We start from the raw sequence: 57,671 nt of genomic DNA, 5'->3' as shown, positions 1-57,671 counted from the left end.
TGCCTATTGTTTTGTTTGTCTTGCGAAGATATTGCTAACAATCGAAGGCTGATTTTTACAGGAAATTTGATAGACGAAAATAATCAACCTATTCAAAATGCAAGATTAGTCTCAACACTTAATGCTGACCTTAGCTTTGCAAGTGCTCAAAACAAAATTGGTCAAGGACAAACCAATGCTAATGGTTTTTTTGAATTTACATCTTTAGTGCCGTTATCTTCAAACGCAGGCTTACAAATTCTTCCAGAAGAATCTGACGCTGTAACTGATGAATTTGCAGATGTTGCTTTGGCATTTAATAATGGTGTTTTTGATAATGTCAATCAAATTGAATTGAATGACTTTGAAATTCCAAGAAAAGCTATTTTAGAGCTCAACATTCTAAAGACTTCTACTGAACCTGTTTTTTTAGAATGGACAATTGAGCGAAAAACGGCTCAATGTTTTATTTCTATTTCTGATTTAAATCAATTAGAAAACATTGAATTTTGCGATACGTTTTTCAGTATTTCAGGTCAAAATAGTCCAGAGAATCCAGAAGAATCGCGAACAATTGAAAGCCTACGCAACTCCACAGTTTTTTTTATTTACAGTATTAACAATGCGCCCAATCAAGTTATAGAAATACCTTTAAACAACCCTAGCAATGTCTTTGAGTTTACTTACTAAAACACTTATTTTTACAATTTCTTTTTGTGCTTGTTCATTACTAGCGCAAACTTCAGATACTATAGATAATAAAATAAAACAATCCAAAACTCACCTCAATATTGAATTTTCTGGTGTAGTGCCAATAGCTATTGGTAATAATTTTGCAGCAGATGGCATGGACTTTAAGTACGGTTTAGATTTTAGTTTTAAAGGCTATTTTAACAATCACTTTTTTTTTGGATTAAAATTTCAACATTTAAGAGCTGATGTTGCTGATGTAACACTTGTTGGGGTTTTTGAACACAGTAATGTCAATTCATATCTAGCTGTTGGTGGCTATCGATTTATTTTAGATGAACAATTTAATTTAGAAACTTCATTAGGAATAGGAGCCACGGTTTATAACAATAAAAAAACATCAACCACTTTTGACGAAAAAATAGATTTTGAAGATGACGCCACAACACTGCTCTTTTCTACTGCTGCGAGTTATGAAATTTCCAAAAACTTAAAAGTTTTTATCAAGCCAGAATACCGTATAGATTTTATGCAGATTGATACTGCACCAATCCGTCAAGATTTTTTTGATGAAGCGCATTTTTTAAACATTTTGGTAGGCATACGGTTTGGCTACTAAGTCTTTCAACTTTATTAAAGTAATACTAAATCTCTATTTTTCATAGGCAAGTTGAAGGAGTTTTATTTTATTTACAGTCAATATATATTTTATGGATAAAGCTGAAGACAAATATGTGATTCTGGTCGATGAAAACGACAATCCCATTGGTAAAATGGAAAAAATAGAAGCTCACGAAAAAGGTCTTCTTCACCGTGCATTTTCGGTATTTGTCTTTAATGATAAAGATGAATTGCTATTGCAGCAACGGGCTTTGACAAAATATCATACGCCAGGCCTGTGGACCAACACCTGCTGTAGTCATCAAAAAGAAGGTGAGTCTCATGTCGAGGCTGGTAAGCGTCGATTACAAGAAGAAATGGGGTTTTCAGTGCCTTTAAGAGAAGTGATGTCTTTTATTTACAAGGCGCCTTTTGCCAATGGTTTAACTGAACACGAGTTTGATCATATTTTAATTGGATATTATAACCATGACCCTAAACCTAATCCTGACGAAGTTGCAGATTTTAAATGGCGAACATTAAACCAAATTAAAGCAAATATGGCCAAATATCCTGAACAATATACAGCCTGGTTTAAAATTATATTTGAGAAATATCTTTCTGCCATAAATACAAAAAAAGTTATATGAAAGTCACTGTCCACAGAAAAGCACACTTCAACGCCGCCCATCGTTTATATCGAAAAGATTGGACAGATGAAAAAAACGAAGCTGTATTTGGAAAATGCAGCAACCCGTATTATCACGGTCATAATTATGAATTGGTGGTTGCAGTAACCGGAGAAATCGATCCAGAAACTGGTTACGTTATAGATATAAAGGTGCTCAAAGATTTAATCAAAACTGAAGTGGAAGACGAATTTGACCACAAAAATCTCAATGAACAAGTTGAAGTTTTTAAAACTTTAAATCCTACAGCTGAAAATATTGTAGTGGTAATATGGGATAAGTTGAGAAAACATTTAGACAATAATCTTGAATTGAGTGTAACTTTATACGAAACACCAAGAAATTTTGTAACCTACAACGGTCAATAATATGAAAGTTAACGACAAACTAAAACCTTTTACAGCTAAAGATCAAAACGAAGAAGAATTTGATATTTCAAAACACCTTGGTAAAACACCTTTAGTCATATATTTTTACCCAAAAAACTTTACGCCGGGTTGCACCAAAGAAGCCTGTAGTTTTAGAGATAGTTATCAGGATTTTCAAGATCTCGGTGCTGAAGTTATTGGCGTAAGCGGAGACAGTGAAAGTTCGCACCAGCGCTTTGCAAAAAAACACAATTTACCTTTTACTTTATTATCAGATAAGGACGGTAAACTCAGAAAACAGTTTGGCGTAAAAAAAAGCTTGTTGGGCTTGCTACCAGGTCGAGAAACCTTTATTTTTGACGACGATGGGGTTTTAATTCACCGTTTTAACAGTATGGATGCCAAACCGCATATCAGAAAAGCTTTAAAAGTTGTCAAAAAAATTAATACATAAACCTGAGCTTTACCCTCTAAAATTTAAACCCATTCTCAAAAAAAAAATCTGGGGTGGTCAGCATTTAAATTATAAAGATAAGTCAGTCTCAGAAGATACTAAAATTGGAGAATCCTGGGAAATTAGTGGTGTTGAAGGCAGTGTTTCTGTGGTAGATGGTGGAGCTTTAGAAGGTCAAAGTTTAAACACTGTTTTAGCAAATTACAAAGAAGAATTGGTCGGTCAATCCGTATACAAGCGATTTGGAAATGAATTTCCTTTGTTGATTAAATTTATTGATGCCAAAGAGAATCTATCGGTTCAACTTCACCCTGATGATAAGATTGCCAAAACCAAGCACAATTGCATGGGTAAAACCGAAATGTGGTATGTTATGAATGCTGAAAAAGACGGTTTTATCATCGCTGATTTTGATAGACCTATGAACAAAAATGATTATCTCAAAGCGGTTAAAAATAAGTCGATAAAAGATGTTTTAAATCACATTAATGTTACATCCGGTGATGTGTTTTTTATTGCTCCCGGTTTAATTCACGCCATTGGTTCAGGCGTTTTATTGGCAGAAATTCAGCAAACTTCAGATATTACTTATAGAATTTATGATTGGAATAGGGTAGACGAACAGGGGAAATTTCGAACACTACACCAGCAAGAAGCCTTAGACGCCATAGACTTTACTTCAAAAGACCCAAGTGTAAATTACAATAAAACAACGAATAGTTTAAATAAAGTCGTTTACAACCCACACTTCAAAACAGATTATCTTCATGTGAATGGTGAATTTGATTTAGACTTATATTCTCCAGAGAGTTTTTGTATTCTTATTAATGTTGGAGTCGATGCAGAAATCGTTTTTGAAAATAGAGTCTTTTCCATAGCTCAACAAGAAACTTATCTTATTCCGGCAACAATCTCAAGGTTAAAACTCAAGGCCAATTCATCTGATTTTTTGGTTGTCCATATATAATGCTGATTAAATGATCAGATAGAAATAATTTTGACTCAACTCAAATATACTTTTGAATAGACTTTATAAATAAAATATTTTAGCTTTAAAGGTAGGATAATTCAATAGCTATTGTATTTTTGATCCGGTTTAAGCCATAACTATGACCCAACCCAAACCTAAAATTACTGGCCTAATCATTACACTCAATGAAGAGAAAAATATTAGTGAAGTCATTGAAAATATAGATTTTGTCGATGAGATTATTGTTTTAGATTCTTTCTCAACCGATAAAACGGTCGATATTGCCCAATCTTACAAACATGTCAAAGTCTATCAAAATAAGTTTGAAAACTTTACCGATCAACGCAATTTGGCTTTAGATTATGCTAACCACAATTGGATTTTGTTTCTAGATGCCGATGAACGTTTAACTTCGGAATTAAGAAAAGAAATTCTCGAAACCGTCAAAAACGAAGACACCGCAGAGGCTTATTACTTCTTCAGAAAATTTATGTTTAAAGATAAGCCGTTGCACTTTAGCGGTTGGCAGACCGACAAAAATATCCGTTTATTTAAAAAAGATGCAGCTCGATACTCCAAAGAGCGATTAGTTCACGAAATCTTAAGGGTCAAAGGTCGAACGCGAACCATGAAGCACAAGTTGATTCATTATTCTTATATTGATTACGACAGTTATAAACAGAAAATGATTAACTATGCTAATCTCAAAGCTAAGGAGCTTTATATGAAAGATGTAAAGCCCAACTTCTTTCACTATTACATCAAACCGGCTTATAAGTTTTTATATACATTTTTAATTCGCCTTGGTATTTTAGATGGCAAACGCGGTTTTATTATATGTTATTTAAATGCTTTAAGCGTTTATTATCGCTATCCTTTTTTAAAAAAACTTTACCAATCTAAGAAGGAACCGATTTAAACTTGTTTTTAAATCGTTTTTTACGGTGAAATTTTCTTTGAAACCCTGATGTGGCTTCCCATAGCATTTTAAACAACTTATCTGAATTTTCTCCATTCAATTTTGCATATTCATCAGCTATGATGCTCACCATATCGAGTTTTGGTGTCAATCTTCTTAGGTTGAACATACGTTGTTCAAGACTCATATTATCGTGAAATGTCATCCGGTTTAAATCAACAAGATAAAATTTATAATGCTTATCACTTTCTTTTTTTATTAATGTATTTCCAGGTGAGTGATCTTTAAACTCGATACCGTTTTCGTGCAACTTGTAACAAAATTGGGTGAACTGTCTTAATATTTCTTCATGTTTAGGCCAGTTAGAATCGGTTACTAATTCTCTAAACATCAAGTCATATTCAAGATGTTCACAAACGTAATAACTATTTGTGAGACCTAAGATGTCTTTATATTCTACGTAGGCTATGGGTTTTGGTGTGCCAATATTGTTATCAATTAAATATTGAGCAAAATTATAAGAACGTTTGGCTTTAGACGCTCTAAAGTAGGTGTAAATGATTTTTTTAATAAAGTTTGGCCTCTGAAAAGCTTTGATATTTAAAACCAAATCTCCGATATCAAAGATTTTTATACTATTACGACTACCGCCATATATTAATTGCCCTTGTTTATCAAAATTTGAAATGCAATTTATAATCTCAGTCTGATAAGACTTAAAATCCGGATGAATTTTTATAATCATGTATAAAATAAGTCTGAATGCAAAATTAAGAATATATTTTATAAAGATTAGTAAATGTTATTTAATTGTAGATTTAAAGTTTAAAAGTTTTATAAACACAACTGGTTTCATTTAGTGAAACTTATTATGTTTGAATTTTGGTATGAAAGTCCATTTAATAAAAAAACAAACAATAGTAGGCTATATATCTGATAATGCTAGAAGTAAATCATCTTTTTAAGTTTGGTTATCTCTTATAAAATATGCTGATTGGGATGTTCCTTCAGATATTGTATCAACGTTCAATTCAGCGGATATATTAGGCAAATCTTCAGAAAGAGTTGTATTTAATATTGGCGGTAACAATTTCAGGCTTATATGTAAATACCACTTTGGTAAGTCAACGGTTCATTTGTTTATCAAATGGATAGGAACGCATGCTGAATATTCTAAATTATGCAAAGAAGGAAAGCAATTTCAAGTTAATGATTTTTAAAAAATAAAATATGAATACTGAAGTCTTAAAATATACAGTTATACACAATCAAGAACAGTATAATGAATACTGTGACATTCTAGAAGAATTAGTTGTTAGCGAGTCTAATCAAGAAGATGAGATAGAATTGCTAAATCTTCTCATTGAGAAATGGGATCAAACACAATTTTCTCGTGAAGATTTAGACCCTATACAATCTTTGAAGGCACTGATGTCTGAAAACAATCTCCGTGCTAAGGATTTAATTTCAATATTAAATTTATCTAAGGGAACTATTTCTAAAATTTTAAATTACCAAAAAGGCTTATCCAAAGAAAGCATCAGAAAATTAGCAGATTATTTTAAAATATCTCAGGTAGTTTTCAATAGACCTTATAAACTGAAAAATAACTAAATCTTGTATAATTATCCTAGATTAAAAAAAGAAGACATACAGACAATATTTTTTGCCAATTATCAAAACCCTATTAAATACTAATTTATAGATTTATTAAAAAAATCATACTTTTGTAATCTTATGAAATCTTTTTTCAATCAAATATTAAGTGTTTTGATGGCTATTGTAGTTTTAGCTTCTACAATGTCAATGACAGTTAGCACTCACTACTGCGGTAATATTTTGGTTGATAAAACGATTATGAAACCGGCTCAAAAATGTGCAATGCACGATGTGTCCTCACAACACGAGAACGAAAGTAATCACAAGAGTTGTTGTGATGACGAAGTTGAAATTATTAAAGGGCAAGACCAATTGAAGCTTCAATCTACAGATTTTGAGCTGCCACAACCCATTTTTATTCAAGCTTTAGTGTATACGTTTTTTATAAAACCTACACTTCAAACCCATAAAACACCTTTTCGCTACGAATACCCGCCACCGTTATATCAAGCTGATTTTCAAGCTTTATATCAGGTTTACTTAATTTGATTTTAAAACATGATTCTTTTTGCTCTTTTTGATTCTCATCAAACAGAGCCAAACACTAGTATTTATGTTTTAAACTCAAGTTTTCATGTTAAATCAAATTATAAAGTTTTTTCTCAATCAGCGATTGGTGTCGTTGATACTTTTAGCGGCAATCGTCATCGGTGGATTAATAGTGTCTCCATTTCAATGGGCAGATTCCTTTTTGCCTCAAAATCCCGTTTTGGTAGATGCGATTCCGAACACTGGTCCGAATCAACAGATCGTTTTCACTAAATGGCCAGGCCGCTCACCACAAGATATCGATGACCAGATCACGTATCCGTTAACCACTTATTTATTAGGATTACCAGGCGTAGAATCGGTGCGCAGCAATTCTATGTTCGGGTTTTCCAGTATCTATATCATTTTTGAAGAAGATATTGAATTCTACTGGTCGCGGTCACGAATTTTGGAAAAACTCAGTGCCATTCCACAAGGGCTTTTACCTGATGATGTTAAACCCACTTTAGGACCGGATGCTACGGCATTGGGTCAGGTTTTTTGGTATACTTTGGAACCTAGAGATGAAAATAATAATCCAACCGGTGGCTGGAATCTTGCTGATATTCGAAGCGTTCAGGACTTTTATGTCAAATATGGTTTAAGTAGTGCTAAAGGGATTGCTGAAGTCGCTTCCATTGGCGGTTTTGTCAAAGAATACCAAATCGACGTCAATCCCAATGCCTTAAAATCTTATGATATTTCCTTGATGCAAGTCGCTAAAGCAGTTAAAGCAAGCAATCGCGATGTCGGTGCCAAAACTTTGGAGATTAATCAGGTAGAATATATCGTTCGTGGATTAGGCTATCTGGAAAATCTCGAAGACTTTAAAAACATCGCCGTTGATGAAGCTGATAATGTACCAATTTATCTAAAAGATGTAGCACAAATTAAAATTGGACCAAGTCAGCGTCGTGGTATTCTTGACAAAGCTGGCGCTGAAGTCGTTGGTGGTGTTGTCCTAGCTCGCGATGGTTATAATCCTATGCAAGCTATTAATAATATCAAAGCTAAGATCGAGGAAATATCGCCGGGTTTACCTACAAAGACCTTATCTGATGGCACGAAAAGCCAACTTAAAATTGTGCCGTTTTACGACCGTTCAGAATTGATCAATGAAACCATTGGCACATTAGAAGAAGCCATCAGCTTACAATTGATCATTGCGCTACTGGTTATCATTATTGTGGTTTTTAATTTGCGAGCCTCGCTGGTCGTTTCAGCCGTGTTGCCCATATCGGTATTACTGGTGTTTATCGCCATGAAATTATTTCATGTTCAGGCCAATATCGTGGCTTTATCGGGAATTGCTATCGCCATAGGAACGATGATAGACTTAGCGATAATTCTTTCAGAAAATGTATTGAAAAAACTGAAAAACTCGCCTGAAAACTCATTGGTCAGGAATATCTACGAAGGTGCTGCCGAAGTGAGTTCAGCTATTTTGACAGCGGTTTTAACGACTGTAGTCAGTTTTGTTCCGGTTTTTGCACTGGAAGCAGCAGAAGGTAAATTGTTTATTCCCTTAGCTTATACTAAAACTTTTGCGCTGATCGCCGCCTTCTTAGTGGCGGTTTTGATCTTGCCAACATTGATGTATTTCGTTTTTAAGTTAAAAATCAACAAAATCAAAACGGCATATTATCTCAATGCAATGCTTGTCTTTATTGGAATTTGGACAATTTTTAATGCGTTTTGGTTGGGAGTCTTTATCCTGATCTATGCTATCGGTTATTTCTTGTCTTTTCAAACTTTCAACAAAACATTTCAACCTAAAAACCTCCATTTTTATGTATTGATCGCTGGCGTTTTAGTTCTGCTTTCTCATTTTTGGTTACCACTAGGACCACAGCGATCAATATCATCTAACACTTTATTTGTAGGGATTTTAGTTGGTGTTTTACTGCTATTTTATCTGTTGCTGCAGAAGTATTACGCTCAAATTTTGAATTTCTTTTTAAACCATATTAAAGGATTTTTACTCCTACCTCTAATGGCTATTTTGATAGGAATTATGGTTTGGCTTGGGTTTGCTAAAGTCTTTTATTATCCAAAACAAGCCTCAAATGCAATCGGGTTTTCTATAGAAAATACAACATTTTGGAAGTCTTTGGATAGGACTTTTCCTGGTATTGGCAAAGAATTTATGCCAAGCCTCGCCGAAGGTAGTTTTATCTTGATGCCAACGAGTATGACGCATTCCGGTATCGAATTCAATAAGGAAAAACTGCAGCAAATGGACATGTTGGTCAGCCAAATACCGGAAGTAGAAACGGTAGTTGGGAAACTCGGTCGTGTTGAATCGGCTATTGATCCGGCACCGATTTCGATGTTTGAAAATCTGATCACCTACAAAACTGAATTCATTTTAAATGATGATGCTAAGCAGCAGGCTTTTGAAGTTGGTGAAAAGGGTTTATTTAAACTTCAAGGCCTAAAAATTCAAAATGATCAGGTTAAGAACTCGAATGACACCGAAGCTATAATTTGGTTTGATAATACTGAATTTGTATTTAAAGACAAATCGGGTCAAGCTTTTTCTGATGCTATTCAATCTAAACTATTCCATGAAATCGACAAAGATTTCCATTTGTATTTAGTTAAAAATGAAGACGGTAAGTATTTTAGAAATTGGCGCCCGCATATCCAATCTCCGGATGATATTTGGAATGAAATTGTAAACGTCACCAAAATCCCGGGTTTAACTTCCGCCCCAAAATTACAACCGATAGAAACCCGCCAAGTGATGTTACAAACCGGTATGCGCGCACCGATGGGCATCAAAGTATCCGGACCGGATCTGCAAACGATTGAAGATTTTGGACAAGAATTAGCAACCATTTTAAAACAAGTGCCACAGATCAAAACCCAGGCGGTTTTTGCCGATCGCCTAGTGGCCAAGCCTTATTTGCACATCAATCTCAACCGTCAAAATTTAGCCCGCTATGGTTTGAGTATTGATGAGGTTCAAAACTATATCTCTGTAGCTATTGGTGGCGAAGTATTGACCCAAACTGTTGAAGGACGAGAACGATATGATGTGCGGGTTCGATATCCACGTGAATTGCGAAATTCGCCTAAAACCATAGAGAATATGTTAATTTCCACATCAGAGGGAACACAAATTCCACTCGGTGAATTGGTTGAAATCGAATATAAACCCGGTCCACAAATGATCAAACGCGAAGAAACCTTCCTCAATTCGTATGTTTTGTTTGACCGCGCCGATGGTGTTGCTGAAGTGACTGCTGTTGAAGCAGCCAGAGATGCGATTATATCTGAAATTGATAAAGGAAACCTAAAAGTGCCAAGCGGTGTCAGCTACAGATTTGCGGGTAATTTTGAAAATCAAGTGCGCTCAGAAAAACGCCTATCGTTGATAATTCCCGTAGTTTTTTTGGTGATATTTTTGATTTTGTATTTCCAATTCAAATCTGTAAAAATCAGTTTGATGGTATTTTCATCTATCGCTTTAGCCTTTAGTGGCGGTTTTATCATGATTTGGTTGTATGGGCAAGATTGGTTTTTGAATTTTAGCTTGTTTGGCGAAAATTTACGGGATATTTTTCAACTCAAAACCATCAACTTGAGTGTGGCGGTTTGGGTTGGATTTATTGCTCTGTTTGGCATTGCCACCGACGATGCGGTCTTGATGGCAACTTACCTTAAACAATCGTTTAAACGCAATCCTACCAAAACTAAAAACGAACTACGAGAAGCAGTGTTGGAAGGCGGATTGAAAAGAATTCGCCCGGCGGTAATGACTTCTGTAACAACGGTCATCGCGCTTTTACCTGTCTTGTCCTCTACGGGAAAAGGTTCAGATATCATTGTGCCAATGGCGATTCCGGCTTTTGGCGGAATGCTCATGGCCAGTTTGACCTATTTCTTATTGCCTATTTTATTTTATATCGTTTACAGCAGAAAGCTGAAATCGACTTCTGAAATTAACTTGAACTAAAAATTAATCGATTTTAATATGATACATTTTTTCTACATAAAACATCTTAGCAAATCAGCTCCCTTAATTCTAATAGCTTATTTAGGGTGTTTATACTCACACGCGCAGCATTTAGATAGCTTAAAAGTAGAAGCAGCTGAAAATAACTTAGCCTTAAAAGCGCAATACAAAAGCTTTGAAGCTGAGCTTGAAAACGTTACCCAAGCCAAAGCCTGGCAAGACCCGAATTTGAGTTTTGGCTACTTCATCAGCCCGATAGAAACCCGTGTCGGACCACAAATTGCCCGATTTTCTTTGAAGCAAATGTTACCCTGGTTTGGCACTTTTAAATCAAAAGGCAACATAGCCAGTTACAAAGCCGAAGCTGAGTTTGAAAAATTTCAAGATCAGAAGTTAAAATTGTTTTTGAAAGTTGCTAAGCAATATTATGAACTTGTGGCCATAAAAGTTAACAAACAACTTGAAGCGGAACAATTAGAACTATTGGAAGATTTAAAATTGATCACGAAAGCCAATTATGAAAATAATCAGGTTCAATTGATTGATGTTCTAAGAGTTGATCTAGAAATTGATAAGCAAAAGACAGCGATAGAAGTTTTAAAAGAGCAAGAACAGATTAGAGTAACGCAACTCAATCAGTTGATGAACAGACCTTTAAAAACACCGGTCGAGATAATAAAACCAAAACAAGTTTTAGAAGAACGCAAGTTGATGAAAATAGACTCGATACCAACCGAACATCCACGAATGCAAAGGATCAGACATTTAAAAGCCTCTAACAACGCAAAAGAGAAACTCGCCCAAAAACAAGCGCTTCCGCAATTTGGAGTAGGATTAGATTACGTTATCATTCAAGACCGAAATGTTATGACGACAGATGCGGGTCAAGATGCGTTGATGCCGATGCTGTCTTTGAGTTTACCCATTTTTGGTAAAAAAAATACATCCAGACAAAAACAAGCTCAACTTGAAGGAGAATCACTTCAATTTCAATTAGAACATGAAAAAACAATGCTACAAAGCGACATTCAAATGGCAAAGTATGAGTACAACGAACTTGAAAAATCCGTAGCGCTTCATGAACAACAAATGCAAAAGTTGGACGATATCTTGCAACTTTCAGAAATCGCTTTAGCAAATGCAGCAATAGAAATAGAGGAAGTTTTACGACTTTATGAAGAACATTTACTCCATCATAAAATGAAAATCAGAACACTTGTTGAGCTTCAAAAAACCCAGGAAAAACTGAATTACCTTACTTTAAATTAAAATATTATGAAAAATAACATCAAAACATACATTATAGTAGGATCGACCATGATCTTAGGTATTTTTATTGGTGCCAGTTTGTTTTCTTCAGAATCACAAAATGAAGCAAACGACCAAGTTCAACTTCAAGAAAGTGCCGATACTTCGGCATATACTTGCTCCATGCATCCGCAAATCCGTCAGGAAGAATCCGGCGATTGCCCGATTTGTGGTATGGAGTTAATCCCGGCGTCTTCTATGAAAGACCATATCGATCCTGATGCGATTAAAATGAGCAAAACCGCACGTCAATTGGCGGGCTTAGAAACCATGGTTGTTGGTAGTCAAACTCAGGATCCTGGATTAGAATTTTCCGGTCGTTTGGCGATCAATCAAAATCTGACTCAAACACTTACAGCTAATTTCAATCTTAGAATAGAAACCCTCTATGTCAATGATGAAGGCGAAAAAGTAAATAAAGGTCAGGTGATCGCTGAATTATATGCGCCGGATATTCAAGTGATAAAAGAAGAATGGAATTTAGCTAAACGTCAACAAAATGAACAGCTTTTAAATAGCATCAAACAAAAAATTAAAAACTACGAATTGTCGGTAAGCGATGTTGAATCACTGAATCAAGGGAAGTTAAAGTTAAGAGCTCCAAGATCAGGTTATATTACCGAGTTGATGGTTCAGCAAGGTGATAACCTGAAAGCTGGCCAAAACTTTATGCGCATTGCTGATCTATCAAGCCTTTGGGCAATGGTAGATGTGTATGAAAACGATCTGGGGAAGATCAATATTGGAGACAAGCTTAGCATCCAGACATCAAATCAGCAAAATATACAAGGTAAGATAACTTTTATTTCACCGATTTTAGATGACAATAGTCGTTCAGCTCAAGCAAGAGTAGTCATTGATAATACTGATCAGCAATTAAAACCGGGTGTTTTTATCAAAGCCAAATTATCGGTAGAAAAAGAGAACGCAACGTCTTCTAAAAGCTTGATGATCCCCAAATCGGCCGTGCTTTGGACGGGAAAACGCTCCGTCGTATACCAACAATTGGAAAATGAAAACGGCGTCTATTTCAAGATGAAAGAAGTGGAAACTGGCCCATCATCAGCAGCATTTGTTGAAGTTTTATCGGGATTAAATGCCGATGATAAAATCGTAACTCATGGCGCATCTAGCATCGACTCTGAGGCACAATTAGCCAACAAACCGAGTATGATGAACCCTGATGATATATCTTTAAATACTCGTCTTGATGATCATAATGAATCAAAAACTAAGGAAATTGCGGCTGAAAATGAAGTAAAAGAGATGGCTAATGATCCTGAAACAGTTAAAGACCTCATTTCAGTCTATAACAAATTAAAAAATGCGCTGGTATTAGATGATTTTGAAACTTCAAAACGCCATTATAAAAAGGTTATTGCTTTGCTAGCTAAGTTGAGTATAAAAAAATTTAAAGATATCGAAGAGTTAAGTTCAATTAAAGAATTAAGGAAAGAGTTTATAGTAGTATCTGGAGAAGTGATAAGAATTGTAAAAACGACCAATTCACTGGACAAAACGATTTTTATACAGCGCTGTCCAATGGCTGATAGTGGAGAAGGAGCGCGGTGGTTAAGTTTTTCTGATCAGATCAGAAACCCCTATTATGGCGCTTCGATGCTCAAATGTGGAAGTGTGGTTGATTCTATTCCATAATTGAATTTTTTAGCATTGAGTCTTGTTTTGAAATTGATTAGTTTTGTGGAAATTCTATCGCATGCGTCAATTTTCTAAATGCAGTTTGGTAACACCAACTTATAATTGGCCGGAAGCACTAAATTTACTTTTAAAAAGTGTGCTAAACCAAACTCATCTGCCTGATGAAGTCATTATAGCTGATGATGGCTCAACAGAAGAGACGACAAAATTGATTAAGACTTTTCAAGATAAATTTCCAATTCCTCTTATTCATATTAAGCATGAGGACAAGGGCAATAGAAAGCCTCGTATCATGAATAAAGCCATAGCTAAAGCAAGACACGATTATATAATTGAAATTGATGGCGACATTATCATGCATCCCGAATTTATCAAAGACCATTTAAGATTTGCTAAAAAAGGCCAATATCTCTATGGCTCAAGAGTTAATATTCAAAAAGAATTTTTACCAGACTTATTTTCAAAAGAAAAAATCACGTTTAATTATTTTTCTAAAGGCATAAAAAAACGAGGTCGAACTCTACATTTGCCTTTACTGACTCGTCTTTACAAACCGGTAGAAAAACGTTCTCGAAAACTAAGAGGATGTAATATGTCTTTTTGGCGAGAAGATTTTGTCAAGGTTAACGGTTTTAATGAAGAGTTGGTCGGCTGGGGAATTGATGATTCCGAAATGATTCAACGCTTGCACAATATTGGTCTCGTGGGTAAACGACTTAAGTTTGCCGGAATTGTTTATCATATTTACCATAAAGAACAATCAAAGTCTCATATAGAAGTGAATTTGGAAATAGAAAGACAAGCCGAAAGAGAAGAGCTTAAGACAATAAAAAAAGGGGTTTCACAATTTTTATAGCAAAATGTTAGATATTTCAGTAATAATCATTAATTACAATTCATCTAAGTATACAATTGAATGTGTCAAATCGATTATTGCTCATACTTCTGATAAATTGAATAAAGAGATTATCGTTGTAGATAACAATTCTAATAACTTGGACTTCACGGCTTTGAAAAAAGCATGTAAAAATCTCAAGATTGCGTCATTACATATTTATAGAAATCAAAAAAATTCAGGTTTTGGTGGTGGTAATATGTTGGGGTACAGGTATTCAAAAGGGAAGTATCTTGCTTTTATAAATAATGATGTTCTGCTGAATAATGATTGTCTTGGACTTCTAAAAAATGAATATGATATCAATACTAAAATTGGGATTTCTGGTCCGACTACATATACCAACGGAGGTAAAATATTGCCCACGTTAGACTTTTTTGCATCACCGGTTAAGTATTTTTTTGGTCGGAAGTTTTTTAAATTCACAAGGCCAAAACTATTTCATGATCGAAACCGAAAACTGCATAAGACTACATTCGGAGATTTTGTATCAGGTAGTTTTATGTTTATTAATCGTGAAGTATTTAAAAATATTGGTGGATTTGATGAAAACATTTTTTTATACCATGAGGAAACAGATTTATGTAAACGACTCAAAAAATCAGGATTAGGTGCTGCAATAATACCTCAAGCTGAGTGTTTTCACTATCATGGAGCAAGCACAGAAAAATCAATTCGTATTAAAACTGAATTGAAAAGGTCTTTACTTTATGTAATAAGAAAACATTACGGCATTTTTTCCTATAAACTTATTCATGTACATATGGTTCTTAAATACAGTTTCAAAAGCCTATGGAATACTAAATATAGATTTTTGAGGAATCATATTTTACAAGGCGTTACACTCAATAAATCAACACACATTATTCATGAAAATTGAAATATTAAACAGTTTAGAGGTTTTAAACTCAAAAAAACTTCTATTATATCCTACCGACACCGTGTGGGGTATTGGCTGTGATGCAACAAGCAAAACGGCCGTTAAAAAAGTCTATCAACTCAAACAACGGGATGATTCTAAAGCTTTAGTCTGTCTAGTTAAAGATCTCAATATGTTATCAAAATACGTAAAATATATTCCTGACCCTGCGTTAGAATATTTAAAACAAACCGACAGACCGACAACGATTATTTACCCTAAAGCCCAAAATTTAGCCAAAAATCTTATTGCTGAAGATGGCTCTATTGCCATACGAATTTGTCAAACCGAATTTTGTCAACTACTTCTCCATGATTTTAATAAACCTATTGTGTCAACTTCGGCAAACATTAGTGGACAACCAACACCAAAAGTATTTGCTGAAATTCAAGATGAAATTTTAAAAGGCGTGGACTATGTTGTAAATTTGCAAAATCAAAATAATAGCGAGACCAAACCTTCAAGAATCATAAAGTTTGATGAACAAGGTCAAGTGCAAATTATTAGAGACTAACATCAATGATATCAAAACTTACTGAAGCATTAACCCATCCCATTTTTAAAACGATATCTGAAGTCGCAGATGAAATGAATATAGACACTTATGTCATCGGCGGCTATGTGCGAGATTTTTTTCTTCATAGAGAACAAGTAAAAGACATAGATATAGTTTGCGTTGGGAATGGCATTCACTTGGCTGAACACGTTGCTAAGGCCTTACAAATCAATAAAAAACAGGTCAAAGTCTTTAAACGTTTTGGCACCGCAATGCTGCGTTTTAAAGATATCGACATCGAGTTTGTCGGCGCAAGAAAAGAGTCTTATGCCAAAGATAGTCGCAACCCAGAAGTTGAACCCGGAAGTCTTGAAGATGATCAAAACCGAAGGGATTTTACCATCAACGCCTTGGCTTTACAATTAAATTCAGATCATTTTGGCAAACTTCTCGATCCTTTTGACGGCATACAGGATTTGAAAATCAATATCATCAAAACGCCATTAGAGCCGGAGTTGACATTTTCTGACGATCCTTTGCGAATGATGCGAGCCATTCGGTTTTCTGCCCAATTACATTTTAAAATTGAAGGACAAACTTTTAATGCTATTCAGCAACAGGCCAACCGTCTTAAAATTGTGTCTCCAGAGCGTATCATTGATGAGTTTAATAAAATTATGCTGACGCCAAAACCCTCTTTTGGACTCAAACTTCTATTAAAATCCAGACTATTAAAATACTTTTTGCCTGAACTTACTGCATTACAAGGCGTAGATGAGGTCGACGGTCAGCGACATAAAGAAAATTTTTGGCATACCCTAGAAGTGGTCGACAATATATCAGAAAAGACAGAAAATTTATGGTTGCGCTGGGCAGCTTTACTCCACGATATTGGTAAGGCGCCCACCAAACGCTTTGATAAAAACATAGGATGGACATTCCACGGTCACGAATACAAAGGCTCAAAAATGGTTTATAAACTTTTTAAGCGTTTAAAAATGCCGCTAAACGACAAGATGAAATACGTTCAAAAATTGGTCTTTATGAGTTCTCGTCCGATTGCGGTTGTTGATTCTGATGTGACCGATTCTGCCGTAAGACGACTCATTTTTGATGCCGGTGATGACTTAGATGACCTTATGACACTTTGTGAAGCCGATATCACCACCAAAAACCCAAAACGTTACAAAGCTTATCACAATAATTTTAAGCGGGTTCGGGATAAAATTAAAGATGTAGAAGAACGCGACCATATCCGAAATTTTCAGCCACCCATCAGCGGTGAAGAAATTATGAAAACCTTTAACATCAAACCTTCAAAAGAAATTGGTATCATTAAAACTGCCATTAAAGAAGCTATTCTTGAAGGCGAAATTCCAAATGAAAAAGAAGCCGCACGAGAATTTATGCTCCAAAAAGGGAAGGAGTTGGGTTTAAAAAAAATCATGCTATGAATTATATAAATAAAGAAAAGGGATATTATGTAAATGAAAGAGCAGAAATGCTTGATTTTTTTCCAAAAGAAGCTAAAACGGTTTTAGATGTTGGTTGTGGGCAAGGTACATTTGCTCAACAAATTAAAGAAATGTACAAGACTGAAACTTGGGGAATTGAATATATGTCTTCCCATGCCATGGAAGCAGACAAAATTTTAGATAAAGTGTTTAGCGGTGCCTGTGAAGATTTTTTGGAAGATTTACCGGATAATTATTTTGACGTCATATATTTTAATGACGTTTTAGAACATTTGGTGGATCCTTATAATGTGCTTAAAAAAATAAAGTCAAAACTGACAACAACTGGTATAATTATAAGTTCTATCCCAAATATTCGCTATCATAATTCTATGCGAATGTTCTTATTTGATAAAGACTGGAAATATGAAGATAGTGGTGTAATGGATCACACCCATATGCGTTTTTTTACTAAAAAAAGCATTAAACGAATGTTTAAAGAAACAGGGTATAAAATACTAGAAAACAAAGGAATAAATAAATCTAAATCTATCAAACCTTACTTGATGAATTTATTTTTACTCTGTTCAGCTTCAGATATATTTTATCCTCAATTTGCAACGGTTGTTTCAACATCAGATTGAGCACTTCAATTGATTTAATTAATATGCTTCTGTGCTTTATAAGACGAACGCACTAAAGCACTACTTTCTACATGTCTAAAGCCAAGTTCTTTCCCTATGGTTTCATATTTTTTAAATTGATCTGGGGTAATAAATTGTTTTACAGGTAAGTGTTGCTTACTCGGTTGTAAATATTGTCCAATTGTAACCACATCTACATCTACAGAACGTAAATCTTTCAAAGTATGAATCACTTCATCTTCTTTTTCTCCAAGACCAAGCATGATACCTGATTTAGTTCTACGAATGCCTTGTTGTTTTAAATATTCTAAAACGCCAAGACTTCTGTCGTATTTCGCCTGAATTCTAACCTCTCGTGTTAAGCGTCTCACCGTTTCCATATTATGAGATACCACTTCTGGACTCACTTCAATGATACGGTCAATATTTCTTTTGACACCTTGAAAATCAGGAATTAAGGTTTCTAAGGTTGTTTCAGGATTCATACGTCTCACAGCTTGAACGGTTTCCGCCCAAATGATAGATCCCATATCTTTTAAATCATCGCGGTCAACACTTGTCAGCACTGCATGCTTAATTCCCATAATTTTGATAGAACGCGCTACTTTTTCAGGTTCGTCCCAAGCCACATCTTCTGGGCGACCAGTTTTAACACCACAAAAGCCACAGGAACGTGTGCAAACATTACCGAGTATCATAAACGTTGCCGTACCTTCACCCCAACATTCGCCCATATTAGGACAACTACCTGATGTACAAATGGTATGTAAATCGTACTTGTCGACGAGTTTACGTAGATTTCTGTATTTTTCACCAGTAGGCAATTTTACCCGAAGCCATTTGGGTTTACCTTTTGTTGTGGTTTGCTTTTCAGTCGTTTTATTGGCGACTTTTTGTTTGTCTTTAGTATCTGGCGTAGCAACAACAGTGCTCATAATATTCAATTTTATACAAATTTATAAAATAAAGATGAGTTAGCTTTACGTATTGTGTTTTCAAACTAAATATTAAGAAAGCTTTTGAAATTGATGATGAAAAATAAAAACACTATGAAGTATTATGACCAAAAAAATAACCATTAAGAAGTTAAGACACATGAATACTCAACAAAAAACTCTAAATGAACTTAATGCCTTAATGGTTAAAAAATAGAAATACTTAATCGTGATGATAAGGTAAATTATGAATGATAGAAAACGCGCGGTAGGTTTGCTCCATATAAATCAATCGAATCATTTCATGTGTAAAAGTCATAGACGACAAAGCGATTTTTTGATTTGCCCTTTTGTAAATATCTTGTGAAAACCCGTAAGGACCACCAATCAAAAAGCTATGCGTTTTAACGCCTGAGTTCATTTTTTTTTGGTAATATTCTGCAAATCCACGTGAAGTCAAAGATTTTCCTTTTTCATCCAGTAAAACTACCCAGTCGCTTGGTTTAATGTGCTTTAAAAACAATTCTGCTTCTTTGCCTTTCTGTTGTTTTTTAGAAAGGTTTTTGGTCTTTTTAAAATCCGGCAAACTTAGACTTTCAAACTTGATAAAATGTGAAAGACGTTTTTCATAGTCTTGAATCAAGCTGTCTAATTCGTTTTGCTTGGTCTGACCGATTTGTAGGAGTTTGATGTTCATTTATTTAGCGATCAAAATTAAATGTATATTTAATATTTTTAAAAAAGTTATCATTGCGATGAGCCGACCAAAAGAGGCGAAGTCGCAATCTACAAAAAAGAAAACTACTCGTCTTGGCGAAATTAGTGAAACCATCTCTTTAATTTTTACCAGTAGAATATATTAAATGAAAAATATCATATTTTATATACCCATACTAAAATTTATTTTTCTATTAAGATAAAAATTCATAGAATAGAAGACCTTTGCAAGTCGTATAAAACTATTAATTAATGAACAAAGGAATTTATATCGCCACCAGCGAACCCGATAGCGGTAAGTCACTAGTAGCCTTGGGTCTAATGCGTATGCTCTTATCTAAAACCGCTAAAGTAGGTTATTTTAGACCCATCATCGACAGTGATTTTAAAGGTAAAGACGATAACCATATCAATACGATACTTTCTCATTTTGATTTAAACTTTACACATGAAGAAGCTTATGCATTTACACGTTCAGAGTTTATAGATAAGCGTAATGCAGATAAAGACGGTGAAATCTTAGACACTATTATTGAAAAATATAAAACTTTAGAAGAGCGTAACGACTTTATGTTAGTCGAAGGAACAGATTTTTCTGGTGAAGGTACAGCAATAGAGTTGGATGCCAATATTTTAATTGCTCAAAATCTGGGTCTGCCAACACTGATTGTATCTTCTGGCGTAGGAAAAAGTTTGGATGAATTTATAAATGGTTTGCATTTAGCTTATGATTCTTTTGACGAAAAAGGGGTGAAAGTGTCTGCTGTGATAGCCAATAAAGTCCAAGAAGAAAATCTAGAAACCATTATCAAAGGCGTTGAACAAAACCTACCTAAAGATACAGTTGTCAACGCAATTCCACTTATTTCTGGTTTAAAAAATCCAACTATTAAAGAAATTGCAAAATCAATTGATGCTAAAGTTTTATTTGGTGAAGATATGCTGAATAACCAAAGTAGCAGTTTTAAGGTTGGTGCTATGCAACTCAGAAATTATTTGACCTATCTTGAAGATGGTTGTTTAATCATAACGCCCGGAGATCGTGCTGAAATCATACTTGGAGCACTTCAAGCCAACATATCCAGCAATTATCCTAGAATTTCAGGAATTGTATTGACTGGAGGTTTAGTACCGGAGAATTCTATTATCAAATTGATTGACGGTCTGCAATTTGTTGCTCCTATTTTGTCGGTACAACAAGGCACATTTGAAGTCGCCAATAAAATAGGCAATATGCGTTCTCACATTTATGCTGATAATGAGGAAAAAATACTGTTATCCCTAAATATGTTTGAAAAATATTGTGACGTTGATAGGCTTTCTGATAAACTTATTACGTTTAAACACAATGGAATGACCCCAAGAATGTTTCAATATAATTTACTTAAACGCGCCAAAACCCAGCGTAAACATATAGTTTTACCAGAAGGTAATGACGACAGAATTATTGCAGCTACATCTCGACTGGCACTAATGGATTTTGTCGATATTACCTTGCTTGGCCAAAAGGACAAAATTAAAGAAGCTAGCTCAAGGTTGGGCTTAAATTTTGATTTCAACACAATAAACATCATTGATCCTTTAGATTCTGTATATATAGAAGACTTTGCTCAAACCCTTTATGAACAAAGGAAACACAAAGGAATGACTATCGATATTGCGCAAGACTTAATCAGGGATGTTTCTTATTTTGGGACTATGATGGTATACAAAGGTATGGCAGATGGTATGGTCTCTGGTGCAGCTCATACTACACAACACACGATAAAACCCGCTTTACAATTTGTTAAAATGAAACCTGAAGTCTCTGTGGTCTCGTCTGTATTTTTTATGTGTTTAGAAAATCGGGTTTCTGTATTTGGCGATTGTGCGATTAATCCTAATCCCAATGCAGATCAGTTGGCCGAAATCGCTTTATCCTCTGCGGAGTCCAGTCAGGCTTTTGGTATTGAACCTAGGATTGCAATGCTATCTTATTCATCAGGTTCTTCCGGTAAAGGTGAAGATGTTGAAAAAGTAAGAAAAGCTACAGAGCTGGTCAAACAAAAACGATCAGAACTCAATGTTGAAGGCCCAATTCAGTATGATGCTGCTGTAGATATGGCCGTTGGTCAAAGCAAATTACCCAAATCTAAAGTTGCAGGTCAAGCCACAGTTTTAATTTTTCCAGACCTAAATACTGGAAATAATACCTATAAGGCTGTTCAGCGTGAAACAGGTGCGGTGGCTATCGGACCGATGCTTCAAGGCTTAAATAAACCCGTAAACGATTTAAGTCGTGGTTGCACAGTTGATGATATTTTTAATACGGTAGTGATTACCGCCATACAAGCTCAAGATATTTAATTATGAATGTATTAGTTATCAATTCTGGCAGTTCGTCACTCAAGTATCAGTTGATTGATATGCCAAATGAGAGCGTAAAAGCCAATGGATTAATTGAACGCATTGGTGCAGAAAATGCCAAAATTACTTACAAAAAAGAGGGTTTTAAAACCAGTAACGAACTCCCAATTAAAAATCATGAAGAAGCTTTAACCCAAATGAATAGCCTTTTAATGGATAAACAGTTTGGTGTGATTTCTAATAAAAATGTTATTAAAATCGTTGGACATCGTGTTGTTCACGGTGGACAATCTTTTTCAAAAACTGTAGAAATCACACAAGATGTCAAGTCAAAAATACAAAGTCTTTGCACTTTAGCGCCATTGCACAACCCACTAAATTTAAAAGGCATTGAAGTGGCCGAAAGAGTGTTCTCTAAAGCCCAACAAGTTGCAGTTTTTGATACGGCTTTTTTACAATCATTGCCACAGAAAGCCTATCAATTTGCCATTCCAAAATCTTTTTTAGAAGATGAAGACATCAGAGCTTATGGCTTTCATGGAACAAGCCACAAATATGTTTCTGAAAAAGCACAAGTGTTTTTAAAATCTAAAAATCAACCCAATTCCAAGTTAATTAGTATTCACCTCGGCAACGGCTGTAGTATGACCGCAATAAAAAATGGCAAAGCCATTGACCATTCAATGGGATTCGGGCCGGCAAATGGCTTAATTATGGGCACACGCGCTGGTGATATTGATCAATCCGTGATTTTTTATCTGATTGATAAGTTAGGTTATTCTGCAGAACAAGTGAATAACATCTTGCTTAAAGAAAGCGGTATGTTAGGTTTAACAGGTTCAAATGATTTGCGAGATATCCAACAACAAGCTGAAGCAGGAAACGAAGATTGTCAATTAGCTTTAGAGATGAATGCCTATCGTATAAAAAAATATATTGGCGCTTATACTGTTGCCCTCAATGGATTAGATGCCATTGTTTTTACCGCTGGAATTGGCGAAAACTCAGCTTTAATGCGAGAATTGGTTTGTAAAGATATGGATGTTTTAGGACTTCAAATTGATCAAAGTAAAAATCAATTGACTTCAAAAGAAAGTAGAGACATCAGTAAAGCAAATTCTAAAGCCAAAATTTTAGTGATTCCCAGCAATGAAGAACTTGAAATTGCTAAACAAGCCTACAAAATATCAAATTGAGGCTTTATATTTTAGTCTAATTTATCAATAGATAATATTCAATTATCTTTGTAAACTAAAGTAAATTTATGATAAGCGGTGCACAATTTCAAAACGAGATTGATTTAATTATAAAAAATGCGGTTAGAGAAGATATTGGGGATGGTGATTATTCATCATTGGCCTGTATTTCTTCTAAGGTCAAAGGTCAAGCACAACTTTTGGTTAAAGACAACGGTATAATCGCCGGCATTGATTTTGCGAAACAAGTTTTTAAATCTATTGATACTGACATAGAAATCAATACGCTTCTTAATGATGGTGATCAAGTTGAAAATGGTGATATAGCATTTACAGTAATAGGCTCAAGTCAATCAATTCTCAAAGCCGAGCGTCTCGTCTTAAACGCTATGCAACGCATGAGTGCAATTGCTACCAAAACCCATGATTTTGTCAAGCAACTCAAAGGCACAAAGACTCAAATTTTAGATACTCGAAAAACAACACCTGGTATTCGCGCCCTTGAAAAATGGGCGGTAAAAATTGGCGGTGGTACCAATCACAGATTTGCACTATATGATATGATTATGCTCAAAGACAATCACATTGATTTTGCTGGTGGCATTCCACAAGCTATTCAAAAAACGCAGGATTACTTAAAAAACCATCACTTAAATTTAAAAATTATTGTAGAAGCGAGAAGTTTAGAAGAAGTGGAAATGATTTTAAAACAAGATGGTGTGTATAGAATTTTACTTGACAATTTTAATTATAAAGACACCAAGAAAGCCGTCGAATTAATAGGAGAGAAGTGCTATACAGAATCTAGTGGTGGCATTACTTTAGAAACGGCAAAACATTATGCTAATTGTGGTGTTGATTTTATATCAAGCGGCGCTTTGACCCATTCTGTTTACAATATGGATATGAGCCTTAAAGCGATTTAAAATGTCAGACCCTTTAGATAAAACCATATCAGAAACACCTATTATAAAAGATATTGCAAAAGGCTGCAAAAAGGTAAAACTGCCCAAACTCGACGGATTAACTTTATACGATTTAATTAAAATTTATTTTTTTGGTATCATTAAAGGTACTTTTTCAACACGTGCAAGTTCTATTGCCTTTAGCTTTTTTATGGCAATTTTCCCGTTTTTGCTATTTATTTTAAATCTCATTCCGTTTATTACGTTTATAGACGATTTTCAAAGTGAAGTCCTTTATTTTATTGAAGATTTAATGCCAACTCAAGCGGCTAATTTTTTTAGTGATATTTTTGTTGACATTGCCAATAACCCAAGAGCTGGCTTGTTGTCTTTTGTGTTTTTGCTGTCTATTTTTTTAATGTCAAATGGTGTTAATGCCATATTTACAAGTTTTGAGTTTTCTTACCACACCAGAATTAACCGTACCATTATTCGACAATATATCGTTGCCGTAGGAGTGGCTTTAATCATCGCGATTTTACTTTTAATTTCAGTTACCATTACGATTTATTTAACTTACATTATAGAAAACTTAAGGCATTTTGGTATTGTTGGAGATACTATATTTTGGGCAAAAATTGGTCGTTATGCAACACTTCTTATTATGCTCTATATTGGAATAGCTATACTGTACTTTTTTGGAACCAAAGAAGGACGTCAATCGCGTTTCTTTTCTGTAGGAGCATTGTTTACAACTTTTTTAATTATCCTGACGACTTACTTGTTTTCATTTTACATCGAAAATTTTTCAACTTACAATAAACTTTACGGTTCTATTGGTGCCTTGTTGGTTTTAATGATATACATTTGGTTGAATTCTAACATCTTTTTGTTGGGTTTCGAACTTAACGCGAGTATCCAAAAACTAAGAAAGCAAACTTAAATTTTTCATATCATAAAAGGAATTTTTTAACTTAATTATTATACTCAAATTATGACTCAAAAGCTCTATAAATCAATCAAAATTAAGAATGTGATTATTGAACTTCATTAGAATATTTTTAACAATTATAAAGTAAAACAAATTTGTCTCAGCTACAGTCATATATCATTTACGAAGACAATCATCTTTTTGTCATTAATAAGCCAGTAGGGCGTTTAGTACAAGGTGACGCCACAGGAGACGAACCTTTAAACGAAACTGTTAAAACATACATTAAGCAGAAGTATAACAAACCGGGCAATGTTTATTTGGGTGTGGTCCATCGTTTAGATCGTCCGACAAGTGGCGTTTTAGTCTTTGCCAAAACCTCAAAAGCCTTATCTCGACTTAATAAACAATTTAGTGAACGCCAAACTCAAAAAATCTACTGGGCTATGGTCAAAAATAAACCCAAAGCAACTCAAGCACGGTTGGTTCACTATTTAAAGCGAAAGCCCAAGCAAAACAAATCTTATGCTTACCCAAAATCAATACCAGGTGCCAAACAAGCTGTTTTAAATTACAGGCTTCTTAAATCACTGAAGCATTATCACCTGTTAGAAATAGAACTCGAAACCGGTCGACATCATCAAATTCGCTCACAATTGTCTTATATTGGCTGTCCCATCAAAGGTGATTTAAAATATGGAGCTAAGCGAAGCAATTTTGATGGCGGAATTGACTTACACGCTAGAAAACTCAGCTTGATACATCCTACAACAAAAGAGAAAATGTGTTTTGAAGCAGATTTACCTCATAATAATTTGTGGCAATCTGTGTTATAAGCCTATTTCTTTCTTTATTTTATTTATTTTTTCTTCTAAAACTTTGTCTACTTCTTTGTAAGTCTCAGGGGATTTTAAAGTGGTATTCACACTGATATAAAATTTAATCTTCGGTTCTGTCCCGCTTGGTCTTGCCGCAACTTTAGTTCCATTTTCAGTATAGTAAATCAGCACATTCGATTGAGGCAAACCCAACTGAGAACGCTCATGGTTTTGCAGGTTTTTTGAAACTGAATTCAGATAGTCTTCAATTAGTATCACTTTCTCTCCACATATTTCTTTTAACGGATGGTCTCTTAAGTTTTTCATTTTTTGTTGAATCTCCTTTTGACCTTGAATCCCTTTTTTAACCAAAGCTACTAACTCTTCTTTATAAAAGCCATGTTCGGTATAGAGCGCTATCAATTTTTCATAGACAGATGAGCCCATAGATTTTAAATAAGCGGCAATTTCGCAAATAAGTAAAGTTGAAGTAACAGCATCTTTATCTCTAACAAAGTCTCCAACCATAAAACCAAAGCTTTCTTCTCCACCTCCTATGAAGTGTTTTTTGGGAAAGGTTTTAATTAAATCAGCTATCCACTTAAAACCCGTCAAAGTTTCCATATACTCGACACCATAATTTTCGGTCATGACACGCATCATAGGTGTTGAAACTACTGTAGAAGCCACAAACTCATTACCCTTGAGTTTGGTTTTATATTCTTCTAGCAGAAACCAAGTCATTAAAACCATGGTTTGATTGCCATTAAGTAATACCATATTGTTGTTTTCATTCCTTACAGCAATGCCAAGGCGATCGCTGTCAGGATCTGTGCCAATTACAATATCACTCTCATGTTTATTGGCGAGATTGATAGCCATTTTTAGTGCTTCCGGTTCTTCAGGGTTTGGTGACTTTACAGTAGGAAAGTCACCGTCCGGTTCGGCTTGTTCTTCAACAATTTTCAGTTGCTTATATCCAGCTTGAGATAAGGTTTGAGGTATTGACTTGATAGATGTACCGTGAATAGGAGTAAACACTACTTTTAAATTTTCCCTAGCAGATTGAGAGATGTTTTTTTGACCATTTTTTATAGCATCTTTAATGAATTGCTTATCAATATCTTGACCAATCACAGAAATCAGGTTTTCCTGCGGTTGAAATACAATATCTTTAAATTGTAATTGATTGATTTCTTCAATAATATCTTGATCTTGAGGAGGTACCAGTTGTCCACCGTCTTGCCAGTACACTTTGTAGCCATTGTATTCAGGTGGATTGTGGCTAGCAGTAAGAACAATTCCGCAATGACAATCCAGCTTTTTAAGGGCGTAAGACAATTCTGGTGTTGGTCTTAAATCTTCAAATAGAAAAACCTTAACCCTATTTGCAGAAAATACGTCAGCAACAATCTTAGCTAAACTTTTACTATTGTGACGACAATCATAAGCAATCACCACGCGATGGATAGTATTGGGAAAGGTTTTTTTGAGATAATTACTTATCCCTTGTGTGTTTTTCCCTAAAGTATATTTGTTAATTCGGTTAGTTCCAGCACCCATAATACCACGCATACCACCAGTACCAAAATCAATATTAGTATAAAAAGCATCTTCTAGCGTGGATGGATCATTTTGAATGAGATGTTGTACAGACTGTTGTGTATCTTGATCAAATGGTTCTGCTAACCATTCCTGTGCTTTTTCTAAAATTTCCTTTTTCATGGTTCAAATTTTTTCTGAAATATTATACCTGAATTTTGAAGACTGATTGTTTAATATAAGTTCGCCTATAAAGCCAGCTAAAAACAGTTGAACTCCAATAATCATACTGGTTAATGCAATATAAAAAAAGGGATTATCAACTACTAGTATGTTGGGGAGTCCGTGGTATAGCTTATATAATTTTGAGGCTCCAATATAAATAGCTGAAAGTAAGCCGATAACAAACATCAATACACCTAGAGCTCCAAAAAAGTGCATAGGACGTTTGCCAAATCTAGAAAAAAACCAAAGCGAGACTAAGTCCAAGAAGCCATTGATGAAACGCTCAGCACCAAATTTGGTTTGGCCAAATTTCCTCGCTTGATGTTTAACGGGTTTTTCATCTATTCTTGTAAAGCCTTCATTTTTTGCCAATACAGGAATATAGCGATGCATTTCGCCTTTAACGTCTATAGACTTTATAACCTCTTTTTTGTAAGCCTTTAACCCACAGTTAAAATCGTGAAGTTTTAGTCCAGAGGTCTTTCGAGCAGCAAAGTTAAAGAGTTTTGAGGGCAAATTTTTAAATAAAATAGAGTCGTAGCGTTTCTTTTTCCAACCAGAAAGTATATCCAAATTATTGTCTTGAAGAACACTTATCATTTCAGGAATTTCTTCAGGGCTGTCTTGCAAGTCAGCGTCCATCGTAAATACGATTTCTCCTTTGGCTAAATTGAAGCCAGCGTGAAGGGCTTGAGATTTACCGTAATTTTTTGAAAACCGAATCGCTTTGATTTCTGGGTGAGTTTTCTTTAAACTTTTGATAGTACCCCAGGAATTATCTGAACTACCATCATCTATAAAAATGATTTCATATTCAAAACTAAGGTCATTCAAGACTTTATTTAGCCTAGCATATAATTCAGATAGCGAATCTGCTTCATTTAGTAAAGGAATGACAACTGAAATCAACATGTTCTAATTTTTCTTAATCAAACCTACAATTAAACCAACAATAAAAGATTTAAACAGCAGGTTGAATAATGCAAAGGTGCCTAAGGTAAAAGGCGATAGCATGGTTTTTGTCATTGCTAAAGTTTGTTTCATCTGTTCATCAGAGAGTTCACTATTGGTTTGCTCAATGGCCTGTCTGCTTTCTTCTAACTTAAGAGGAATGAATTCAGTATCAATCGAATTATAATGTAAATAAGTGTAAATCCCATAAATGATTCCACTTATTAAACCGACAATAAGGCCAATTTTTAATGCCTCTCCCAATTTAAGGTTGTTGCTGTTATTTATTTTGAATAGGTGAATAGGATAAAACACCAAAATTACGGCAACAACCACAGAGATAAATGACATGAGTAAGCTGTCTTCAAAATTGAACTTGTAACTTAACCAAAGCAATACTGATGAATACAAACCAAAAATGATTCCGCAGTTGATACTTATTTTTTTATAATCTATCATCCAAATCTTATTTAAAAAATAAATCAAAACAAATATAAAACAAATCCATTGAGCAGTACTGACTCCTTTCAAAAGTTTATGCTACTTAAGTAAAAAAATCAATAAATAAACCTAATAATATTTACATTTAAATTTTTTATATCCAAAAAAATATTAATTTTGCAACCCGTTTCCTTGACATCCTAAATTCTAATGATTTAGTTTCTTTAAATATGGAACAATATACATGTTTTCAACATATCGAAATTTATCGTCAGTATAGAATCCGAGTATATTTTTTTGGAACGGTCACACTGGTTTGAATACGAATTGGAATAAAATAAGGTCGCGTAGCTTCCGCCTCCGCTTTGCTTCGGACGGACAGGCAGCTTTGAAATATTGAATTTACAAATGTGATATTTGATATATTGCATTTTAAACTGGTCGCGTAGCTCAGCTGGATAGAGCATCTGCCTTCTAAGCAGACGGTCACAGGTTCGAATCCTGTCGCGATCACTAAAACCTTACAGAGATGTAAGGTTTTTTGTTTTTAGAAAATGAAATACCATACTTATATATTGTACTCTAGTAGTCTTGATAAATATTATATAGGTTATACAAGTATTTCATTAGAGGAAAGACTTAAAAAACACAACGCAAATCATAAAGGTTTTACGGGAAGAACCACCGATTGGTTAGTGGTCTATTTTGAAAGATTTGATACAAAACAAGAAGCTTATGCCCGGGAGCGAGAAATTAAGTCAAAAAAATCAAGAAAATTCATAGAGAAACTCATAGCTGGATAGAGCAACCCGACGTCAATGTCGGAACGGTCACAGGTTCGAATTTCCGATATTCGGAACAGGCTCTGTCGCGATCACGACAAGCACAAAACCAAGACTGCGATAGCAGTGGTTTTGTATCCGCCTGATCGGCAGGGTAGGTTTCCAGCATTGATTGCCATCAGAATCTTTAATCCTGTCCAATGATGTGATGCTCCAAACATCAAATATCAAAAGCTTTTGTAAGCGATCCTATTCTATTACGACGAATTCTAAAAAATAGAATTTATGTCAACATTTGAATTAAAAACGATAGACAATGCCGATGTAGAGGCAAGACCCATTTTAAAATCTGCTAAAGATAATATGGGTATGGTACCCAATTTGTTTGCAGTTATGGCAAATAATCCTTCATTATTAAAAGCCTACACTTCTGCTGATGAAAGCTTTAGACAAGATTCTGGGTTTTCTCCAGTTGAACAAGAAGTGTTATTGTTAAGTATTGCCGTTGAAAATGGTTGCACCTACTGCGTTGCTGCACATTCTTTTATAGCAGATAACCAAAGTAATGTCCCTGAAGAATTTACCAACGCCATTAGAAAAGGTAAAACCATTCCCGACACTAAACTTGAAGCCTTGAGTCAATACGCTAAAGCCGTTGTAAAAACAAGAGGATATCCTTCTGATGAAGTTACTCAAGCTTTTAGAGATCAGGGTTATACCAATAGACACATCGCAGGTGTGGTTACAGCAGTTGGGATGAAAACATTTTCCAATTACATCAATCACATTGCAAACACACCTTTAGATCAAGCCTTTGAAAGTCGAAAGTGGGATAAATAGTAGTTTTTCATGATTGATTGGAAGCCCTGCACGATTCGCTCTGCAGGGTTTTTTTATGAAAAGATTATTAGTGTTTAGAAGTAAAAATAGACTTTAATTATATTATTTCGCATTTTTAAAAATTGATATGAAATTAATTTTAAAACTAGCAGCAATCTACAATATTTTATGGGGCTTGTGGGTCGGTTTGTTTCCCAACCAATTTTTTGAATTAGTTGGCATGCCTTTGCCTGTTCATACTATGATTTGGCAAGGTATGGGCATGGTGATTGGTGTTTATGGACTTGGCTATTGGTGGGCGTCGTACGCTCCGATGCGGCATTGGCCTATTGTTGCAGTTGGATTTTTAGGGAAAATCTTTGGACCTTTAGGTTTTTTCATCCAATATTATCGTGGTGAGATTCCATTTGAATTTTTTTATACGCTCATTACCAACGATTTTTTATGGTGGATTCCTTTTGGATATATTTTATGGAAAACTCATAAAGATTACCATTGGAAATTAACAGACAAGTATGCAGATTGATCACATTTATATGTATAAACTTATTCCGGATATAGGATTGATGGTCTTAATTTGGTTAGTTCAGTTGATAATTTATCCAAGTTTTAGGTACTATAATCCTAACAATCTTAAATCATGGCATCGTCCTTATACGAGTAGAATTACTGTTGTTGTTTTACCATTAATGCTAAGTCAGATTGTCATAAGTATTATATTGTTATTGATATCAAATTGGTCCAGTTATTATATCATAGACTCTTTACTTGTTCTATTGACCTGGGTTTTGACATTTGTTATTTTTGTGCCGCTTCATCAAAATATTGATAAAAATCAAGAGGCCTCAGCGAGTGTTTCTCAACTTATAAAATACAACTGGTTAAGAACAATATTATGGTCATTGATTGCGCTTTTGAGCATTTATAAAACACTGATAGTAAATTAATTGTAGTTCAAAAATCTTAAAGATTATTAATTTATTGAAATAAATTTGGCTATATTAAATAAAAAACATATAATACCGAACTTAATTAATCACAAATATATATGAGACAGTTAAAAATAACAAAACAGGTTACTAATAGAGAGTCAAAGTCTTTAGATAAGTATTTACAAGATATCAGTAAGGTTGATCTTATCACAGCTGAAGAAGAAGTGGAATTGGCTCAAAGGATACGAGAGGGTGACCAGGTGGCTTTAGAAAAACTGACTAATGCCAATTTACGTTTTGTGGTTTCTGTTGCAAAACAATATCAAAATCAGGGTTTAAAATTACCTGACTTAATAAACGAAGGTAACGTAGGACTAGTGAAAGCTGCTAAACGCTTTGATGAAACCCGTGGTTTTAAGTTTATTTCTTATGCAGTCTGGTGGATTAGGCAATCTATTCTTCAAGCCCTTGCGGAGCAGTCTAGAGTTGTGCGATTACCATTAAATAAAATTGGTGTCATTAATAAAATCAATAAAACATTTTCACACCTTGAACAAATTAATGAAAGACCACCATCGGCAATAGAGATTGCAAAAGAACTCGATATGTCTGAATCTCAGGTAAAAGTCGCCCTTAAAAATTCTGGTCGTCATCTCTCGATGGATGCACCGTTTAAAGAAGGTGAAAACGATTCTAACCTCTATGACGTCTTGAGCTCTGCAGAATCTCCAAATCCGGATGATCAATTGATGAAAGATTCCTTAAGCGTAGAAATCAATCGTGCCCTGGACACGCTTTCACAACGTGAAGCTGATGTGATTCGTTTAAATTACGGTATTGGTAATCAACCTGCCATGACACTTCAAGAAATTGGTGATATGTTTGATTTAAGCCGCGAACGTGTTCGTCAAATTCGTGAAAAAGGCATTAGACGTTTAAAGCACCAATCTAAGAATAAAATGCTTAAAAAGTATTTGGGATAGTGAAGTGCTGTTTAAAATTCAATTCAACCGTTGAAGTTATTTCAACGGTTTTTTTATTTATAAATTATTTATCAATAAAAGTATTTGATTCAAAAGCTATATTTTTTGTTTTTAATTTTGATTAAAATATTTTAATATCTTCAAATAGACTTTTTTCAGGGAAATGCTCCTCAAGGATAAATGGAGATCTCGCCTCCTTGTGACTATCCACTTTTTTGGACACTTTAAACCAAGCATCATGTTTTGAGCTATTATGACAATTAGGGTGGGGAAGAACGATGAGTTCAATCAATTTTTTGATATGAGGCGTGTTTTTTTCTTCCTGCGTCATATTTTTAACGGCATCAGTATTTTTCAAACTCGGGCTTTTAGCGTATGTCCAATTGAGATCGTCAAACAATATGATGCCATTAGGCTTTAATAGTTTATCTACAAGAAAAAAAAGCGCATGCATCGGTTTCAAAATTATGTGCTCAGTCCAAATAACAAAAATCAAAAATTGGCTGGCAAATACCATTTACTGTATTTTTATCGATCAATTTCATCAACTCCCAATTATAAGTTGTATTGGCTGAAATAGAAGTAATGTAGGTTGACAGGTTACATTTTTTTGCCAAATCTTCTACATTAGGAGATTTGTGGGCAGAATCTGCTTTGTCAATTGTTATGATATGGCCAGATTTTATTTCATCTAGAGCTGAAGCCATGTAGCAGCTTCCTGTTCCATATGCTGTACCTAATTCAAGAATATTTACCAGTTTATGCTTAATGATCAACTCGTATATGATTTTTCCTTGAGTGCTAGACATATAGGGAATGTCTTTTAATAAGCTAGAAATATCTTTAAATTTCATACAACATCAGATAAATGTGTTATTAAGACAAACTAGCCATTTAATTTATTATAAATTCATTTCATAAAAAATCCGCCGAATTTATCGGCGGATTTTTTATGTAGCGATTGTTTTCATCGCTGTGGTAAACCTCTATGTGTTCACATTTTACTTGACTTCTTCAAAATCAACATCTTCAACGTCATCTTTAGAGTCAGAGTCGTCACCACCAGCGTTTGCATCAGATTGTGCACCGCCAGAAGCATCAGCTCCACCTTGAGCTTGTTGAGCTTCAGCTTGGGCTTTGTACATCTCTTCAGAGACTTTTTTCCACTCTTCATTAAGCTTATCTAATGCTGGAGTGATTTTTTCAACATCACCAGTTTTATGCGCTTCCTTAAGTTCGTTTAGCGCATCTTCGATAGGTTTTTTCTTATCCTCTGGTAATTTGTCACCAAATTCTTTCATCTGGCTTTCTGTTTGGAAAATCATCGCATCTGCTTCATTAAGCTTATCGACCTTTTCTTTAGCTTTTTTATCTGCTTCGGCATTAGCTTCAGCTTCTTTCTTCATTTTTTCAATTTCCTCTTCTGTCAATCCAGATGATGCTTCAATTCTGATGTCTTGTTTCTTACCAGTAGCTTTGTCTTCTGCACTTACATTAATAATTCCATTGGCATCAATGTCAAAGGTTACTTCAATTTGCGGAGTGCCGCGTTTTGCAGGCGGAATGCCATCGAGATGGAAGCGACCTATTGTCTTGTTGTCTTTCGCCATAGGACGTTCACCCTGTAAAACGTGAATTTCTACACTTGGCTGATTGTCTTGAGCTGTAGAGAAGATCTGTGATTTTTTTGTCGGTATTGTAGTGTTAGCTTCAATTAATTTAGTATTGACACCACCCATAGTCTCAATACCTAGAGATAATGGCGTCACATCGAGAAGTAATACATCTTTAACATCACCCGTTAAAACACCACCTTGAATACCAGCTCCTATCGCAACAACTTCGTCCGGATTTACACCTTTGCTCGGTTTCTTACCAAAGAACTTTTCGACAGCTTCTTGTACTGCAGGAATACGCGTAGATCCACCAACAAGAATAATTTCGTTGATGTCATTTTTACTCAATCCAGCAGATTTTAAGGCTTTTTCACATGGAGCTATAGTTCGCTTAACCAAATCACCAATGAGTTGTTCAAATTTAGAACGCGACAAAGTTCTCACCAAGTGTTTTGGTCCACTAGATGTAGCCGTAACATAAGGTAAATTGATTTCTGTTGATGTTGAAGATGATAATTCAATTTTTGCTTTCTCAGCGGCTTCCTTTAAACGTTGAAGCGCCATAGCATCATCTCTAAGATCAATGTCTTCATCCTTTTTAAATTCTTCTGCCAACCAGTCAATCACAGTTTCATCGACATCATCACCACCAAGGTGCGTGTCGCCATCTGTAGAAAGAACTTCAAAAACACCATCACCTAACTCTAGGATAGAGACATCATGTGTACCACCACCAAAGTCAAAAACGACTATTTTTTGGTCAGTACTTTTTTTATCTAATCCATAAGCAAGAGATGCTGCTGTTGGTTCGTTGATAATTCGTCTTACTTTAAGACCAGCAATTTCGCCAGCTTCTTTAGTAGCTTGTCTTTGAGAGTCATTAAAGTACGCAGGTACAGTAATTACGGCCTCAGATACATCTTGACCTAAATATTCTTCGGCTGTTTTTTTCATTTTTTGAAGAATCATAGCCGACAATTCTTGAGGTGAATACAATCTACCATCGATATCTACACGTGCGGTATCGTTTTCACCTTTTTTTACTTTATAGGCGACTCGCTTGATTTCTTTAGAAGATTCAGAGAATTTATTTCCCATAAATCGTTTTATCGAAGCGATGGTTTTTTCTGGATTTGTTACCGCCTGACGTTTTGCAGGATCACCAACTTTAATTTCACCATCTTCTACAAATGCAATAACCGACGGTGTTGTGCGTTTTCCTTCAGAATTTGGGATTACCGTTGGCTCATTGCCTTCCATCACAGATACGCATGAGTTGGTAGTTCCTAAATCTATTCCAATTATTTTACTCATAATGTTTATTTTAAATTCTACTTTTATTCATCTAATTAGTTTTCAATCATTATGCCATCACAAGACTTATGACAGGTTGTCAGATGTTTAATATTTGTGTGGCAAACGTGCTATCCACTTCAAGTTTCAAGGCTTGATAAAATAAAACTAAGCGCTGACAAGAGCTTCCGTTGGTCGCTTCGTCAGCACAAGTTTTGTCATTTATCAAGCCTTGTAAGCTTTCCGTTACTATCACTGCCACAACCTAATAACCTCCAACTAAAAACCACCAACCACCAACTAGCAACTAATAACTAATTTGTTTAAACTCATATTAAATTAGTTATATAAACAATTGAAAACTTATGAATAATAAGATATATTGATATTTTTGTGCAAAATTAAAATTATCATCTATGACCGTTCAAGATATTACCAGTTCTCAACAAGCTATTGATTTAGAAAACGAGCACGGTGCGCATAATTATCATCCGTTGCCAGCCGTTTTAAAAGAAGGTAAAGGCGTGTTTGTTTGGGATGTTGAAGGCAAAAAGTATTATGACTTTTTATCAGCATATTCTGCGGTTAATCAAGGGCATTGCCACCCTAGAATTGTTAATGCCATGACCAATCAAGCCAATCGCATTACGCTTACTTCTAGAGCATTTCACAATAATGTATTAGGAGTATTTGAAAAGTATGCAACTGAGTATTTTAATCTTGACAAACTACTGCCGATGAATACGGGTGCTGAAGCTGTAGAAACAGCAATTAAAATTTGTCGTAAATGGGCTTACGAGAAAAAAGGCATAGAAGAAAAAGAGGCAAAAATTGTTGTATTTGAAAACAATTTCCACGGGAGAACTACAACGATTATTTCTTTTAGTAATGACGAGGGCGCAAGAAAAAATTTCGGTCCATATACACCCGGATTTATAAAGGTAAATTATAATGATTCCAAAGCTCTAAAAGATGTTTTAGAACAGGAAAAAAATATAGCTGGCGTTCTTATTGAGCCAATTCAAGGTGAAGCCGGTGTATTTACACCTAGTGATGAGTTTATTCCAGAAGTCAAAGCCCTTTGTAACAAACACGAAGTTTTGTTTATGGCAGACGAAATACAAACGGGTATTGCTAGAACCGGTGCGCTTCTTGCCGTTTGCGGAAAGTGTAATTGTCAAGGTCACTGTGAACGCCAAAAAACTTACTCAAAACCTGATGTTTTGATTTTAGGAAAGGCTTTATCAGGTGGCGCTTATCCTGTATCTGCCGTATTGGCTGATGACGAAGTTATGGGAGTTATCAAACCGGGTCAACACGGTTCGACATTTGGCGGCAATCCTGTTGCAGCAGCAGTGGGCATGGAGGCGCTAGAAGTGGTTAAAGACGAAAAGCTTGCCCAAAATGCAAGGCATCTTGGACAACTCTTTAGGGATAAACTCAATGAGTACATTCAAAATTCTAAAATTGTCAACCTCGTGAGAGGGCGTGGTTTACTCAATGCTATTGTTATTAATGATAGCGAAGACTCTTCTACAGCTTGGGATATTTGTGTAGCTTTAAAGGAAAATGGTCTTCTCGCTAAACCAACTCATGGCAACATTATTCGCTTTGCGCCACCTTTGGTGATTAATGAAGAACAGCTATTGGATTGTGTAAATATTATCACAGAGACTTTAAAAGGGTTTGAAAATAAATAATGAAATAACGGAAATCATTATATTTCAAGATTGAAACAGTTGTTTGATCATATTTAAAAATCAACAACAATCCCAATACTTGGTATAACTTGTCCATTCCCTTGTTCAATTTCAGTGAGACTTCGGGGTTCAATGATATTTCCTGACATATCTCTGACCAATCCATATTCTGGAGGTTGAGGGATGTCCTGAGTTAAAATATTTTGAGCTTCAATAAAGAGGTTAAATGACCAATTTGGAAAATTCCATTTTTTATCAATCCTCACATCTAATTGACTAAAGATTCCCAATTGTTCATCGCCTAAGCGATCATAATCTAAGACGACATCAGGGTAATTTTCTAGAGTTGCGTCAAGATCAGTTGGGACAAATGGTGAATTTCCGGTAAACCTAAATCTTGAACTTATCTCCCAATTTTTTGGCAGTTTATATCCGCCTACAAAAGAGATAAGATGTCTACTATTCCATACTGACGGAAGATAATTGCTTCTATTAAAACCCGTGAATTCGCTATAAAACCAGGTATATGAAAAAATACCAAAGAAATTATTCGTCAACTTTTGCTGAAATTGAAATTCAAGACCGTAGCTTCGTCCTTTTCCTACAGTTTCAATTTCTTCACTGCCTAAGACTTCAAATCCGCCACCCTTATTTGCCAAAGAAACGCCATCTAGTACAGACACAGGATAATCGTCATAAGCTTTATAAAACCCTTCTAATGAAAAACTTGCCGACGGATTGAGAAAGTATTCTACGCCTAATACGTAATGATCACTTTGTGTATAATTTATATCCTCATTAACCAATTGATTTTGATTATTTCTAAAACCAAGTATAGTGTAAGGCGGAAGTTTGTAATAGCGACCAATAGTGGCATTTAAACTCCAGTCTTGGGTAAAATTGTAAGAGATTGCAGCTCTAGGCGAAAAGGTTTTTAATAGATTTGAATTTTGTAAAAATGTATCATCATCCATTCTAAACCCTACAGATAAGTCGACTTTTCCTTCAAAAAATGTCCGTGTTAAATTACCAAATAAACCGTACTTCATAAAATCAATTACAGTACTAAAAAATTGATTATCTGTAACATTACTAGTGTTGTTGTCATATTTTGAATACTGCACATTAAAACCGGAAAACAACTTCCATTCCCCGAGAAATTTAGTCATTTCATACCTGAGCTTGGTTTCATTTTCTGTAGCATCATTATTAAAAATAATGTCTTGTTCATTTTCAGGGTCGGCGTAACGGGTAAACTCATTCATTAAAAAATTATTACTCAAAGTGGTTTGCATGAACCCTGATCCATCTTTAAACCTGTTTTTCCAGCTCACACCAATCGCGTTAGTGCGTTGATTGATAAAGGGTGCCTGCTCTAATGTCGCTTGTTGTTCTTCATCAAATTCGTCCGGCGGTTCAAGCGAAAAATCATCAATAGAACCTAGACCTAGCAAAGATATGCTGTTGTGCTTGTCAATATTGTGATTAATTTTAAATTGATAATCCCAATAATTTGGTCTAAAAGGCAAGCCGATTTGTGCAAATAAAAATTGTAAATAACTTCTTCTAACCGAGGCCAAAAAAGTAGTTTGAGATTGGTCTTTGTCACCCTTAAATAAAGGACCTTCCACTGTAAAGGCTGCTTCACTTGCACTGACTCTGAAGTTTTTCACAAAGTCTCTAGGGTTGCCATTACGCTGAGAAAATTGTAAAACTCCAGAAAGAGGATTGTCATATTGAGCTCCAAAGGCTGAGCTTGACAAAGTAACTTCACTTATAAATGAGACATTAACCATACCAACAGGTCCACCGGCACTTCCTTGTGTTGCAAAGTGATTAATATTTGGAACTTCCATGCCGTCAAGGTAATAGACCGTTTCGTTTGGCGCACCACCACGAATAATGAGATCGTTACGAAAACCTCCAATTGAGGGTGAAACCCCTGGTAAGGTTTGTGCAACTTGTACAACATCATTGTTACTACCCGGATAATTGGCTATTTCTACAGCTCCTAAAGAGCGCACAGATAATGGGGTTTCCCTTGGTCGGGTAATCACATTGGCGTCTGTTACAGTAACTGTATTAAGCTGTACCACATCTTCTTTTAAAGTAAAATTATAGGCTATGTTTCCTTTAGATTTAACAATAATATTGAATTTGGTTTGGGGTTCATATCCTGTATAGCTTGCTATAAGATTGTAAGACCCAGTAGGTGCATTTTCAATACGATATTGACCATCAAAATCTGTGGTTGTGCCCAGACTTGTCCCTTCTAAATAAACTGAAGCTCCAAATATTGGTGTACCGACTTCATCTGTCACTTTTCCAAATACTTCACCTTTGGTCTGACCATAAGACAATGGCATGAAAAACATTTGAATAATGACAAATACAATTGTATGTTTAAATTTGATATTCATTAAACTTACCACTTTACTGTTCTAATATATTTTTCAAAACTTTCCAGACATTGTAACTTACAATTTCATAGCCTTCTGCAGTGGGATGGATACCGTCAGACTGATTTAAGTCTGGATTACCAGCAACACCTTCAAGCAAAAAGGGAATCAGTGCTATATCATTCTTTTGAGCTAATTTAGGAAAGATGTTTCTAAATTGCGAAGTGTAATCTTGCCCCATATTTGGCGGTATTTGCATACCAGCCAATATAATTGAAGTATTGGGGTTTTTAGACTTTACGGTATCAATAATGTCTTGGAGATTTTGCCGTGTCTCAGTTAGTGGAATGCCTCTCAAGCCATCATTTGCGCCCAACTCTAATATAAAAATGTCAACATTTTGTTTTAAAACCCAGTTAATTCGATTTTTGCCACTTGCTGTGGTTTCTCCACTCAAGCCAGCATTGACAACCTTGTAATCATAACCTAAAGAATCAATTTTATTTTGAATCAAGGCTGGAAAAGCTTCAGTGGATTTTAAACCTAGACCAGCTGTTAAACTGTTTCCAAAGCAAAGTATAACTTTATCAGAACTTTTCTTTGAAGGCTTTTGATCTTCAATGGTGTATTTTTTTGTTGGTGGGTTATCCTTTGATTTTTTTGTCTTTTGTCCACAGGAGATCAAAAAAAGCATTACAATACACACAAAAGATCCTCTTAAGCTTCTCATAACAACGCGGTTTATCATCATTCAGTTTTTTATTTTGCTGCCTTAAATAAATGTATAAAAGCATGGCAAAGATATTAAACGTAAACCATTTGCAGAAGAGTTACTCTAGTGGTAATAAAACATTAAAAGTATTGCAAGATATTAGTTTTGGTGTAGAAGAAAACACCACCTTTTCTATTGTTGGTCCTTCAGGAAGTGGTAAAACAACCTTGCTGGGCTTATGCGCCGGTCTGGATAGTCCTGACTCCGGGTCTATTGAGCTTTGTGGATATATATTAAGCACCTTAGATGAAGATGAAAGGGCTTTGTTGCGAAATCAAAAAGTGGGCTTTGTGTTTCAAGACTTTCAACTGTTACCAACCTTAACTGCTTTAGAAAATGTCGCTGTACCACTTGAATTGCAAGGAGAGAGAAATGCATTAAATCTCAGTAAAGATTTATTAGAAAAAGTGGGCTTAACCAATCGCATAAATCATTATCCCTCACAATTATCCGGTGGTGAACAACAACGTGTAGCTCTTGCAAGGGCATTTTCTACCAAACCTAAAATATTATTTGCAGATGAACCTACTGGCAATTTGGATAGCGAGACTAGTGAAAATATTGAAAAATTACTCTTTGCACTTAACAAAGACTTTGGTACAACCTTGATTATTGTTACACACGATATTGAATTGGCCCAAAAAACAGACTATATCCTTGAACTCAAAGGTGGTAAAATGTTGACAACTCAAAACCCTATTGCTGATGCATAAACATTCTAAGCCAGGTTTAGGTTGGATATTTAAAATGGCGTGGCGGGACGGTAAAGCCTCAAGAAAAAAACTCAGCCTTTTTATGGCATCCATAGTTTTAGGAATTGCAGCTGTTGTATCTATACAGTCTTTTAGCGAAAATCTTAAAACGACTATTACGCAAGAATCTAAAGCTCTAATGGGAGCTGATTTTAAAATCGATTCTGATAACCCTCCAGATGAAAGGGTTCAACAAATCATGGATTCGCTTGGGGGTTTCCAAGCTCGTGAGGTCAGTTTTGCCTCAATGGCTGCATTTCCACAAAGTAAAGCCACTAAACTGATGCAGGTTAGAGGAATAGAAGGCGCTTTTCCTTTTTATGGTGAATTGGAAACCCTACCTGTTGATGCCTCTCAGACTTTTCAAACTCAAGCTGGGGCATTAGTTGACGCCACAACTATGCTACAGCTAGATATCAAGCTTGGGGATAGTATTAAAATTGGTCAAGTTACATTACCAGTTTTAGGCCAACTAAATAGTGCACCTGGCAGTACTGCTGTTTTTAGCTCTGTAGCGCCACCAGTTATCATCCCATATCGATTTATACCACAAACTGGATTAGTGCAAACAGGCAGTCAAATTGAATATGATTTTTACTTTAAGGCTCCAAAAGCAGATTTAAAGGCTTTAGACAAAAAAATAGATCCGATATTAGACAATGAAGACGCAGACCTGGACACTCATAAATCAACAAGCGAACGTTTGGGTGAACGTTACGACAACTTTGGAAAGTTTCTTAATCTAGTTGCATTTATTGCTGTATTGTTAGGTTGTGTAGGAATTGCCAGTTCAATATACATTTATATAAAAGAGAAACTAAAAGCAGTTGCAGTTTTAAAATGTTTAGGAGCAAATAAAAATCAAGCATTTTTAATATTTCTGATTCAAGTTGGATTTATGGGCTTGATTGGTGGTGTACTAGGGACTTTGCTCGGCGTGGTGTTTCAACAATTTTTCCCGTGGTTACTTGAGGGATTACTGCCCGTTGATGTAACAATCAATTATGCTATACCTATCATGCTTTTTGGAATAGCTTTAGGTGTTTTGATGTCAATATTATTTGCATTATATCCCTTAATTGGTACGTTATACATTTCACCTCTGCAAGCCTTACGTATTGTTAATGAGAAAACAACTAAGTCTATTAAAGCGAAAGTTTTAGTCTCCTTGGGTATTTTTGGATTTATTGTGTTTTTTACATTTTGGCTATTGAAGGAATGGGAATATGTCTTAGGTTTTGTAGGTGGCGTATTAATGACATTCAGTGTATTATATGGTTTAGCTTATCTGTTTATGCAGTCCATTAAGAGGTATTTCCCACAGCACTGGGGATTTGTCGCCAGACAGAGTTTGCTCAACTTGTTTAGACCTCAAAATCAAACCTTAACCCTTATTTTATCAATTGGTGTAGGGACGTTTCTTATCAGTACATTATATTTCACAAAAGATTTGCTATTAGATCAAGCCTCGCTCGAATCTGATGCTAATAATCCTAATTTAATTTTACTTGATGTACAAAGCGACCAAAGGGCAGATTTAAAAGAAACTTTATATGTTAACGATTTGCCTGTCATAAGAGATGTGCCAATTGTTACGATGCGTGTAGAACGTATTGATGGACAGCCGGTAGATAATATTCGTAAAGACTCAACTTCGCAAGTCAATCGGTGGATTTTAAATCATGAATTTAGAACAACTTATCGGGATCAACTCATTGATTCTGAAACTTTGCAAAGTGGAACCTGGACTTCAGAAATAGACGACAATACACTTGTACCGGTTTCTGTAAGCAACAACTTTGCTGAAGATGCTAGAGTAGAGGTAGGTGATCAACTTGTTTTTAATGTACAAGGTGTGTTGTTAGAAACAGTCGTAGGAAGTATAAGAACTGTAGATTGGTCTCAAATGGATTTAAATTTTTCTTTGGTATTTCCGAAAGGAGTTTTAGAGGAAGCGCCTCAATTTCGAGTAATAACTACAAAAGTGCCTGATGAAAAAACATCTGCCAAGCTACAGCAAGAATTGGTAAAACTATTTCCAAATGTGTCTATCATAGATTTGAGACAGGTCTTAAGTATTTTAGAAGATTTGCTTGGTAAGATGTCTTTGATCATCAATTTTATGGCATTTTTTAGTATTTTAACAGGAGTTATTGTTTTAATAGGCGCTATTAAAACTAGTAAATTTCAACGCATTCGAGAAAGTGTACTCCTTAGAACGCTTGGTGCAAAAAGCCAACAAATTTTAAAAATCAATGCTTTAGAATATCTTTATTTGGGAGTTTTAGGTGCGTTGTCTGGAGTGTTGCTCTCACTCCTCAGTAGTCAACTTTTGGCTATTTTTGTCTTTAAATCTGCTTTTGTTCCTTCCTTAATTCCTTTTTTGGTGTTATTTCCAGGAATTGTAATTTTAGTCTTATTTATTGGACTCAGCAATAGTTTAGGCGTTATCAAAAAACCGCCTTTGGTAATTTTGAGGAAAAAAGATAGATAAAACTTAAGTGATTTTTGATTACTAATTGTTACGGAAGTTGTAGATTTAAATTATTATAAAAACTAAATCCAAGGCTAAAAAAGCGAATACTCATGTCAGATAATAAAAAACTGTCAAAAGAGAAATTGTATCCTAAAATATGGCTTGCGGTTTTTGGTGGAATTATAATTATTGTCTCTGCTAAAATGAGCCATTACCGATTTTATAGTGAAATTGAAATTTACAATTATTTAATTCCCACAGGAGTTGGCCTTTTATTTTTATTACCGCTTTTTTTTTATTTTATAAAACCTAAGTAAATACGAGAATATTTTAAGGTTATTAATCCTCTTTATAACTTTTAATTTTAAAACCAAAAGTTAAAATATTATCTCGTCGTTTTTGATTGGCAATCACTATACTCTCAAAAGTATGGGTATAATTTATTTTGAAATTGAGGTACTTCCACAATGGTAACTCTAATCCCAAATCGGTTTGCCAACGATAATTGCCGCCATCTTCTAAAGACGGTTGATAATAAGATTCATGAGTCAAAATAATTTTCCCTTTAAATACTTTGTGCTTACCACTGAGCCAAAGTGTTGCCCGTTGGGTTTCAATAATGTCCTTGCCGTCGTATTCAGATAGAATAAAATCATTTTCGCTAAAGCGTGTTTTCTCATACTCAGTCGACAATGCTGCTTTGAGCCATTGATTTTCTTTTTCAACAATATTATAGGTTACACCGCCGCCAAGTAGATATCTAAAATCGATTTTCCTTCTAAAATTGGTGCTAAAAAAACCAGGACAAGGGGATAAAATTTTCGTTCTGGGTTGAAATACAAGAAATTAAGACTTAAAATATCCTCGTCGGCTTTTTCTTTTCCAAATTCTTGATAAATGTATGAACTTGTATTTTTATAAACCCATTTTTTAAATGGCTTGTAGGTTAAATCAGATTTTGCTCTAAAAATAAGCGTTTCGACATTGCCACCTTGATAAAAGCCTGTTAGTGACAAGTTGCCTTTAAAATCTAAAGTATCACTCTCACTAATTTGAGCGCAAAGTCCAAAAGGAATTAAGAATGAAAAAAGTAAAGCTTTTATCATAGTTGATAAAAAGTGATTATTAAATTTTAAGCCTATAAAATTATACAAATAATTCAAATTTAAAATGTAATAAAAAAAACACCTCTAAAATAATTTCAAAGTAAGTGTTTTGAGTTTTTTTAAGGCATACCATTTTTTTTTAATACCGTTTAATGTTTTTATAGCAAGGTAACAATTTAAAAAACAGGTGTTTCAATCGAGTTTACGAGCTCTTATACTAATAATTTATTTTATTTAATTCTTATATAACAAGTTTTTACAAAAACATCAAAAAGCCAATTTCCATGCGTAATAATAATTGCAAAATTTTCAATAGAGACATTAGCAAGTTTTATCGTATACAATACAAACCCTATCATACATGCGTGTTTTTGTGCAAAGACTGCCTTGGAAACGCTTAGGAAGGTGACCCATTTTACCGAAACGAGACGGACAAAAAATAATTTTAAATCACACAAATTTTGCCATTTTAAGTGTTACCTGTAAAAATTTGTTATTGTTTCTTTACAAGCTGTTAAATCTTAGCAATTTTATATTAAGATTCTTATGTTTGAAATTATTAATAAAAAAAAATAAAAATTATTATGAATTTAAATTATTTAAAACTCTTTATTTTAACATTATCTTTAAGTATAATTTCTTGTAGTGACGATGATGATGGTGCACCACCCACACCAGAAGGTCAAGATACCTTCGAAATTATTGCACAAAGCCCGGATCATGAAATTTTAGAACAGGCTTTGGTTGATACTGGTCTTGACCAAGTCCTAAACGAAGGAGTTTATACTATTTTTGCTCCAACTGACGATGCTTTTAGTAATGTAGACCTGAATGGTTTATCAAATGAAGAGTTGGCTAATGTTTTACTTTACCACGTTTTGGTGGGAGAGACTTTTGCCCAGTCGCCCGGAATAACTCAACAACCAATATTTAGCACAGGATACTACAAAGCTGCTGCGACAGAAAATATTACCGGAAATGATAATCCCCTAGATCTTTATGTGAATGTAGTTGATAATGTTGTCATTAATGGTAATTCTACAGTAACTGTAGCTGATCTGAATGCTAATAATGGTGTTGTTCATGTTGTTGATCAAGTTTTAACCTTACCTAACATAACGACTTTTGCGGTTGCTGATCCAACATTCGATAATTTAGAAGCTGCTTTGACTAGAAGTGATCAACCTGATTTTGTAGGAGTTTTAAGTACGCCAAACGGAACAGACCCCGCACCTTTTACAGTCTTTGCTCCAACTAATACTGCTTTTGGTAATCTTTTAGCGGAACTAGGTTTAAACGAATTAGCCGATGTTCCACAACAGACTTTAACCAATACTTTAAATTCTCATGTCATTGCCGGTGCAAATGTCAGAGCTGCAGATTTAACAAATGGTACAGTGCAATCGCTAGAGGCAGAGCTGACCATCGATGCAGATAACGCTACGATAACTGATCCTAACGGCCGAGTGAGTAATATTATAGTGACAGATGTTCAAACAGCAAATGGGGTTATCCATGCCATTGACAAAGTGATATTAGCACAACAATAAAATACAGACATATCAAATAATAAAAAGGTAGCGTGAATGCTACCTTTTTTGATTTTGGCCGTTAAAATTTTAATCTTGTGTTTTTGTTATAAAAAGCGGCACTTTCAAATCCCTATTAAATAACTCTTCAGTCACACTGCCCACTAATAGGCTAGAAAGTGTATTCGCTCCTTTGTCGGAGACAATTAAAAATGAAATACGATGCTTTTGTGCTTCTTGTCTTATTTTTGAAGCGGCATTGGCTTCTCGTCCCGCAATAAGGTTTTTGTTTATTTGATACGGGTATTTTAGTTTCTTTAAAAATTGATCAAATTTGTTTTGAACATGGGTCTCAAGTTTATGTTCAATTTTGGAATTATTGATATAGGGCGAAAAGTGAATAGGTAAGTTATAGACATGTACTGCTTTAGTCTTTACATTTAATTTTTCCTGAATTAACGCCGATACCTTAAAAGACTTTTTTGATGAGTTGGAAAAATCTGTACTTACCCAAACTTTCTTTATGTCAATCGCTTTAATTTTTGGTATGTATAACACATTACACTTGAGTAAACGCAAAAGCTTAAACCCGACAAGTCCTGTGCCTTTGTGGCCATTTTTATTACCCAAAACAACTGTTGTAACATGGTATTTGTTGGTTATGTAATTGATGAGGGATTCAGTGTAGGGGTCGTCTGAAATTAATACCTCCCAATTTGCCTTATTACCCATAATTTCTGAAACTTTGTCGGTAAGTTCACGACTAATACTATCTTCAAGGTCAATGTCTTTAATCTCTTGTTCTAAAAAATCTGAAATCTCATATTTTTTAATATTATGTACAAAATAAATGTTTTCGACATCAAAGTTTTCTGCTAAATAATTTGCATAACGTATTAAAGTATTGTCAATATCTGATAGGTCTAAAGCGATGAGTATATTTTTAAAAACATTCATAATTAATCTTGTTTTTGATTTTGTTGATTTCGTTTTTTAATAATATTTCTAACCACATTTTCATATTCTTTTTCTTCTTCTTTTTTCTCTCTTTGTTCTCGTTTTGTGATTTCTTCTTCAAGACCTTTGTACAATGAATAGCACATAATTAAAAGGATAAGTGCGAAGGGCAAACCTGTCGCGACAGATGCTGTCTGCAAGGCTCCAAGACCTCCGCCAATGAGTAATACTGCTGCAACAGCGCCTTCTGCAACAGCCCAAAATATCCGCTGACCTACAGGGGCATCAATTTTGCCGCCAGAAGTCAAGCTATCTATAACCAATGAACCTGAATCTGAAGAGGTAACAAAAAAACCAATAATCAAAATGACTCCAATTATACTCAGAACTGATGAAAATGGAAAGCTTTCAAAAAATACAAATAGGGCAGTAGCGACATCATCTCCAACAGCTTGGACCAGTATTTGATCTCCACCAATCACATCGTTTAGTGCTGAGCTCCCAAAAGCAGAAATCCAAAAAAATGTAACTAATGTAGGTACTATTAAGACACCGAGTATAAACTCTTTTATGGTTCGTCCTTTAGAGACACGAGCGATAAACATTCCAACAAATGGAGACCAGGCAATCCACCAACCCCAATAAAAAACGGTCCAACTGTTTTGCCATGATGTGCCTGCATAACTTTCATTCCATAGTGAAATTTCAAATAAACTACTGGCATAGTTACCAAGGTTCTCAAGATAACTTTCAAAAATAAATAGCGTCGAGCCTAAAATCACAACGAGCACTAATAAAACTACGGCAATACGCATATTCCATTCACTTAAAACCCTTACACCTTTATCTACTCCTAAGATTACAGATAATGTCGCAACTGCAGTAATTCCCCCGATAAGCATTACTTGGGTGGTAATACCGCCACTAATACCAAAGACATGGGATAAACCGGCAGCAACTTGTTGAACACCAAAACCTAATGAAGTTGCTAGACCAAATAAAGTCGCTAGAACTGCAAAAATATCTATGATGTCACCAACGATACCGTATATTTTATCTCCAAGGAATGGATAAAATACACTTCTTATAGTTAAAGGTAAACCTCTAGAATAGGTAAAATAAGCTAATGACAAACCGACTAAAGCATAAATGCCCCAGGCGTGCAAACCCCAGTGCAAAAATGTAAAGTTCATGGCTTCTTTTGCAGCAGCAATAGTTTGACCATCTGCTGATGGTGGAGCATTAAAATGTGTAATGGGTTCTGCAATACTCCAAAATAACAAACCAATACCCATACCCGCACTAAAGAGCATTGCAAACCATGACAAGGTTTTGAACTCTGGTTCAGCATCCTTGCCTCCAAGTCTTAATTTGCCAAATTTACTGAAGGCAATGAACAAAACAAAGAATAAAAATACATTGACACATAGCACAAAAAACCATCCACCATAATCTGAAACCGTAGATTGGATTGTTTCAAAATACGCTTCTGCACTTTCTTTAAAAATGAGTGTGAGTGCTATTCCAATGACAATTAAAATTGAGGAGGTAAAAAAAACAGGTCCATTGACCTCAAGACCAAAAATTGATTTTTTTTTGTCACTTCTAATTATTTTTTTGGACATGATTAAAATTTAAAGGTTCAAGATATAAAAAACCTACCAATAGAAAAAAATTGAAACTCTACTGATAGGTTTTTTTATTTGTATTTAAACCCAGGTTATTCAAATAGCCATGGTGTAGCATTTTGACTATTGCTACCACCTAAAGCATCAACAGCAGCTTGATAGTTTTCGGCATTTAAGCTCTGTTCGTCACCTGGATATAAAAATCTTACCGGCATGTTACCATCATTTTGATTGGCACATGGCACATTTAAGAACGGCAAAGCACTTACATCAAATCCGCTATTTCCATTAGCTTCAAATACCATTCTTCTGATATCAAAATAAGGCTCCATACCATGGAAGAAGAGAGCTATCCATTTTTGTTCCCAAATTTTATTTAAAGTATTATCATAAGCTACACCTGAATTATCATAAAAGTCACTAAAAGAAGACCATCCAAAGGTGTCTAAATTGACATCGTAGTAATTCATACTAGCTTCAATGGCATTTCTGTAGTGGTTTTCAGCATTACCATTCAAAATCCCTTTTTGTATAGCTTCAGCTATAATGAGTTCCTGTTCAGTATATGTAGATATAATACCATTAGCTCTAACACTACCGACAGGATGTCCAGGATAGTCATAGTATCTTGCGCCTAATCGTGAACCGCCTTTATCGCATCCACCTGTTTCACTTCCATTTTCTGCACCGCTATAAGTTGCTGCAGGGCTGTCAAAAGTTTCTAAATCTGTGACATTATCTGGCCTAGCGTATGCGCCTAATCTCGGATCATTATATTCCTGAAATTTTTCTACTGAAGATTCAGACATAACAACAGCATCAAAATCACCTTGTTTTAAAGGAAATAATGGAAAATCGTTTGGGAATGAACTTAAATAATTTAAAGTTGCATTGTCAGCATTTCCAGAGAATAACATGCCATTGTTAACAACAGCTTGCATTTCTGAAGAAACATCTCTCTTGTTGCTTAAATGAAGTAAAATTCTCAACTTTAAGACGTTAGCGAGTTTTACCCATTGAGATGTATTCCCATCATAAATTAAATCGCCTTCGACATCCAAATTGGTCTGTCCAAATAAATTAATGGCTTCATCCAAACGTGCTATTAAACCGTTTGCACCATCTAATATATCTTGCTGACTGTCATAAACAGGCGTAAAATTGTCACTGTTTAATCCTGATATAGCCTCAGAATATGGTATATCTCCATAGGCCATTGTCAAGGTATAAAATATCCACGATTGCATGACAATGCTAGCAGCCTGGTTAGCTACTTGCTCATTTTCTACAGCAATATTTTCTGCATCAACAAGGTCGGTTAAGGCTATATATTGCTGAAGCCACAATGTAGAAAAAGCATTCCAATTGTATTCATCAACTTCAGATCTTAATGTTTTAGCACTGATCTGTGCTATGTTGTTAGATAACAAGAAGGACTCTGTTACCATGGAATTCATACTACTTCTCGTTGCATTAGTTATCAATACATCAGAAGAGACTTCTTCAGGCTGGTTGGGATTAGTATTGACATTTTCAAAATTATCGTCACAACTCAAGGTTGTAATTAAGATAATTGCAAATATTGTTTTTATATTAAATTTCATAAATATCTTTTTTAAAGTTTGACGTTTAAGGATAAACCATAAGTACTAGTAGATGGTAGAGGGTTACTACCAAAACCATTGACAAATATACCGTTTCTAATGGAGTATGTTTCAGGGTCAATTGTCGGAACATCAGTAATGAGTAATAAATTTCTTCCAACTAAAGACACCTGAACACTATCTAAGCCATACTCTTCACAGAATTCTCCGGGGACATTATAAGATAGCATAACTTGTCTCAATTTTATCCAGTCTGCATCATAAGTTGCTGCCTCAATATTATCTCTATTAAATTGGTTACCATAATAGGCGTAGAAATAATCCCTAGGTGCAACTGGTGTTTCATTTGGTGTTCCATCCACATCAACTCCTGGTCCAATAACGCCTTGCCCGGTACCAGGTCTTAAAGAATACACGGGTTCACCAGCTGTGTTATAAGATATGTTATACTCAGCTCTACCTTGAAGGGTTGTTAAATCTAAATTAGGATCATCTGCATTGGTAATTGTACCAGCGGTATTAAACAAAGCATGACCGCGAGAATAAATTTTACCACCAACTTGACTGTCAAATAAGAAACCAAAACTGAAATTTTTATATCTAAATGTATTTTGCCAACCTATCCTGGCATCAGGTTGATAAGAACCCGCAAGAACTTTTTCATCAGTTAGTTGAGGAATTCCATTTTCGTGTATAATTTGACCTTCTTCATTACGTTGAAAACCAAGACCTCTTAACTGTCCTAATTTCATGCCCTCTACAGCAACTAGCTCTAAGTTTCTAGAACCTTCGTCACCTGGGAATACATCAGAAACAATTGGATAACTGTCTTGAACGCCATCTGGTAAAGACTCAACAATAGCTTCGTTAGCACCAACATTTATTACTGAATTCCAGGAAAAGTCCTTTGTTTCTATTGGTGTAATATCAAGTTGTAATTCTATACCTTCACTTCGTATTTCACCTGCATTTACCAATTGCGTTTGTTTACCACTACTTGTTGCTCTAGGTAAAAATATAATTTGGTCGCTACTCAACATATTGTAGTAAGTAAAATCAAACTTTAATTTGTTTTCAAAAAACCTCATGTCTGTACCGACTTCAAAAGAGGTTGTACGTTCTGGTTTTAAGTCCGGATTTGCAGCAAAAGAATTGTTTGAAAATGCTGGATTGTCTCCAAATAGAGGTTGTGGGTTATAAGTTCTTGATAGTAAGTAAGGATTAGTATCAGAACCGACTTGTGCCCATGCTGCTCTTAATTTAAAAAAGTCTAAAACCGACTCACTTAAATCTAATTGTTCTGAAAGTATTGTACTTAAAGAAAATGAAGGATAAAAGTAAGAGTTGTTATCTTGTGGTAAAGTACTTGACCAGTCGTTTCGAGCCGTGGCATCAAAATAAATCCAGTCGTCCCAACTTAAACTTGCAAAACCAAAGATACTATTGACATTTTTTTCAGCTCTTGGGTTTTCAACTTGTACTTCAGCTCTATTGTTGGTTAAAGTATACAATGAAGGAAGTAGCAACTGATTGTTTGCAGCACTTAATATGTTACTTTTTTGCTTCATCATATTACCACCTAGCTTTAAATCATAATTGAATTTTTTGTCTCTGTCTATATCAGAGTAGGAAATGATCAGTTCCGTGTTAATTTCGCTAAATGTAATTTCATCCTCTCTGTAGCTTCCAAATTGTCCTGGAATAGCTTTTGTAGAGGTAGCTCTTCTAAACTGTCTTTGTTCATCTTTTAAATCGACACCATACCGAGCTCTAACACTCAACTTATCATTGTAATCATATTTTAATGTTGCATTACCAATAATTCTATTTTCTTGATGCGTATTGGTATTTTCGTTAGCTAATAACCAAGGATTATTGACCCAGAGTTCTTCGACATAGCGTTGTTGCTCACCAACTTGGCCTTCACGCCATATGGGTTTGAGCTCATCAATACCAACTTGTCTGGGATACCAAAGCCATCCATACATGATAGAATTACTTTCATCGTAACCTCCATTTGGGATATTGTCTGATGAAGTTCTGATATTAAAGAGGTTAACTCTAGCTTGAACTTTATCATCAAAGAGTTCTTTACCTACACTCGTAAAAAGTGTGTTTCTAGTAATTCCAGAATTTGGGACAATATCATTATCATCTAAATATGTATAAGATAGTCTAAAATCTCCATCTTCAGAATTATTACTGACCGAAATATTATTTGAAAGCATTACTCCGGTATTGAAGAAATCATTAAAATTATCTTCAGCAGGCGTAAATGGAACAGGTTCACCGTTTGAATTGAATTGTTTAATTAATTGACCATCCATTCTTGGACCCCAATTTTCACCAAAACCATCATAGTACTTAACGCCATTTAAACTGGTATAAATATCACCAGAGCGGTAGCTATAAAAACCATAACCACCAAAACCGTATGTATCTTGAAAATCTGGTTGTCTTAAAATGTCTTTAGCTACAGTTTGAAGATTCCATTCTAAATTCCAACCTTCTTCTTTATCAGACCCTCTTTTTGTTGTAATTAATATCACACCATTAGCGGCTCTTGATCCGTATAAAGCCGCAGCAGCTGGACCTTTCAAAACAGAAATACTTTGGATGTCATCTGGATTGACCACCTGTGAAGAATTACCAAAGTCTATCGTCGTTGATCCATTTAATCCATCACCTGGTGAAAATAAACCATTGGTAATGGGAATACCATTTACAACATAAAGCGCTTGACTATTTCCTGTCAATGAAGTCTGACCTCTTATAGTCACATTTGAAGATCCCGTAGGACCATTACCAGAAGAATTAACAAATACCCCGGCAACTTTACCTTGTAGTTTATTGGAGATGTTGGTGACCTTAACATCACTAACTTCTTTTGAATCTAAGCTTTGTACAGCGTAACCAAGCGATTTTTCGTCACGTTTTATATCTAAAGCGGTAACAATAACTTCATCTAATTGATTACCCGGTTGAAGTTGAATAGAAAACTCATCTTTACCTACAATAGATATTGTCTTTTTTTGGTAACCTAAATAAGAGATAACGATTTTTTTATCAGTAGCTATTACTTCTAAGGTGAAGTTACCATCAAAATCGGTTGTAGTTCCTCGAGGTGGGTTGGTATTTTTAATAATAACATTTGCACCGAGAAGAGGAACGTTTTGTTCATCGACAACATTACCGCTTATTGTCCTTTTTTCTTGAGAGAAAAGAGAAACAGAAAACAATAAAAATAAAATAAACGTGATTCGAGTCAAGTCTAATTGTTTCATAAATTGATTGTTTTTTTATTAACGCACACGAATGTATAAATTTTATGTGTTAAGCCTTAATCATTTCATGCTGCTCATTTCGCTTACATTAAAATAAAGAAGTTTTTTTGAACACCTGTTAAATAAGCCCCTAGTAATCTGTGGTTTACAAAACAGTTGCGTCCAATACGATAGTAATAAACTATGACTGATAGATAAATCATATCAATTTATGTTAATTATTTTAACATATTCGATATTATTTTAACAGATGTTGAATGAAATAAAAAACTGCATGCACAAGTTTTATTTGGAAATTTTTTACTATGCCTGTAAAAAGAAATCGTAAGGACTTTTAAGTTATGAAAGTTACAATTTTTCTATTGAAGGGTTAAATACATAAATATAACATGACTTATTTTATTTAGGAGTTTAAACAATTATTTTTGCACTCAAATTTTTCTTGATGTTTAAAACCTATTTAAGGGAATTTCCAAAAAACTTTAGCTTGGCCGTGCCTATTATGCTTGGTCAATTAGGTCATGTCTTGGTAGGTCTGGTCGATAATATCATGATTGGTCGGTTAGGTGCAGAGCCTTTAGCAGCAGTTTCCTTAGGTAATACTTTGGTGTTTTTTGCTTTATTTATAGGGATTGGGTTTAGTTTCGCTATCACGCCTTTGGTTGCTGAGGCGGATGGAGAACAAAATTTTACACGCGGTCGACGTGTATTTCAAAATGGAGTTATTATGTGCAGCATCAATGGTATTTTATTATTTGCATTGATTTACTTTATCAAGCCTGTGTTGTATCAACTTGACCAACCGGCAGAAGTTGTAAAAATAGCATTCCCCTATTTAAACATCGTCGCGTTTTCACTTATTCCACTCATGATTTTTCAAGGTTTTAAGCAGTTTGCAGATGGCTTGTCTTTAACTAAATACGCGATGTATGCTACACTTATAGCCAACTTTACAAACATTGTATTGAATTATTTTTTAATCTATGGGAAATGGATTTTTCCAAGACTTGAAGTGGAAGGCGCTGCGATTGCAACCTTATCGTCAAGGCTAATCATGCTTATCCTTATAGTTTTTATTTTAAAGTCCAGATCGCAATTAAAACCCTACTTCTCTAAACTCATACAGAAAATCAATACAGAAATATTTAAGAGACTTTTGTCTTTGGGTTTTCCAACAGCTCTACAGATGTTGTTTGAAGGCGGAATTTTTACTGCTTCTGTTATACTCGCAGGAACGCTTGGGGCAAAGGCTCAAGCAGCCAACCAAATTGCTTTGAACTTGGCTTCAATGACATTTATGGTTGCTGTTGGTTTGGGCGTAACAGCTACAATCCGGGTTGCTAACCAAAAAGGGAAGAAGCAGTTTTTTGACATGAAGCGCATAGCTCACTCCATATTTCTACAAATTTTATGTATAGAAATTGTGTTTGCATTGCTATTTATCGTCTTTAAAAATGTGTTGCCTGAGTTCTATATCGATGATATTGAAGTTATTCGGATTGCGGCTAGTCTGCTTGTTGTCGCTGCATTATTTCAAATCAGTGACGGACTACAAGCTGGTATTTTGGGGGCGCTGCGCGGTCTACAAGATGTCAAAATTCCAACATTTATCTGTTTTGTTTCTTATTGGCTTATCGGTTTTCCAATATCCTATTATTTTGGAAAACAAGAACAGTTGGGGAGCGATGGTATTTGGCTTGGCTTACTAGCCGGATTATCTGCTTCTGCATTATTGTTGTATATCCGCTTTTACAAAGTCTCACATCGCTATTTAAAAAAATACTAAGTTTGCATTAAAACTTTAATTTATGAAGTATCCTAGGTTTTTACTAGCTGACAATGCTGAAAATGATATATTTTATGTCATTCATACAGATTTTCCAAGATTTATTCTCAACATCAATACAGATGAACTCGAATTCTGGGAAAATTTTGATGAAGAAGAAGCTAAGGGCGAGTACGACACTCTGGTAAAAGAAGCCTTTGATTTTTACGATTCAGAAATTGAACAATACGATAGCTGATGGACACTTTAATCGAATTAGACCAATCTATTTTTCTTTATTTAAACAATTTAGGTTCAACAAGATTTGATACGTTATGGCTCATCATTACCAACAAATGGGCTTCAATTCCTTTGTATTTGCTATTAATTTATTTACTCTTTAAAAATTTTGGTGTCAAACAAACAGTAATTACCCTTTTGGTTGTAGCTTTAATGATAACCCTAACCGATCAATTGTCTTATGCTGTAAAACACAGTGTTATGCGCTTAAGACCTTGTGGGGAGCCAAGATTGGAAGGGCTAGGTCGATTTGTTGCAGAATGTGGTTCTTATGGGTATTTCTCAGGACATGCGACGAGTTCTTTTGCGCTGGCTATCTTTTTAGGCTTAATCTTTAAAAACCATTACAAGTATAGTTTTACAGCCTTAATCATTTGGGCTTTATTGGTGTCTTATAGCAGAATATATGTTGGTGTACATTATCCCGGTGATGTTTTGACAGGGATGCTAGTAGGCACCACAATTGGAACAGGCTGTTATTATCTAAATAAGTTTGCTCAGAAAAAGTACAAATCCCTTAAAACGGATAGTTTATCCCAAAATTAAAGACCATATTTCTAAAGTTATAATCGCTAAACCACCTTTGCTCAGGATCACCCGGATTATAGGTTTTAAATCCAAAATCCAAGCGAATGACAAAAAAGCTGATATCGTAGCGAAATCCAAATCCTGTTGCTATGGATAAATCCTCCAAATCTTGAAACCCATCAAAAGTAGCGTCTTTATTTGTTACATTGTCAGCCACATTCCAAATATTGCCTGCATCCACAAAAAGGGCCGAATTTAAATTGCCAAACACATTGAAGCGGTATTCAAAATTAAACGATAATTTAAAATTAGCCTCATTAAAATCATTAACACCGTTAGTTTTTCCTGGACCAAGGTCGTAAGGTTGCCAACCTCTGTTATCATTAGGACCGCCTCCAAAAAAACTTCGTGCAAAAGGAATAGAACGCGAATTACCATAAGGCAAAGCAATCCCACCGTAAGCCCGTGTGGCAATAATATTTTGATCACCCAAATCCCAATGCTTGATGTAATTTAATTCAACTTTTGCATATTGAGAAAAAGGGACATCAAACAATGTAAAATCACCATTATCGTTTTTGTTTAAATCTAATGCGCTGCCAAGACCTTGTAATAAGTTGCCAGCTAACTCAAATCTTGACCTAAATTGATAATAATCTTCGTCGTCTATGTTTTCACGCGTCGAATAATCAAAATTAAAATTGCTAGCGATGATAAGATTGTTTTCTGTTAAACGGTCTTTTCGTTCGACAATTGAATTAAATAATTGCTGTTCTTCAACTTCTAAATCAACTTCATTATTTTGTACTTGATCAATAAAACCATCAGTACCACTTGAAATGATAAGATTACCTGTATCCTGATCTATAAAATTAGCATTGACTTCAAAAATATTGTCTTGAGCAATCCCGTTTAAATCCCTGTAAGAATTGGTAAATATATTAAAGTAATTATTGATGTTAAGATTGTTAACAAATTGGAAATCAAGTAATGAAAACCTATTTGATATCTTCTGGTTTGGTTTCCAATTATAGTCAAATTTTAAAGTATGATTTTGTCGGTCTAAACCGATATTTTGTTGAGTGTTAAATCCATAAGTTGCTCTGGTAAAAGGTTGCATATTTTTCTTAATAATAGATTGGGTAAACGGAAATAATATTTTAGGAATGCTCAAACTCAAATTTCCGCCCAATTCTGTGATATTAAAAAATTGGTCTTGGCTACTT

General features: G+C 34.9%; 55 protein-coding genes and 1 tRNA gene (2 of these 56 running past the window's edge). 37 read left to right on the top strand and 19 right to left on the bottom strand.

Annotation, left to right across the window (positions count from 1 at the left end):
- From FCN74_RS06395 to FCN74_RS06365, 7 genes are all read left to right on the top strand, one after another.
- Positions 1 to 669, top strand: the 3' portion of a protein-coding gene (locus tag FCN74_RS06395) for a hypothetical protein (protein WP_138931757.1). 33 nt of this gene lie to the left of the window's left edge; only the last 669 of its 702 coding nucleotides appear in the window; its start codon lies beyond the left edge, outside the window; it ends in the stop codon at positions 667 to 669.
- Positions 647 to 1,288, top strand: a complete 642-nt coding sequence (locus FCN74_RS06390) for a DUF3575 domain-containing protein (protein WP_138931756.1) — start codon at positions 647 to 649, stop codon at positions 1,286 to 1,288. Before FCN74_RS06395 ends, FCN74_RS06390 begins: the two co-directional genes overlap by 23 nt.
- Positions 1,289 to 1,379: 91 nt before the next feature.
- On the top strand, positions 1,380 to 1,919 hold the full coding sequence (idi, locus tag FCN74_RS06385) for an isopentenyl-diphosphate Delta-isomerase (protein WP_138931755.1): 540 nt from the start codon (positions 1,380 to 1,382) through the stop codon (positions 1,917 to 1,919).
- Complete coding sequence (locus FCN74_RS06380) at positions 1,916 to 2,326, top strand: 6-pyruvoyl trahydropterin synthase family protein (protein WP_138931754.1); 411 nt, start codon at positions 1,916 to 1,918, stop codon at positions 2,324 to 2,326. Before idi ends, FCN74_RS06380 begins: the two co-directional genes overlap by 4 nt.
- A 1-nt stretch (position 2,327) precedes the next feature.
- Positions 2,328 to 2,780: a peroxiredoxin gene (locus tag FCN74_RS06375; RefSeq protein ID WP_138931753.1), complete on the top strand. Its 453-nt coding sequence runs from the start codon at positions 2,328 to 2,330 to the stop codon at positions 2,778 to 2,780.
- On the top strand, positions 2,758 to 3,747 hold the full coding sequence (locus tag FCN74_RS06370) for a type I phosphomannose isomerase catalytic subunit (RefSeq protein ID WP_246062574.1): 990 nt from the start codon (positions 2,758 to 2,760) through the stop codon (positions 3,745 to 3,747). Before FCN74_RS06375 ends, FCN74_RS06370 begins: the two co-directional genes overlap by 23 nt.
- Positions 3,748 to 3,889: 142 nt before the next feature.
- Positions 3,890 to 4,669 (top strand): glycosyltransferase family 2 protein, encoded by a 780-nt coding sequence (locus tag FCN74_RS06365; RefSeq protein WP_138931752.1) that lies wholly within the window; start codon positions 3,890 to 3,892, stop codon positions 4,667 to 4,669.
- Here FCN74_RS06365 and FCN74_RS06360 read toward each other — a convergent pair.
- The gene (locus tag FCN74_RS06360; protein WP_138931751.1) at positions 4,650 to 5,414 is read right to left on the bottom strand and encodes a lipopolysaccharide kinase InaA family protein; all 765 of its coding nucleotides are present in this window, start codon (positions 5,412 to 5,414) and stop codon (positions 4,650 to 4,652) included. The two genes, FCN74_RS06365 and FCN74_RS06360, sit on opposite strands and share 20 nt — an antisense overlap.
- 235 nt (positions 5,415 to 5,649) lie before the next feature.
- Here FCN74_RS06360 and FCN74_RS12415 point away from each other — a divergent pair, with 235 nt between their 5' ends.
- The 11 genes from FCN74_RS12415 to FCN74_RS06305 all read left to right on the top strand — a co-directional run bounded on the left by FCN74_RS12415 (position 5,650) and on the right by FCN74_RS06305 (position 18,192).
- Positions 5,650 to 5,889: a type II toxin-antitoxin system HigB family toxin gene (locus FCN74_RS12415; protein WP_212751763.1), complete on the top strand. Its 240-nt coding sequence runs from the start codon at positions 5,650 to 5,652 to the stop codon at positions 5,887 to 5,889.
- Between the two features lie 10 nt (positions 5,890 to 5,899).
- A complete protein-coding gene (locus tag FCN74_RS06350; RefSeq protein ID WP_138931750.1) occupies positions 5,900 to 6,283 on the top strand; it encodes a helix-turn-helix domain-containing protein in 384 nt (127 codons plus the stop codon).
- A gap of 123 nt (positions 6,284 to 6,406) precedes the next feature.
- Entirely contained in the window at positions 6,407 to 6,817 is a 411-nt protein-coding gene (locus tag FCN74_RS06345) for an HYC_CC_PP family protein (protein ID WP_138931749.1), read from the top strand.
- Positions 6,818 to 6,902: 85 nt separating this feature from the next.
- Positions 6,903 to 10,817 (top strand): efflux RND transporter permease subunit, encoded by a 3,915-nt coding sequence (locus tag FCN74_RS06340; protein ID WP_138931748.1) that lies wholly within the window; start codon positions 6,903 to 6,905, stop codon positions 10,815 to 10,817.
- 18 nt (positions 10,818 to 10,835) lie between these two features.
- Positions 10,836 to 12,086: a TolC family protein gene (locus FCN74_RS06335; protein WP_138931747.1), complete on the top strand. Its 1,251-nt coding sequence runs from the start codon at positions 10,836 to 10,838 to the stop codon at positions 12,084 to 12,086.
- A 6-nt stretch (positions 12,087 to 12,092) separates the two neighbouring features.
- Positions 12,093 to 13,781, top strand: coding sequence for an efflux RND transporter periplasmic adaptor subunit (locus tag FCN74_RS06330; protein WP_138931746.1), 1,689 nt, complete (start codon positions 12,093 to 12,095; stop codon positions 13,779 to 13,781).
- Positions 13,782 to 13,842: 61 nt separating this feature from the next.
- Complete coding sequence (locus tag FCN74_RS06325) at positions 13,843 to 14,640, top strand: glycosyltransferase family 2 protein (protein ID WP_138931745.1); 798 nt, start codon at positions 13,843 to 13,845, stop codon at positions 14,638 to 14,640.
- Between the two features lie 4 nt (positions 14,641 to 14,644).
- Positions 14,645 to 15,559: a glycosyltransferase family 2 protein gene (locus FCN74_RS06320; RefSeq protein WP_138931744.1), complete on the top strand. Its 915-nt coding sequence runs from the start codon at positions 14,645 to 14,647 to the stop codon at positions 15,557 to 15,559.
- A complete protein-coding gene (locus FCN74_RS06315) occupies positions 15,549 to 16,112 on the top strand; it encodes an L-threonylcarbamoyladenylate synthase (RefSeq protein ID WP_138931743.1) in 564 nt (187 codons plus the stop codon). Before FCN74_RS06320 ends, FCN74_RS06315 begins: the two co-directional genes overlap by 11 nt.
- Positions 16,113 to 16,117: 5 nt before the next feature.
- On the top strand, positions 16,118 to 17,548 hold the full coding sequence (locus FCN74_RS06310; protein ID WP_138931742.1) for a CCA tRNA nucleotidyltransferase: 1,431 nt from the start codon (positions 16,118 to 16,120) through the stop codon (positions 17,546 to 17,548).
- The gene (locus FCN74_RS06305) at positions 17,545 to 18,192 is read left to right on the top strand and encodes a class I SAM-dependent methyltransferase (protein WP_138931741.1); all 648 of its coding nucleotides are present in this window, start codon (positions 17,545 to 17,547) and stop codon (positions 18,190 to 18,192) included. Before FCN74_RS06310 ends, FCN74_RS06305 begins: the two co-directional genes overlap by 4 nt.
- 14 nt (positions 18,193 to 18,206) lie before the next feature.
- Here FCN74_RS06305 and lipA read toward each other — a convergent pair whose 3' ends face one another.
- The gene (gene lipA / locus FCN74_RS06300; protein WP_138931740.1) at positions 18,207 to 19,127 is read right to left on the bottom strand and encodes a lipoyl synthase; all 921 of its coding nucleotides are present in this window, start codon (positions 19,125 to 19,127) and stop codon (positions 18,207 to 18,209) included.
- Positions 19,128 to 19,350: 223 nt separating this feature from the next.
- Positions 19,351 to 19,824 (bottom strand): 23S rRNA (pseudouridine(1915)-N(3))-methyltransferase RlmH, encoded by a 474-nt coding sequence (gene rlmH / locus FCN74_RS06295; RefSeq protein WP_138931739.1) that lies wholly within the window; start codon positions 19,822 to 19,824, stop codon positions 19,351 to 19,353.
- Between the two features lie 272 nt (positions 19,825 to 20,096).
- Between rlmH and pta the strand changes: the two genes are divergently transcribed.
- The 5 genes from pta to FCN74_RS06270 all read left to right on the top strand — a co-directional run bounded on the left by pta (position 20,097) and on the right by FCN74_RS06270 (position 26,058).
- Positions 20,097 to 22,190, top strand: a complete 2,094-nt coding sequence (gene pta / locus FCN74_RS06290) for a phosphate acetyltransferase (protein WP_138931738.1) — start codon at positions 20,097 to 20,099, stop codon at positions 22,188 to 22,190.
- A gap of 2 nt (positions 22,191 to 22,192) precedes the next feature.
- Positions 22,193 to 23,386: an acetate/propionate family kinase gene (locus tag FCN74_RS06285; protein WP_138931737.1), complete on the top strand. Its 1,194-nt coding sequence runs from the start codon at positions 22,193 to 22,195 to the stop codon at positions 23,384 to 23,386.
- A 68-nt stretch (positions 23,387 to 23,454) separates the two neighbouring features.
- Complete coding sequence (gene nadC, locus FCN74_RS06280) at positions 23,455 to 24,312, top strand: carboxylating nicotinate-nucleotide diphosphorylase (protein WP_138931736.1); 858 nt, start codon at positions 23,455 to 23,457, stop codon at positions 24,310 to 24,312.
- A gap of 1 nt (position 24,313) precedes the next feature.
- Positions 24,314 to 25,234 (top strand): YihY/virulence factor BrkB family protein, encoded by a 921-nt coding sequence (locus FCN74_RS06275; RefSeq protein WP_138931735.1) that lies wholly within the window; start codon positions 24,314 to 24,316, stop codon positions 25,232 to 25,234.
- Between the two features lie 143 nt (positions 25,235 to 25,377).
- Entirely contained in the window at positions 25,378 to 26,058 is a 681-nt protein-coding gene (locus FCN74_RS06270) for an RluA family pseudouridine synthase (protein ID WP_138931734.1), read from the top strand.
- Here FCN74_RS06270 and FCN74_RS06265 read toward each other — a convergent pair.
- From FCN74_RS06265 to FCN74_RS06255, 3 genes are read right to left on the bottom strand one after another with little or no spacing between them, the layout of a single operon-like run.
- Positions 26,053 to 27,765 (bottom strand): phospho-sugar mutase, encoded by a 1,713-nt coding sequence (locus FCN74_RS06265; protein ID WP_138931733.1) that lies wholly within the window; start codon positions 27,763 to 27,765, stop codon positions 26,053 to 26,055. The two genes, FCN74_RS06270 and FCN74_RS06265, sit on opposite strands and share 6 nt — an antisense overlap.
- 3 nt (positions 27,766 to 27,768) lie before the next feature.
- The gene (locus tag FCN74_RS06260) at positions 27,769 to 28,719 is read right to left on the bottom strand and encodes a glycosyltransferase family 2 protein (protein WP_138931732.1); all 951 of its coding nucleotides are present in this window, start codon (positions 28,717 to 28,719) and stop codon (positions 27,769 to 27,771) included.
- Between the two features lie 3 nt (positions 28,720 to 28,722).
- Complete coding sequence (locus tag FCN74_RS06255) at positions 28,723 to 29,217, bottom strand: DUF4199 domain-containing protein (RefSeq protein WP_138931731.1); 495 nt, start codon at positions 29,215 to 29,217, stop codon at positions 28,723 to 28,725.
- A 421-nt stretch (positions 29,218 to 29,638) separates the two neighbouring features.
- Between FCN74_RS06255 and FCN74_RS06250 the strand changes: the two genes are divergently transcribed.
- From FCN74_RS06250 to FCN74_RS06225, 6 genes are all read left to right on the top strand, one after another.
- Positions 29,639 to 29,712 (top strand) — tRNA-Arg (locus FCN74_RS06250).
- Between the two features lie 41 nt (positions 29,713 to 29,753).
- Positions 29,754 to 30,002: a GIY-YIG nuclease family protein gene (locus FCN74_RS06245; RefSeq protein WP_138931730.1), complete on the top strand. Its 249-nt coding sequence runs from the start codon at positions 29,754 to 29,756 to the stop codon at positions 30,000 to 30,002.
- 264 nt (positions 30,003 to 30,266) lie between these two features.
- Positions 30,267 to 30,821 (top strand): carboxymuconolactone decarboxylase family protein, encoded by a 555-nt coding sequence (locus FCN74_RS06240; RefSeq protein WP_138931729.1) that lies wholly within the window; start codon positions 30,267 to 30,269, stop codon positions 30,819 to 30,821.
- A gap of 127 nt (positions 30,822 to 30,948) precedes the next feature.
- Positions 30,949 to 31,347 (top strand): alkyl hydroperoxide reductase, encoded by a 399-nt coding sequence (locus FCN74_RS06235; protein ID WP_138931728.1) that lies wholly within the window; start codon positions 30,949 to 30,951, stop codon positions 31,345 to 31,347.
- Positions 31,337 to 31,768 carry a hypothetical protein gene (locus FCN74_RS06230; RefSeq protein WP_138931727.1) on the top strand — a complete coding sequence of 144 codons (432 nt, stop codon included), beginning with the start codon at positions 31,337 to 31,339 and terminating at the stop codon, positions 31,766 to 31,768. Before FCN74_RS06235 ends, FCN74_RS06230 begins: the two co-directional genes overlap by 11 nt.
- Positions 31,769 to 31,869: 101 nt before the next feature.
- Positions 31,870 to 32,736 (top strand): sigma-70 family RNA polymerase sigma factor, encoded by an 867-nt coding sequence (locus tag FCN74_RS06225; RefSeq protein WP_125086876.1) that lies wholly within the window; start codon positions 31,870 to 31,872, stop codon positions 32,734 to 32,736.
- A 121-nt stretch (positions 32,737 to 32,857) separates the two neighbouring features.
- On the opposite strand, the gene FCN74_RS06220 is transcribed toward FCN74_RS06225, so the two are convergent.
- The 4 genes from FCN74_RS06220 to FCN74_RS12055 form a co-directional block, all read right to left on the bottom strand.
- Positions 32,858 to 33,190, bottom strand: coding sequence for a hypothetical protein (locus FCN74_RS06220; protein WP_138931726.1), 333 nt, complete (start codon positions 33,188 to 33,190; stop codon positions 32,858 to 32,860).
- 19 nt (positions 33,191 to 33,209) lie between these two features.
- Entirely contained in the window at positions 33,210 to 33,590 is a 381-nt protein-coding gene (locus FCN74_RS06215) for an O-methyltransferase (RefSeq protein ID WP_138931725.1), read from the bottom strand.
- 147 nt (positions 33,591 to 33,737) lie between these two features.
- Positions 33,738 to 35,666, bottom strand: coding sequence for a molecular chaperone DnaK (gene dnaK / locus FCN74_RS06210; protein WP_138931724.1), 1,929 nt, complete (start codon positions 35,664 to 35,666; stop codon positions 33,738 to 33,740).
- Between the two features lie 79 nt (positions 35,667 to 35,745).
- Positions 35,746 to 35,907, bottom strand: coding sequence for a hypothetical protein (locus tag FCN74_RS12055; protein ID WP_171047127.1), 162 nt, complete (start codon positions 35,905 to 35,907; stop codon positions 35,746 to 35,748).
- 154 nt (positions 35,908 to 36,061) lie between these two features.
- Here FCN74_RS12055 and rocD point away from each other — a divergent pair, with 154 nt between their 5' ends.
- The gene (gene rocD / locus FCN74_RS06205; protein WP_138931723.1) at positions 36,062 to 37,345 is read left to right on the top strand and encodes an ornithine--oxo-acid transaminase; all 1,284 of its coding nucleotides are present in this window, start codon (positions 36,062 to 36,064) and stop codon (positions 37,343 to 37,345) included.
- 53 nt (positions 37,346 to 37,398) lie between these two features.
- On the opposite strand, the gene FCN74_RS06200 is transcribed toward rocD, so the two are convergent.
- Both FCN74_RS06200 and FCN74_RS06195 read right to left on the bottom strand, forming a co-directional pair.
- Complete coding sequence (locus FCN74_RS06200; RefSeq protein WP_212751760.1) at positions 37,399 to 39,765, bottom strand: TonB-dependent receptor; 2,367 nt, start codon at positions 39,763 to 39,765, stop codon at positions 37,399 to 37,401.
- 13 nt (positions 39,766 to 39,778) lie between these two features.
- On the bottom strand, positions 39,779 to 40,474 hold the full coding sequence (locus FCN74_RS06195; RefSeq protein ID WP_138931722.1) for an arylesterase: 696 nt from the start codon (positions 40,472 to 40,474) through the stop codon (positions 39,779 to 39,781).
- 62 nt (positions 40,475 to 40,536) lie between these two features.
- On the opposite strand from FCN74_RS06195, the gene FCN74_RS06190 reads away from it, so the two are divergent.
- From FCN74_RS06190 to FCN74_RS06180, 3 genes are all read left to right on the top strand, one after another.
- Positions 40,537 to 41,229, top strand: coding sequence for an ABC transporter ATP-binding protein (locus tag FCN74_RS06190; RefSeq protein WP_138931721.1), 693 nt, complete (start codon positions 40,537 to 40,539; stop codon positions 41,227 to 41,229).
- The gene (locus FCN74_RS06185; protein WP_138931720.1) at positions 41,222 to 43,762 is read left to right on the top strand and encodes an ABC transporter permease; all 2,541 of its coding nucleotides are present in this window, start codon (positions 41,222 to 41,224) and stop codon (positions 43,760 to 43,762) included. The genes FCN74_RS06190 and FCN74_RS06185 overlap by 8 nt, the downstream gene beginning before the upstream one ends.
- A gap of 92 nt (positions 43,763 to 43,854) precedes the next feature.
- Entirely contained in the window at positions 43,855 to 44,061 is a 207-nt protein-coding gene (locus FCN74_RS06180; protein WP_138931719.1) for a hypothetical protein, read from the top strand.
- 22 nt (positions 44,062 to 44,083) lie between these two features.
- Here FCN74_RS06180 and FCN74_RS12205 read toward each other — a convergent pair whose 3' ends face one another.
- Both FCN74_RS12205 and FCN74_RS12200 read right to left on the bottom strand, forming a co-directional pair.
- Positions 44,084 to 44,473 (bottom strand): DUF481 domain-containing protein, encoded by a 390-nt coding sequence (locus FCN74_RS12205; RefSeq protein ID WP_246062586.1) that lies wholly within the window; start codon positions 44,471 to 44,473, stop codon positions 44,084 to 44,086.
- A gap of 8 nt (positions 44,474 to 44,481) precedes the next feature.
- Complete coding sequence (locus FCN74_RS12200; protein ID WP_246062573.1) at positions 44,482 to 44,850, bottom strand: hypothetical protein; 369 nt, start codon at positions 44,848 to 44,850, stop codon at positions 44,482 to 44,484.
- A gap of 584 nt (positions 44,851 to 45,434) precedes the next feature.
- On the opposite strand from FCN74_RS12200, the gene FCN74_RS06170 reads away from it, so the two are divergent.
- Positions 45,435 to 46,400, top strand: a complete 966-nt coding sequence (locus FCN74_RS06170) for a fasciclin domain-containing protein (protein WP_138931718.1) — start codon at positions 45,435 to 45,437, stop codon at positions 46,398 to 46,400.
- Positions 46,401 to 46,469: 69 nt separating this feature from the next.
- Here the strand turns inward: FCN74_RS06170 and FCN74_RS06165 are convergent, their stop codons facing one another.
- The 4 genes from FCN74_RS06165 to FCN74_RS06150 form a co-directional block, all read right to left on the bottom strand.
- Positions 46,470 to 47,336: a universal stress protein gene (locus tag FCN74_RS06165; protein WP_138931717.1), complete on the bottom strand. Its 867-nt coding sequence runs from the start codon at positions 47,334 to 47,336 to the stop codon at positions 46,470 to 46,472.
- Positions 47,337 to 47,338: 2 nt separating this feature from the next.
- Positions 47,339 to 48,961, bottom strand: a complete 1,623-nt coding sequence (locus FCN74_RS06160) for a BCCT family transporter (protein ID WP_138931716.1) — start codon at positions 48,959 to 48,961, stop codon at positions 47,339 to 47,341.
- Positions 48,962 to 49,056: 95 nt separating this feature from the next.
- A complete protein-coding gene (locus FCN74_RS06155) occupies positions 49,057 to 50,568 on the bottom strand; it encodes a SusD/RagB family nutrient-binding outer membrane lipoprotein (protein WP_138931715.1) in 1,512 nt (503 codons plus the stop codon).
- Between the two features lie 11 nt (positions 50,569 to 50,579).
- The gene (locus FCN74_RS06150) at positions 50,580 to 53,852 is read right to left on the bottom strand and encodes a SusC/RagA family TonB-linked outer membrane protein (RefSeq protein WP_138931714.1); all 3,273 of its coding nucleotides are present in this window, start codon (positions 53,850 to 53,852) and stop codon (positions 50,580 to 50,582) included.
- A gap of 442 nt (positions 53,853 to 54,294) precedes the next feature.
- Here FCN74_RS06150 and FCN74_RS06145 point away from each other — a divergent pair, with 442 nt between their 5' ends.
- Genes FCN74_RS06145 through FCN74_RS06135 form a run of 3 tightly spaced genes read left to right on the top strand, consistent with a single transcriptional unit; the run spans position 54,295 to position 56,463 of the window.
- The gene (locus tag FCN74_RS06145) at positions 54,295 to 55,638 is read left to right on the top strand and encodes an MATE family efflux transporter (protein ID WP_394348023.1); all 1,344 of its coding nucleotides are present in this window, start codon (positions 54,295 to 54,297) and stop codon (positions 55,636 to 55,638) included.
- 22 nt (positions 55,639 to 55,660) lie between these two features.
- A complete protein-coding gene (locus tag FCN74_RS06140) occupies positions 55,661 to 55,876 on the top strand; it encodes a hypothetical protein (RefSeq protein ID WP_138931712.1) in 216 nt (71 codons plus the stop codon).
- Positions 55,876 to 56,463, top strand: coding sequence for a phosphatase PAP2 family protein (locus FCN74_RS06135; protein ID WP_317128769.1), 588 nt, complete (start codon positions 55,876 to 55,878; stop codon positions 56,461 to 56,463). Before FCN74_RS06140 ends, FCN74_RS06135 begins: the two co-directional genes overlap by 1 nt.
- On the opposite strand, the gene tamL is transcribed toward FCN74_RS06135, so the two are convergent.
- On the bottom strand, positions 56,435 to 57,671 hold the 3' end of the coding sequence (gene tamL / locus FCN74_RS06130) for a translocation and assembly module lipoprotein TamL (RefSeq protein WP_246062572.1). 1,262 nt of this gene lie beyond the right edge of the window; 1,237 of the gene's 2,499 nt are visible here — the last part of the coding sequence; the start codon falls outside the window, past its right edge; it ends in the stop codon at positions 56,435 to 56,437. The genes FCN74_RS06135 and tamL overlap by 29 nt on opposite strands.

The sequence above is a fragment of the Mesohalobacter halotolerans genome (assembly GCF_006120725.1).
In the GTDB taxonomy this organism is placed as follows: Bacteria; Bacteroidota; Bacteroidia; order Flavobacteriales; family Flavobacteriaceae; genus Psychroflexus; species Psychroflexus halotolerans.
Note: the sequence above shows the minus strand (reverse complement) of the source record. Positions and strands in the feature narration are given on the sequence as shown.

Coding starts and splice junctions, on each gene's coding strand:
- FCN74_RS06260 (WP_138931732.1), bottom strand. CDS start 28,719: ATGTTGATTTCAGTTGTCATTCCTTTACTAAATGAAGCAGATTCGCTA.
- FCN74_RS06315 (WP_138931743.1), top strand. CDS start 15,549: ATGAAAATTGAAATATTAAACAGTTTAGAGGTTTTAAACTCAAAAAAA.
- FCN74_RS06245 (WP_138931730.1), top strand. CDS start 29,754: ATGAAATACCATACTTATATATTGTACTCTAGTAGTCTTGATAAATAT.
- pta (WP_138931738.1), top strand. CDS start 20,097: ATGAACAAAGGAATTTATATCGCCACCAGCGAACCCGATAGCGGTAAG.
- FCN74_RS06215 (WP_138931725.1), bottom strand. CDS start 33,590: ATGAAATTTAAAGATATTTCTAGCTTATTAAAAGACATTCCCTATATG.
- FCN74_RS06310 (WP_138931742.1), top strand. CDS start 16,118: ATGATATCAAAACTTACTGAAGCATTAACCCATCCCATTTTTAAAACG.
- FCN74_RS06350 (WP_138931750.1), top strand. CDS start 5,900: ATGAATACTGAAGTCTTAAAATATACAGTTATACACAATCAAGAACAG.
- FCN74_RS06360 (WP_138931751.1), bottom strand. CDS start 5,414: ATGATTATAAAAATTCATCCGGATTTTAAGTCTTATCAGACTGAGATT.
- FCN74_RS06235 (WP_138931728.1), top strand. CDS start 30,949: ATGAAATTAATTTTAAAACTAGCAGCAATCTACAATATTTTATGGGGC.
- FCN74_RS06170 (WP_138931718.1), top strand. CDS start 45,435: ATGAATTTAAATTATTTAAAACTCTTTATTTTAACATTATCTTTAAGT.
- FCN74_RS06365 (WP_138931752.1), top strand. CDS start 3,890: ATGACCCAACCCAAACCTAAAATTACTGGCCTAATCATTACACTCAAT.
- FCN74_RS06335 (WP_138931747.1), top strand. CDS start 10,836: ATGATACATTTTTTCTACATAAAACATCTTAGCAAATCAGCTCCCTTA.
- FCN74_RS06195 (WP_138931722.1), bottom strand. CDS start 40,474: ATGAGAAGCTTAAGAGGATCTTTTGTGTGTATTGTAATGCTTTTTTTG.
- FCN74_RS06320 (WP_138931744.1), top strand. CDS start 14,645: ATGTTAGATATTTCAGTAATAATCATTAATTACAATTCATCTAAGTAT.
- FCN74_RS06190 (WP_138931721.1), top strand. CDS start 40,537: ATGGCAAAGATATTAAACGTAAACCATTTGCAGAAGAGTTACTCTAGT.
- FCN74_RS06165 (WP_138931717.1), bottom strand. CDS start 47,336: ATGAATGTTTTTAAAAATATACTCATCGCTTTAGACCTATCAGATATT.
- FCN74_RS06135 (WP_317128769.1), top strand. CDS start 55,876: ATGGACACTTTAATCGAATTAGACCAATCTATTTTTCTTTATTTAAAC.
- FCN74_RS06340 (WP_138931748.1), top strand. CDS start 6,903: ATGTTAAATCAAATTATAAAGTTTTTTCTCAATCAGCGATTGGTGTCG.
- FCN74_RS12200 (WP_246062573.1), bottom strand. CDS start 44,850: ATGATAAAAGCTTTACTTTTTTCATTCTTAATTCCTTTTGGACTTTGC.
- rlmH (WP_138931739.1), bottom strand. CDS start 19,824: ATGAACATCAAACTCCTACAAATCGGTCAGACCAAGCAAAACGAATTA.
- dnaK (WP_138931724.1), bottom strand. CDS start 35,666: ATGAGTAAAATAATTGGAATAGATTTAGGAACTACCAACTCATGCGTA.
- FCN74_RS06140 (WP_138931712.1), top strand. CDS start 55,661: ATGAAGTATCCTAGGTTTTTACTAGCTGACAATGCTGAAAATGATATA.
- FCN74_RS06240 (WP_138931729.1), top strand. CDS start 30,267: ATGTCAACATTTGAATTAAAAACGATAGACAATGCCGATGTAGAGGCA.
- FCN74_RS06155 (WP_138931715.1), bottom strand. CDS start 50,568: ATGAAATTTAATATAAAAACAATATTTGCAATTATCTTAATTACAACC.
- FCN74_RS06325 (WP_138931745.1), top strand. CDS start 13,843: ATGCGTCAATTTTCTAAATGCAGTTTGGTAACACCAACTTATAATTGG.
- FCN74_RS06345 (WP_138931749.1), top strand. CDS start 6,407: ATGAAATCTTTTTTCAATCAAATATTAAGTGTTTTGATGGCTATTGTA.
- FCN74_RS06255 (WP_138931731.1), bottom strand. CDS start 29,217: ATGATAGATTATAAAAAAATAAGTATCAACTGCGGAATCATTTTTGGT.
- rocD (WP_138931723.1), top strand. CDS start 36,062: ATGACCGTTCAAGATATTACCAGTTCTCAACAAGCTATTGATTTAGAA.
- FCN74_RS06265 (WP_138931733.1), bottom strand. CDS start 27,765: ATGAAAAAGGAAATTTTAGAAAAAGCACAGGAATGGTTAGCAGAACCA.
- FCN74_RS06225 (WP_125086876.1), top strand. CDS start 31,870: ATGAGACAGTTAAAAATAACAAAACAGGTTACTAATAGAGAGTCAAAG.
- nadC (WP_138931736.1), top strand. CDS start 23,455: ATGATAAGCGGTGCACAATTTCAAAACGAGATTGATTTAATTATAAAA.
- lipA (WP_138931740.1), bottom strand. CDS start 19,127: ATGAGCACTGTTGTTGCTACGCCAGATACTAAAGACAAACAAAAAGTC.
- FCN74_RS06150 (WP_138931714.1), bottom strand. CDS start 53,852: ATGAAACAATTAGACTTGACTCGAATCACGTTTATTTTATTTTTATTG.
- FCN74_RS06375 (WP_138931753.1), top strand. CDS start 2,328: ATGAAAGTTAACGACAAACTAAAACCTTTTACAGCTAAAGATCAAAAC.
- FCN74_RS06230 (WP_138931727.1), top strand. CDS start 31,337: ATGCAGATTGATCACATTTATATGTATAAACTTATTCCGGATATAGGA.
- FCN74_RS06275 (WP_138931735.1), top strand. CDS start 24,314: ATGTCAGACCCTTTAGATAAAACCATATCAGAAACACCTATTATAAAA.
- FCN74_RS06305 (WP_138931741.1), top strand. CDS start 17,545: ATGAATTATATAAATAAAGAAAAGGGATATTATGTAAATGAAAGAGCA.
- FCN74_RS06220 (WP_138931726.1), bottom strand. CDS start 33,190: ATGCATGCGCTTTTTTTTCTTGTAGATAAACTATTAAAGCCTAATGGC.
- FCN74_RS06200 (WP_212751760.1), bottom strand. CDS start 39,765: ATGAATATCAAATTTAAACATACAATTGTATTTGTCATTATTCAAATG.
- idi (WP_138931755.1), top strand. CDS start 1,380: ATGGATAAAGCTGAAGACAAATATGTGATTCTGGTCGATGAAAACGAC.
- FCN74_RS06180 (WP_138931719.1), top strand. CDS start 43,855: ATGTCAGATAATAAAAAACTGTCAAAAGAGAAATTGTATCCTAAAATA.
- FCN74_RS06380 (WP_138931754.1), top strand. CDS start 1,916: ATGAAAGTCACTGTCCACAGAAAAGCACACTTCAACGCCGCCCATCGT.
- FCN74_RS06390 (WP_138931756.1), top strand. CDS start 647: ATGTCTTTGAGTTTACTTACTAAAACACTTATTTTTACAATTTCTTTT.
- FCN74_RS06285 (WP_138931737.1), top strand. CDS start 22,193: ATGAATGTATTAGTTATCAATTCTGGCAGTTCGTCACTCAAGTATCAG.
- FCN74_RS06330 (WP_138931746.1), top strand. CDS start 12,093: ATGAAAAATAACATCAAAACATACATTATAGTAGGATCGACCATGATC.
- FCN74_RS06185 (WP_138931720.1), top strand. CDS start 41,222: ATGCATAAACATTCTAAGCCAGGTTTAGGTTGGATATTTAAAATGGCG.
- FCN74_RS06160 (WP_138931716.1), bottom strand. CDS start 48,961: ATGTCCAAAAAAATAATTAGAAGTGACAAAAAAAAATCAATTTTTGGT.